Annotated in this window: 49 protein-coding genes (1 of these 49 only partly in view); 14 read left to right on the forward strand and 35 right to left on the reverse strand. The window is 32.2% G+C overall.

The genetic code is table 11. The annotated features are described in order from the left end of the window. The 3 genes from HMPREF2586_RS01565 to HMPREF2586_RS01575 form a co-directional block, all read right to left on the reverse strand. Nucleotides 1-398 carry the 5' portion of an efflux RND transporter permease subunit gene (locus tag HMPREF2586_RS01565; RefSeq protein WP_070657867.1) on the reverse strand. It extends 2,773 nt beyond the left edge of the window, so the window shows 398 of its 3,171 coding nt (coding positions 1-398); the start codon lies at nucleotides 396-398; its stop codon lies beyond the left edge, outside the window. Nucleotides 399-567: 169 nt separating this feature from the next. Further along, on the reverse strand, nucleotides 568-1,815 hold the full coding sequence (locus tag HMPREF2586_RS01570; protein ID WP_046208435.1) for a lipid II:glycine glycyltransferase FemX: 1,248 nt from the start codon (nucleotides 1,813-1,815) through the stop codon (nucleotides 568-570). A gap of 366 nt (nucleotides 1,816-2,181) precedes the next feature. After that, entirely contained in the window at nucleotides 2,182-2,943 is a 762-nt protein-coding gene (locus tag HMPREF2586_RS01575) for a VOC family protein (RefSeq protein ID WP_070657869.1), read from the reverse strand. A gap of 230 nt (nucleotides 2,944-3,173) precedes the next feature. Here HMPREF2586_RS01575 and HMPREF2586_RS01580 point away from each other — a divergent pair, with 230 nt between their 5' ends. Together HMPREF2586_RS01580 and HMPREF2586_RS01585 are read left to right on the forward strand one after the other, a co-directional pair. Beyond that, the gene (locus HMPREF2586_RS01580; RefSeq protein WP_064209378.1) at nucleotides 3,174-3,608 is read left to right on the forward strand and encodes a MarR family winged helix-turn-helix transcriptional regulator; all 435 of its coding nucleotides are present in this window, start codon (nucleotides 3,174-3,176) and stop codon (nucleotides 3,606-3,608) included. A gap of 1 nt (nucleotide 3,609) precedes the next feature. Then, nucleotides 3,610-4,815 carry an MFS transporter gene (locus HMPREF2586_RS01585; RefSeq protein ID WP_064209377.1) on the forward strand — a complete coding sequence of 402 codons (1,206 nt, stop codon included), beginning with the start codon at nucleotides 3,610-3,612 and terminating at the stop codon, nucleotides 4,813-4,815. Between the two features lie 284 nt (nucleotides 4,816-5,099). Here HMPREF2586_RS01585 and HMPREF2586_RS01590 read toward each other — a convergent pair whose 3' ends face one another. From HMPREF2586_RS01590 to glp, 7 genes are all read right to left on the reverse strand, one after another. Continuing rightward, nucleotides 5,100-5,447, reverse strand: a complete 348-nt coding sequence (locus HMPREF2586_RS01590) for a SarA family transcriptional regulator (RefSeq protein WP_046208439.1) — start codon at nucleotides 5,445-5,447, stop codon at nucleotides 5,100-5,102. A gap of 479 nt (nucleotides 5,448-5,926) precedes the next feature. Next, nucleotides 5,927-6,949 carry a GTP 3',8-cyclase MoaA gene (gene moaA / locus HMPREF2586_RS01595; protein WP_070657871.1) on the reverse strand — a complete coding sequence of 341 codons (1,023 nt, stop codon included), beginning with the start codon at nucleotides 6,947-6,949 and terminating at the stop codon, nucleotides 5,927-5,929. 12 nt (nucleotides 6,950-6,961) lie between these two features. Further along, nucleotides 6,962-7,570, reverse strand: coding sequence for a molybdenum cofactor guanylyltransferase MobA (gene mobA, locus HMPREF2586_RS01600; RefSeq protein ID WP_070657874.1), 609 nt, complete (start codon nucleotides 7,568-7,570; stop codon nucleotides 6,962-6,964). 7 nt (nucleotides 7,571-7,577) lie between these two features. Further along, on the reverse strand, nucleotides 7,578-7,811 hold the full coding sequence (moaD, locus tag HMPREF2586_RS01605) for a molybdopterin converting factor subunit 1 (protein ID WP_070657875.1): 234 nt from the start codon (nucleotides 7,809-7,811) through the stop codon (nucleotides 7,578-7,580). Next, nucleotides 7,808-8,260: a molybdenum cofactor biosynthesis protein MoaE gene (locus HMPREF2586_RS01610; RefSeq protein WP_070657877.1), complete on the reverse strand. Its 453-nt coding sequence runs from the start codon at nucleotides 8,258-8,260 to the stop codon at nucleotides 7,808-7,810. The genes moaD and HMPREF2586_RS01610 overlap by 4 nt, the downstream gene beginning before the upstream one ends. Further along, nucleotides 8,261-8,746 carry a molybdopterin-guanine dinucleotide biosynthesis protein B gene (gene mobB / locus HMPREF2586_RS01615; protein WP_064209374.1) on the reverse strand — a complete coding sequence of 162 codons (486 nt, stop codon included), beginning with the start codon at nucleotides 8,744-8,746 and terminating at the stop codon, nucleotides 8,261-8,263. Continuing rightward, nucleotides 8,743-10,002, reverse strand: coding sequence for a molybdopterin molybdotransferase MoeA (gene glp, locus HMPREF2586_RS01620; protein ID WP_070657879.1), 1,260 nt, complete (start codon nucleotides 10,000-10,002; stop codon nucleotides 8,743-8,745). Before glp ends, mobB begins: the two co-directional genes overlap by 4 nt. A gap of 64 nt (nucleotides 10,003-10,066) precedes the next feature. Between glp and moaC the strand changes: the two genes are divergently transcribed. Then, complete coding sequence (gene moaC, locus HMPREF2586_RS01625) at nucleotides 10,067-10,546, forward strand: cyclic pyranopterin monophosphate synthase MoaC (RefSeq protein ID WP_070657882.1); 480 nt, start codon at nucleotides 10,067-10,069, stop codon at nucleotides 10,544-10,546. Nucleotides 10,547-10,608: 62 nt separating this feature from the next. Here the strand turns inward: moaC and HMPREF2586_RS01630 are convergent, their stop codons facing one another. The 10 genes from HMPREF2586_RS01630 to HMPREF2586_RS01675 all read right to left on the reverse strand — a co-directional run bounded on the left by HMPREF2586_RS01630 (nucleotide 10,609) and on the right by HMPREF2586_RS01675 (nucleotide 20,271). After that, nucleotides 10,609-11,109, reverse strand: coding sequence for a MogA/MoaB family molybdenum cofactor biosynthesis protein (locus HMPREF2586_RS01630; RefSeq protein ID WP_046208447.1), 501 nt, complete (start codon nucleotides 11,107-11,109; stop codon nucleotides 10,609-10,611). Between the two features lie 11 nt (nucleotides 11,110-11,120). Next, entirely contained in the window at nucleotides 11,121-12,125 is a 1,005-nt protein-coding gene (locus HMPREF2586_RS01635; protein ID WP_070657884.1) for a ThiF family adenylyltransferase, read from the reverse strand. 269 nt (nucleotides 12,126-12,394) lie between these two features. Beyond that, complete coding sequence (locus HMPREF2586_RS01640) at nucleotides 12,395-13,225, reverse strand: MBL fold metallo-hydrolase (RefSeq protein WP_070657886.1); 831 nt, start codon at nucleotides 13,223-13,225, stop codon at nucleotides 12,395-12,397. Nucleotides 13,226-13,297: 72 nt separating this feature from the next. Then, complete coding sequence (locus tag HMPREF2586_RS01645; RefSeq protein ID WP_046208450.1) at nucleotides 13,298-13,903, reverse strand: ATP-binding cassette domain-containing protein; 606 nt, start codon at nucleotides 13,901-13,903, stop codon at nucleotides 13,298-13,300. Continuing rightward, nucleotides 13,903-14,574 (reverse strand): molybdate ABC transporter permease subunit, encoded by a 672-nt coding sequence (gene modB / locus HMPREF2586_RS01650; protein ID WP_046208451.1) that lies wholly within the window; start codon nucleotides 14,572-14,574, stop codon nucleotides 13,903-13,905. Before modB ends, HMPREF2586_RS01645 begins: the two co-directional genes overlap by 1 nt. A 12-nt stretch (nucleotides 14,575-14,586) precedes the next feature. Beyond that, on the reverse strand, nucleotides 14,587-15,372 hold the full coding sequence (modA, locus tag HMPREF2586_RS01655) for a molybdate ABC transporter substrate-binding protein (RefSeq protein ID WP_070657888.1): 786 nt from the start codon (nucleotides 15,370-15,372) through the stop codon (nucleotides 14,587-14,589). A 103-nt stretch (nucleotides 15,373-15,475) separates the two neighbouring features. After that, on the reverse strand, nucleotides 15,476-16,969 hold the full coding sequence (gene galT, locus HMPREF2586_RS01660; RefSeq protein ID WP_070657890.1) for a UDP-glucose--hexose-1-phosphate uridylyltransferase: 1,494 nt from the start codon (nucleotides 16,967-16,969) through the stop codon (nucleotides 15,476-15,478). 3 nt (nucleotides 16,970-16,972) lie between these two features. After that, the gene (gene galE / locus HMPREF2586_RS01665; protein WP_046208454.1) at nucleotides 16,973-17,965 is read right to left on the reverse strand and encodes a UDP-glucose 4-epimerase GalE; all 993 of its coding nucleotides are present in this window, start codon (nucleotides 17,963-17,965) and stop codon (nucleotides 16,973-16,975) included. Between the two features lie 29 nt (nucleotides 17,966-17,994). After that, nucleotides 17,995-19,155 (reverse strand): galactokinase, encoded by a 1,161-nt coding sequence (locus tag HMPREF2586_RS01670; protein WP_070657892.1) that lies wholly within the window; start codon nucleotides 19,153-19,155, stop codon nucleotides 17,995-17,997. Nucleotides 19,156-19,254: 99 nt separating this feature from the next. Continuing rightward, complete coding sequence (locus HMPREF2586_RS01675) at nucleotides 19,255-20,271, reverse strand: LacI family DNA-binding transcriptional regulator (RefSeq protein ID WP_070657894.1); 1,017 nt, start codon at nucleotides 20,269-20,271, stop codon at nucleotides 19,255-19,257. A gap of 166 nt (nucleotides 20,272-20,437) precedes the next feature. On the opposite strand from HMPREF2586_RS01675, the gene fdhD reads away from it, so the two are divergent. Next, the gene (gene fdhD / locus HMPREF2586_RS01680) at nucleotides 20,438-21,226 is read left to right on the forward strand and encodes a formate dehydrogenase accessory sulfurtransferase FdhD (protein ID WP_046208457.1); all 789 of its coding nucleotides are present in this window, start codon (nucleotides 20,438-20,440) and stop codon (nucleotides 21,224-21,226) included. Between the two features lie 323 nt (nucleotides 21,227-21,549). Here fdhD and HMPREF2586_RS01685 read toward each other — a convergent pair whose 3' ends face one another. From HMPREF2586_RS01685 to HMPREF2586_RS01700, 4 genes are all read right to left on the reverse strand, one after another. Then, nucleotides 21,550-22,302, reverse strand: coding sequence for a GNAT family N-acetyltransferase (locus HMPREF2586_RS01685; RefSeq protein WP_046208458.1), 753 nt, complete (start codon nucleotides 22,300-22,302; stop codon nucleotides 21,550-21,552). A gap of 30 nt (nucleotides 22,303-22,332) precedes the next feature. Next, complete coding sequence (locus HMPREF2586_RS01690) at nucleotides 22,333-22,881, reverse strand: biotin transporter BioY (RefSeq protein WP_046208459.1); 549 nt, start codon at nucleotides 22,879-22,881, stop codon at nucleotides 22,333-22,335. 193 nt (nucleotides 22,882-23,074) lie between these two features. Then, nucleotides 23,075-23,992, reverse strand: a complete 918-nt coding sequence (locus tag HMPREF2586_RS01695) for an ABC transporter substrate-binding protein (RefSeq protein ID WP_046208460.1) — start codon at nucleotides 23,990-23,992, stop codon at nucleotides 23,075-23,077. Between the two features lie 218 nt (nucleotides 23,993-24,210). Next, on the reverse strand, nucleotides 24,211-25,362 hold the full coding sequence (locus HMPREF2586_RS01700) for an acyl-CoA dehydrogenase family protein (protein ID WP_046208461.1): 1,152 nt from the start codon (nucleotides 25,360-25,362) through the stop codon (nucleotides 24,211-24,213). Nucleotides 25,363-25,509: 147 nt separating this feature from the next. On the opposite strand from HMPREF2586_RS01700, the gene HMPREF2586_RS01705 reads away from it, so the two are divergent. From HMPREF2586_RS01705 to HMPREF2586_RS01720, 4 genes are read left to right on the forward strand one after another with little or no spacing between them, the layout of a single operon-like run. After that, nucleotides 25,510-26,259 carry an amino acid ABC transporter ATP-binding protein gene (locus HMPREF2586_RS01705; protein WP_046208462.1) on the forward strand — a complete coding sequence of 250 codons (750 nt, stop codon included), beginning with the start codon at nucleotides 25,510-25,512 and terminating at the stop codon, nucleotides 26,257-26,259. Beyond that, a complete protein-coding gene (locus HMPREF2586_RS01710; protein ID WP_070657896.1) occupies nucleotides 26,256-27,110 on the forward strand; it encodes an amino acid ABC transporter substrate-binding protein in 855 nt (284 codons plus the stop codon). Before HMPREF2586_RS01705 ends, HMPREF2586_RS01710 begins: the two co-directional genes overlap by 4 nt. Then, nucleotides 27,107-27,793, forward strand: a complete 687-nt coding sequence (locus HMPREF2586_RS01715; protein ID WP_046208464.1) for an amino acid ABC transporter permease — start codon at nucleotides 27,107-27,109, stop codon at nucleotides 27,791-27,793. The genes HMPREF2586_RS01710 and HMPREF2586_RS01715 overlap by 4 nt, the downstream gene beginning before the upstream one ends. A gap of 12 nt (nucleotides 27,794-27,805) precedes the next feature. Further along, nucleotides 27,806-28,507: an amino acid ABC transporter permease gene (locus tag HMPREF2586_RS01720; protein WP_046208465.1), complete on the forward strand. Its 702-nt coding sequence runs from the start codon at nucleotides 27,806-27,808 to the stop codon at nucleotides 28,505-28,507. A 346-nt stretch (nucleotides 28,508-28,853) separates the two neighbouring features. Here the strand turns inward: HMPREF2586_RS01720 and HMPREF2586_RS01725 are convergent, their stop codons facing one another. The 4 genes from HMPREF2586_RS01725 to HMPREF2586_RS01740 form a co-directional block, all read right to left on the reverse strand. Continuing rightward, complete coding sequence (locus tag HMPREF2586_RS01725) at nucleotides 28,854-29,936, reverse strand: PTS sugar transporter subunit IIC (RefSeq protein ID WP_070657897.1); 1,083 nt, start codon at nucleotides 29,934-29,936, stop codon at nucleotides 28,854-28,856. A 174-nt stretch (nucleotides 29,937-30,110) separates the two neighbouring features. Continuing rightward, nucleotides 30,111-30,464, reverse strand: coding sequence for a transcriptional regulator, SarA/Rot family (locus tag HMPREF2586_RS01730; RefSeq protein ID WP_046208467.1), 354 nt, complete (start codon nucleotides 30,462-30,464; stop codon nucleotides 30,111-30,113). 626 nt (nucleotides 30,465-31,090) lie between these two features. Beyond that, nucleotides 31,091-31,450, reverse strand: coding sequence for a DoxX family protein (locus tag HMPREF2586_RS01735; RefSeq protein ID WP_046208468.1), 360 nt, complete (start codon nucleotides 31,448-31,450; stop codon nucleotides 31,091-31,093). Between the two features lie 13 nt (nucleotides 31,451-31,463). Further along, on the reverse strand, nucleotides 31,464-32,516 hold the full coding sequence (locus HMPREF2586_RS01740; RefSeq protein ID WP_046208726.1) for an LLM class flavin-dependent oxidoreductase: 1,053 nt from the start codon (nucleotides 32,514-32,516) through the stop codon (nucleotides 31,464-31,466). A gap of 501 nt (nucleotides 32,517-33,017) precedes the next feature. Here HMPREF2586_RS01740 and HMPREF2586_RS01745 point away from each other — a divergent pair. After that, a complete protein-coding gene (locus HMPREF2586_RS01745) occupies nucleotides 33,018-33,755 on the forward strand; it encodes a CHAP domain-containing protein (RefSeq protein WP_070657898.1) in 738 nt (245 codons plus the stop codon). 944 nt (nucleotides 33,756-34,699) lie between these two features. Here HMPREF2586_RS01745 and nhaC read toward each other — a convergent pair. Beyond that, nucleotides 34,700-36,100 carry a Na+/H+ antiporter NhaC gene (gene nhaC / locus HMPREF2586_RS01750; protein ID WP_064209364.1) on the reverse strand — a complete coding sequence of 467 codons (1,401 nt, stop codon included), beginning with the start codon at nucleotides 36,098-36,100 and terminating at the stop codon, nucleotides 34,700-34,702. Between the two features lie 37 nt (nucleotides 36,101-36,137). Further along, nucleotides 36,138-37,208 (reverse strand): NAD/NADP-dependent octopine/nopaline dehydrogenase family protein, encoded by a 1,071-nt coding sequence (locus HMPREF2586_RS01755; protein ID WP_046208471.1) that lies wholly within the window; start codon nucleotides 37,206-37,208, stop codon nucleotides 36,138-36,140. Between the two features lie 252 nt (nucleotides 37,209-37,460). On the opposite strand from HMPREF2586_RS01755, the gene HMPREF2586_RS01760 reads away from it, so the two are divergent. The 5 genes from HMPREF2586_RS01760 to HMPREF2586_RS01780 all read left to right on the forward strand — a co-directional run bounded on the left by HMPREF2586_RS01760 (nucleotide 37,461) and on the right by HMPREF2586_RS01780 (nucleotide 41,351). Beyond that, nucleotides 37,461-37,823 carry a DUF4870 domain-containing protein gene (locus HMPREF2586_RS01760; protein WP_046208472.1) on the forward strand — a complete coding sequence of 121 codons (363 nt, stop codon included), beginning with the start codon at nucleotides 37,461-37,463 and terminating at the stop codon, nucleotides 37,821-37,823. 314 nt (nucleotides 37,824-38,137) lie between these two features. Then, entirely contained in the window at nucleotides 38,138-38,605 is a 468-nt protein-coding gene (locus tag HMPREF2586_RS01765; protein ID WP_046208473.1) for a CHAP domain-containing protein, read from the forward strand. A gap of 988 nt (nucleotides 38,606-39,593) precedes the next feature. After that, nucleotides 39,594-39,914, forward strand: coding sequence for a DMT family transporter (locus tag HMPREF2586_RS01770; RefSeq protein WP_046208474.1), 321 nt, complete (start codon nucleotides 39,594-39,596; stop codon nucleotides 39,912-39,914). Further along, nucleotides 39,914-40,231 carry a DMT family transporter gene (locus HMPREF2586_RS01775; RefSeq protein WP_046208475.1) on the forward strand — a complete coding sequence of 106 codons (318 nt, stop codon included), beginning with the start codon at nucleotides 39,914-39,916 and terminating at the stop codon, nucleotides 40,229-40,231. Before HMPREF2586_RS01770 ends, HMPREF2586_RS01775 begins: the two co-directional genes overlap by 1 nt. Before the next feature lie 163 nt (nucleotides 40,232-40,394). Next, a complete protein-coding gene (locus tag HMPREF2586_RS01780; protein WP_046208476.1) occupies nucleotides 40,395-41,351 on the forward strand; it encodes a 2-hydroxyacid dehydrogenase family protein in 957 nt (318 codons plus the stop codon). Between the two features lie 391 nt (nucleotides 41,352-41,742). On the opposite strand, the gene HMPREF2586_RS01785 is transcribed toward HMPREF2586_RS01780, so the two are convergent. The 5 genes from HMPREF2586_RS01785 to HMPREF2586_RS01805 all read right to left on the reverse strand — a co-directional run. Then, entirely contained in the window at nucleotides 41,743-42,867 is a 1,125-nt protein-coding gene (locus HMPREF2586_RS01785) for an FAD-dependent monooxygenase (RefSeq protein WP_046208477.1), read from the reverse strand. Between the two features lie 116 nt (nucleotides 42,868-42,983). Continuing rightward, a complete protein-coding gene (locus HMPREF2586_RS01790; RefSeq protein WP_064209361.1) occupies nucleotides 42,984-43,760 on the reverse strand; it encodes an N-acetylglucosaminidase in 777 nt (258 codons plus the stop codon). 26 nt (nucleotides 43,761-43,786) lie between these two features. Beyond that, nucleotides 43,787-44,071 (reverse strand): hypothetical protein, encoded by a 285-nt coding sequence (locus HMPREF2586_RS01795; protein ID WP_071560236.1) that lies wholly within the window; start codon nucleotides 44,069-44,071, stop codon nucleotides 43,787-43,789. A gap of 124 nt (nucleotides 44,072-44,195) precedes the next feature. After that, nucleotides 44,196-44,663 carry a helical membrane plugin domain-containing protein gene (locus tag HMPREF2586_RS01800; protein ID WP_019468329.1) on the reverse strand — a complete coding sequence of 156 codons (468 nt, stop codon included), beginning with the start codon at nucleotides 44,661-44,663 and terminating at the stop codon, nucleotides 44,196-44,198. Continuing rightward, nucleotides 44,663-44,893: hypothetical protein (locus tag HMPREF2586_RS01805; RefSeq protein WP_176747367.1), on the reverse strand; the 231-nt coding region annotated here is incomplete at its 5' end. The genes HMPREF2586_RS01800 and HMPREF2586_RS01805, both read right to left, overlap by 1 nt.

Consider the following 44,893-nt stretch of genomic DNA (forward strand, 5'->3'; position numbering starts at 1 on the left):
ATTGAATTCCTTGTTAAGTCGGGGTCTTCCACACCATCATCAAACTTAATTTTATCAAGTTCTTTTTTTAAATCGTTTTCTGCCTTATCCATATCTGTGCCATTTTCATATTCAACAGAAACCATAGAAGCATTTTGAATAGATTGTGCATTAACATTTTTCACACTTGCCATTGACCTTATTTGGTCATCAATTTTATCACTAATTTCTTCCTTCACCGTTTCTGGTGTAGCACCAGGCATGGTTGTTTGTACTGTAATCACTGGTGGCTCAACATCAGGTAATAATTCAAGTTTCATTTTTGCACTTGAATACACACCACCTAAAATGACCAGCAATACCATAAGAAAAATTGCAAATTTATTTCCAAGTGAAAACTGTAATAGTTTTTTAATCATATCTTTTCTCCTCTCAACTAGCATTTTAATGTGATACTTCATTTAATTTCATTACGCTTAATTATATATGTATTTTCTAAATTCATAAAAAATGCACGTTATAAAGTTTAAGTTGCATATTAAAACTTTATAACGTGTCTACTTTTTTACAAAATCACAAACAAAACTACTAACGTTTTAATTTACGTGAAAGTTTTATTTTAGCTTTAGTCAATTTAGGTTTAACATTTTCAATAACTTGATATAATGGTTTATTTAACACATAATCAAATTCACCTATTTTTTCACTTAAATAAGTTCCCCATACTTTCTTAAATGCCCACAATCCATAATGGTCTGATTCCTTATCGGGATCATTATCTGTGCCACCAAAATCATATGTTTTAGCACCATGTGCTCGAGCGTATTGCATCATTGCAAATTGCATGTGATGATTTGGCAAGAAGTCTCGATAATCATTTGATGACGCGCCATACAGATAATAAGATTTATTTCCAGCAAACACAAGCAATGCACCTGATAAATATAATCCTTCTGGGTGCTTAGCTTCTAAAGCTTCCATCTCATTGATAAGTTCTTGCGTTTTTTTCATTTTATTGTCAGCATCGTTTATTTTATTTAATGTCTTTTTATCTTGTTTTTTTTCAGCTAGCTTTTCTTTTTCCTTTTCTAACTGCGCTAAATCTTGGCGTAAATCCTTAAGCACGGGTTTAGGCTCTAATTTCACTAAGAATAATTCTGCATCTCCATCGGGATGTAAAGCATCATATATATTTTGGAAATAGCTAATATCTCTCGTTAAAAAGCCATCTCTTTCACCCGTAATTTTCATTAATTCGGCAAATGTTTTCAAACCTTCTCTATCAGAACGTTCTACTTTCGTACCACGTTTTAATGCCAATCTAACTTTTGAACGATTACGTCTTTCAAAACTTTGAATTAAAGCGTCATCGTTTTTATCAATCGGTGTTATCATTGTCATTCTTGGTTGGATATAATCTTTCGAAAGTCCTTCTTTAAACCCTTTATGTCTAAAACCTAGTGCTCTTAGATGTGTAAGTGCATCAGCACCATTATCTACTTCAACATCAGGGTCGATTTTTATTGCATAAGCTTTTTCTTCTTTTGCTATCTGAATTGCGTATTCTAGTAATGTTTCTAATGCGAGTTTATTACTATAATCTGTTACAAAACCTCTTGAAATATAGCATAGCGTATAAGGCAATTTAGGAACCTTTTTAAATAATAACTGAGCCACTCCTAAAATCTCACCATCTTCACCTACTGCGATACGCTTTGAGTACCAGCCAGTCAATCGCTTTGTTTCTGCCCATTTTGTTAATTGTAATAGATCACCTTGCGGATGCGCTTTAACAAATGCATCATGAGCTTGATTTGTTATATTCATCTTTTCCATAAAAACTGATATCTCCTTTTACCATTACATACTTTGTTATTATACATTGCTTCACACATTCTTTCACATCATTTCCTATTATTTGCTATAATATGATACGAAATGAGGTGTTCTAGTGCGTATCATTATATTGTCATTACTCTTTTTAATCAATTTAATTTTTGTAATCCAAACATTTAGTACAACGTTTAATGTTTCATATCTAAGTTTAAGAATCATTCTCGCTGTTTTTACATTTGTAGCAACAGTGTATTTACTACTTTTATCTAATAAAAATAAATGGGGAACTTACTTAACTATTTTAACACTAATCACTTCTGTGATACACATCGTCGTTATTGCACATAGTATGTATGTTTACATTTACTAATCCGCTTCAACTTTGTACTTAAGCCCTCTAATGATTAAAGTGTACGGTGAAGTTGTATTATCGTCTTTCAAAGTAACCGCTTTATAACCTGAATACTCACCATCGTATATACGATATACAATATCATCGTTTTTCAACTTTAATGTTGTGAACGTTTCTGTATCATTCACGACTTCCATCCCAAACCACTGTTGCCATTTTTCAACCGTATGTGTTCTTTCTGTACTATTAATTTCAATCCCCTTGATACTAAAGGCGTTTTGCCGTAATGATGTTAGCTTTTCTTCTCTTGTTTCAATATTTTCATTCCATTGAATAAAAAATGGCGGTTTAACTCTATAATCTGGATCAGCTATATATAACAAGCGCCATGTAGTCTTTTCTCCTTTAGTATTTTCCCTTTCCATTTCTACAGGACCTATAACATCTATATTTTGTGCTTCAAGTTTTTCTTTTAGTTTAGTAATATCTTGCGTTTGAAATGCTATTGTTTTCAGTCCTTGTTTATACTGATCTTGAACGATTTTTGAAGGAAATGAGACTCGCCCTTCTTCACTTTTGACAATTTTTTGCAATTTTTCTGGTTTATAAATATCAAGTAATTCAATGTAAGCATTATTTAAGTACGCTAAACGATTATATGTGCCTAATTGATCATGCTTACCACCTTGATATAGTGTAAATAAATGGCCTGGGAATTTGAAATTATCTAATTGTTGTACATAATGAACGATATGATCTAATTTTAAATCTTGCATACCTTGATCCCCCTATTTTTTCTTTATATTTATTCTAACAAATTGTTTAAGCGTTTACTTCCGATAACCTATGATTACGATTCAATTTACTTTTGTGAAATCATATTTATATAGTGATTAAAAATCATATTTTAAAAAATAGCTATTGATTTCCTTGGCATAATAGACTAAAATATAACTTGTTTAAAAATTAAGTTAGCTTTGCTAACTATTTTCGGAGGTGTGCATTCATGCAAAATAAATTTGTCTTTGATAATATCATTGCAATTTATAGACCATATACAAAACTATTCCAACCCATCTTTGAATCATTTGATCTCTATCCTGCACAATGGCTCGTTTTAAAAGATATCTCCTATAATGCCCCAACCACTTTAGTACAAATTTCAAAACGACGCTCTATTGAAAAACCGACCACAAGAAAAATATTAAAAGTGCTTTCTGAAAAATCTTTATTAACTGTAGAAACAGGTACCGATAAACGAGAAAAATGGCTTTCACTTTCTCAAAAAGGAGAAAATCTTTATAAAAGCATTAGTACTCGCGTAGATAAAGTGCAAGATGAAATCATTAAAAATACAGGTTTGTCAGATTCAGAACTGGAGCATATCACACAATCAATACAACTTATTCACGCGAAAATTTTAGAGAAAGAGGAGTTTTAACATGAATCAATCAGCATCGATGAAGACACCAATTTGGACAAAGAATTTTAATATTAATTTCATAACTAATTTTTTAGTCTACTTATGCATGTATTTACTTATCGTTATCATAGCAAGTTATACAAAATCTGAATATCATGCCTCAGACAGTATGGCAGGACTTGTATCCGGATTATTTATTATCGGTTCTTTAATCGGACGATTTATCACTGGAAAGTACGTTAATAAAATAGGACCTAAACGGATTTTAATCATTGGTTTAATCTTATTAATCATCACACAATTGTTCTATTTTATAGAAGGTGCCTTAGCTATTTTAATGTTCACGAGATTAGTTAATGGTATTGCTACTGGGGTTACTACAACAGCGACAGGAACAATTGCTGCATATGCAACGCCTCAGGAGAGAAAAAGTGAAGGTATTAGTTTATTCTCTTTAAGCTTAGTTATCGGCGCTGCAATCGGTCCATTTTTTGGCCTTTTACTTATTAATACATTCCCAATTCAATTGTTATTTTTACTTTGTTTAATGTGCGGTATCATTAGTTTTATCATTTCATTTTTCATTAAGTTAAATATCGATACAACGCGTGATATCATAAAACCTCAAACTACTGAAAGTAAAAAATTTAATATTAATAACTACATCGCCAAAGAAGCATTACCTGTGGCAATCATTATGCTCCTTGCCGGGTTATCTTATTCGTCTATTCTGACATTTTTACAATTTTTTGCACAAGAAATTAATTTAGTTACAATATCTAGTTATTTCTTTATTTTTTATGCTATTGCATCACTCATTACAAGACCAATCGCTGGTAGAATGATGGATCTCAAAAATGAAAACGTCATCGCTTATCCTGCTTTCATCTTTTTAATACTTACCTTTTTAACGTTAAGTATTACAAATAATAGTTGGTTATTAATTCTTGCGGGATTACTCCTTGGTGCTGGTTACGGAAATATTTCTTCTTGTATGCAAGCAATTGCAATCAAAGTATCTCCACCGGCAAAATATGGAATAGCTACCTCAACTTACTTCATTGGTTTAGACTTAGGACTAGGCTTTGGTCCATATATATTAGGATTTGTAACCTCTGCAGTTTCATTCGCTCAATTATACGCTATTATGGGTGTACTGGTTTTAATTACTGGAGTTATTTATTACTTTGTTCATGGTAGAAAAGTAAAACACATGAATATCTAATCTTTTCATTAAACAATAAACTAAATATCCTGAAAAACATTGTTTTTAGCTGTCAACAAAAGTATTGTTGGCAGTTTTTTTACATACTTTATGGCTGAAGCATCAATTCGTCTACATTTTACAATATTTAAAATTGAAATTTGTTTATTTATATTATAATTATTACTGAATTAGGTTTATTCTATATTTCAAATACATAAAAAAACCAAATGCTATTTTAGCACTTGGCTTATTTCAAATTTATATTGTTGTTATTGATCATCATCTGATTGTAACCTTAATGATTAAGCAACTTTTATGTTTTCGATTTCTGTTATAATATCATCTATTACTTTTAACTGATCATCTGTGTAATAATAGAACACTTGTCTTTCATCTGTTTCTGATCGAACTTTTGAAATCAATTCTTTTTTGTAAATCTTTCTTATAATAACATCTATTTTACTAGTGTCCCATAACATTTCAAAATGTAAGGTATCTCTTAATTCTTTTCCGCTAATTTTATTAGCTTCATAAACCTTAAACAGAACTACAAACTCTTCGATAGATAAACGATGAGCTGACTTCAACCAATGTTTCAACTGACTTAAAGCCCTCTCAGACGTAATATAAAATGATGCTTTACTTTCCATAAATTTGGCCTCCTCATGATTTACTTTCATTGTTAGTATTGGCTTTATATAATGAATAAGCTTTTAAAATATTATATAACACTTTCTTCATTAAATCTATTATTTTAAAAGAAACAGATAAATAAATTTTACTATTGTAAAGTTTTTATATAGCTACAATTGATTATGGTAATCTTTTTCTATTGTTCATTATCTTTAATCGTTAAAAAATTACTTATGTATAATACATTTTCATATAAAAATATCTTTCCTCATTTTTGAAATCATTTCACATAAGATATGAGTTCAAATTATAAAAAAAATGAGTAGGAGATAATTCAATTGAAATTTGAATTATCTCCTACTCTTAATATATTTTAGAATAACTTCATAAATGAATATAATTTTCGTATTATTAGTTATTTGAACTTCTTAAAAATTTAATAGCTATGAATGTTGTGATAAAAGTGCAATCTCCATAAACGATTGTATTTGATAAGTCAGCCACCAATATAATTCATATTGATTTTTTTACGTTTTCTATTAGCTACTGTTTGTGCAGTACGTTCATCTGAATATCTATCATCTCTAATATTCCATAAAGCTTTAAATTGTTCAAACAGAGCTTCATCTGACACGCCTGATCGCATAAATGACTTTACATTAAATCCATCTACGGTACTAAATAGACAACCATAAAACTTACCATCTGATGATAATCTTGCACGTGTACATGTTGAACAGAATGATTCAGATACACTTGTGATAAGACCAAACTTAGCACCATTATCTTTATGTCGATAATATTTAGCTACTTCACCAAAATATTTAGGTTTTACAGGTTCTATATCAAATGATGACTCAATCATTTTTAACATTTCATCTTTTGTTACTACTTTACTGAAGTCCCAACCATTATCATTGCCTACATCCATAAATTCAATAAAGCGTATTTCAATATCCTTATCTTTGAAATATTGAATCATAGGTAAAATTTGATTATCGTTCACACCTTTTTGAACAACTACATTTACTTTTACATGAAAACCAATTGAGACCGCATAATCTATTTGCTGTAAAATTGTGGAAGCTTTGATATTCCGGTTGTTTATAGCTTGGAACACTTTGTCATCAATCGCATCTAAACTTACATTAATACGTCTTAAACCAGCATCATATAATCTTTGACCATGTTTTTTTAATAATAAACCGTTGGTAGTTAAACCAATATCCTCTATACCATCAAGTTGATTCAACTCGTATATTAATTTATATAAATCTCTTCGGAGTAGAGGCTCTCCACCGGTAATACGTATTTTTTTGACTCCTAATCGCGTATAAACTTTAGCAATACGGACCATTTCATCAAAAGTAAGTAATTCATCTTTGGGTAGGAAAACAAAGTCATCACCAAATATTTCTTTTGGCATACAATAGTCACAACGAAAATTGCAACGATCTGTAACTGACAATCTTAAATCTCGAATTGGACGCCCAAGTTTATCAGTTATTTGCTCTACCATCTGATCAGCCCCCTATCTATTCTTAATGTCGTGATGTAAATCTATTAAGTCTTGTTGATAATTAATATTTTTGTACCAATAATCAGATGAACCAATTTCGTGCACATCTAACCAATCACTTTTGACTTTTGAATAGACATTCTTAAGGCTGTAATCACCTGATTCCAATGCTACCTCTATAAAAGAAAGCGTATGTGGACTATAAAAAGCCATCGTTGGAATGGGCATGCCATCTTCTTGGAAACCGGCGATATCTAGTTGATCTTCTATTAAATGTTCAACCATAAATTGATACAATTTACTTATTGCTTTTTGTGTAATCATCGGTGTATCTACAGAAATCACAAAGAAAAGCGTTTCGTCAGTATGTTGTTTCATGACAGAGTAAATACCAGCCAGCGGGCCTTTACCTTTGTTTTTAGCATGATCGATAACAATATTATCATAATCAAATTCATGTGCTAATATTTCATTTGTGCTAATAATTATTTCATTAAACATATTTGTAGCTTCTAAAACTTCAATGATACGTTTATAAAACATTTGTGAATGAATCTTTGCAAATGCTTTTGGTTTTCCAAATCTTTCTGATTGTCCACCAGCAAGTATGATTGCTTTCATATTTCCATTACCCTCCACTAACTGGTGGTATCAACGCTACAGTATCATTAGGTTTTACGATATCATCACCTTTGACAAATTCTTCATTAATCGCAATTTGAAAGTTTTTGCTATTAATACTAGGATAACGCTCAAACAAATCTGATACAAATTCATCGACGGTAATATCATAACTTAAGTCAATATCTTCTGAACTTTTATCCAAAACTTCTTTTATTTCCGCAAAGTATAAAACTTTCATAACTTTTTCCCTCCAACTGCATCCTCATGGTTACCATGTTGATGACCTTGCCATTCAGCACCATCTTCCCAAATTTCTTTTTTCCAAATGGGCACTACCTCTTTAATACGCTCAATTGCATATTCATTAGCACGATAAGCATCTTTTCTATGTGGCGATGAAACACTTATCAATACCACTATATCAGAAATAGCTAACGGTCCAATTCTATGGACAATAGCTGTTTTTGTCCCTGGCCATTTGTTTGAAATCTCATCACCTATTTGTGCCAACTTTTTCTCTGCCATAGGTATATACGCTTCATACTCTAAATACTCTGTTTTAACTCCTTTTGTCCACTCACGTACATGACCAGTGAAAACTACAACAGCACCTTGATGTTCATTGAGCACATATTGGCGATATTGTTCGGTTTCTATTGGCTTATTTGTAATTTCAAATTGTTTCATTTAATCCATTCCCTTTTCGTTAACGAAAGATAATAACCATTGCTCAAATTTTTGAAATGCTAATGGTTGCCCAATATTAATATAATACTGAATATTTGTTAATTTATTTAACTGTTGGTAATCAGCATCATCACGATATATAAGCACTTTATCATAATTTGCCTCTTTAAAACCTTCTACTAAAATGATGTCACTGTCTATTGTAACAGATTTATCAATGATTTCATCCAACCTTTGTTTTTCAGTTCGTGTAACTGTTTGTTGTAGATGATGTCCTTGAACAATACTTTGATCTGCACCTGCATTAAAATGTTTCATGTGATCAACAGTATTTGCCTGCAGTTCAATATCTGACAAGTTTAAGTCATGTTGACCGTGGTGTTTAACCGTTGCTACACAAAAGCCATGTGATTTTAAAAATTTCACTGCGTGCGTCATCAAAGTGGTTTTCCCCGAGTTTTTATAACCTACGATTTGTAATATCATAGCGTCGTATCCATTTCATATGCTTGTGATTCAGTTAAAATGACATCAACTGTGTGGCCTTTTTGATATCCTCTTGTACCACTAGGTAACACAATCATTGCATTACTATGCGCAATCGCTACTACTGCACCGGACTTATTAAATCCTGATGGCACAACCGTCATCTCTTTACCATTAAAAGTCACTGTTGCTCGAATAAATCTAGTAAATGGATTTGGCTTTTTAAAATCTTCCATGAGTGTGGCCTGCACAATTTGTGGATATATCGCTTTAGCGCCCATCATATGCTGTATTGCAGGTTTGACATAGAGTTCAAACCCGGTGAAACAAGCAGAGGGGTTACCTGATAATCCAAATAAATATTTGTTATTTGCAATAGCTACCGTAGTGACACTTCCTGGACGCATGGCGATTTTATTAAACAAGACTTCAGCGTTGACCGCTTCATAAATTTGAGGCAAATAATCGAAATCGCCTACTGACACACCTCCAGTTGTAATGACAATATCATGCTCAACCATTGCTTCACGCATCACTTGAATACTACTATTTAAATCATCTTGTTGAATTTTATATGCATTGACATCTAACTGATGCTTTTTTGCTAATGCAGTTATCATAGGACCATTTGAATTACGAATTTTTCCCGGTTCTAAATCGTCGCTAACATCCAACAATTCACTTCCTGTAGCAATCACAGCCACGCTAGGTTTTTCAAAAACTGGAACTTCTGTATAGCCATATGTTGCCAAAACAGCGATTGCACCTGGATTAACACATTGTCCTTTTTCTAATACAATATCGTCAACTTTGGTTTCTTCACCCTTTAACGAAACATTCTCATTTTCGCTAAAAGTTTTTCTTATTGTAAAATCATGTTCACCTTCGACAGTTTGTTCAAGCATAACTACAGCATCGGCGCCTTCAGGTATTTGTGCACCTGTCATAATTCTTACAGCTTCAAATGCTCCAACTTTTTTAGTTGAAACTGATCCCGCTCCAATGTGGTCAATGACTTTAAATTTAATGCGATTGTCACCGCTCGCCTCTTTTGTATCAATACTTCTTAATGCAAAACCATCATATGGTGATTTATCAAACCTTGGTATCTCATGAGTTGCTACAATGTCTTCAGCTAAAATATAGTTTAAACTTTCTGCTAAAGGTAAAGTGATTCTATTTGTAAAAATATTTTGCTTTACCACACGTTGAATTGCTTCATTCACTGGAATCGAATTTCTTTTCTCTACAGGCATCGTAAATCTACTCCTTATAATTAATAATTTCATGATATACTAGAACACGATTAGGAGGGATACTTTGAATGAATTCACCCATATAAACAAACAAGGAAATGCGAAAATGGTAGACGTCTCTGACAAAAACACAACAAAACGCTCAGCTACTGCGCATTCTAGTATTACGGTAAATCCAGCGATTTATAAACAAATCGTTGATCATACTAACCAAAAAGGGAATGTGCTTAATACTGCTCAAATTGCTGGTATTATGGCTGCAAAAAACACATCTGATATTATACCAATGTGTCATCCATTACCTTTAACTGGTATAGATATTACATTTGATTGGCAAGAAAATACACAAGCATACACTTTAAATATACAGGCAACGGTCTCTACAACTGGAAAAACTGGTGTGGAGATGGAAGCGCTCACTGCCGCTTCAGCTGTAGCACTTACGGTTTATGATATGACAAAAGCGTTAGATAAAGGCATGGTCATTGGAGAAACTTATCTACTCTCTAAAACAGGCGGTAAATCTGGTGACTATCAAAGATAGTTGTCATAAATATTAATATGTAAGAAATAGAGTCCAACAAACTTAAAATGTTGGGCTCTAATTTATTTTGTAATCTCTTGCACTAAATGATTCAATTCTGGTTTAATGAGCTTATTTAATGCTAATTTAACTGCACCAGTAGAGCCTGGTATACTGAAAATCAATTTATTATTTACCGTGCCAGCAATTGCTCGAGATAACAACGCACGAGTCCCAACATCTTCTGTATAACTTAGATATCTAAATAATTCTCCAAATCCTTCAATTTCCTTCGTAATCAAACTGGAAACAGCTTCTATCGTTACATCTCTTTGTGCTATACCAGTACCTCCTGTGGTGATAATGACATCAATATCCTCTGCTAGCCAATGCTTTAATTGCTCAGTAATTACAGTTTGTTCATCTTTAACAATTTTATAATGTGATTCTGTAATCATAACGTTTAATGTTGAAAGTAACTCTTTAACTAATTTACCACCTTTATCGGTTTCATAATCTCTTGTATCAGAAACAGTTAATACTGCACATCTAATATTTCTATCAAGCTTTACATTTGTATGCATATTAAACCTCCTTAGCCGAATAATTGGTTAATCAACGTTATCGCCTGTTGTGGGCGAGTCATCCCATGAATTAATAATCTCCCGCCTTTAAAGCTAACAATTCTATGTTTTTTGTATTCAAAATGTAACATGTAAGGATTACGTTGATATGGTATTTCTTGTTGTTGTAAAAATGTTTCTAACATTTCCTGGGAAATTTCTGGGTTTTCATATTGAACAGTATCTCTGCCACATAAACTTGCAAATTGTCTTTGTGTTGTATTGAGATAAGGATATGTCGGTTGTGTACCACAAGTTGTACAAGCACTATCATGCAATTTACTAAAGCCAAATGTAAAGTGTGTGCCTTCCCAAATATCACCGTAAGTAACTTTAGTCGCTATTGTTGCGCCAGTTAATATTTTTAATGCATCTCTTAATTGTAAACTGGTCGTCATAGTGACTGCTGGCTGAATAACACCTACTGTATCACAGGTCATATTAATTGTAGGTAACTGTGGAATTAAACAGTTAAAACACGGTGTTTGTTTAGGTATAAATGTTGCTTCCACATAAGTACTCTGTACGACGCCACCGTAAATCCATGGTATGGTATTTTTATAAGCAAAATCATTAATCAATTGTCTTGTTTCAAAATTATCTGTAGCATCTAGTATAAGTTCAACATCTTGCGCATATGTTTCTAAGAATAATCGATCAACATGTGCAATGTGTATGTGCAAGTTCAGATTTTGACGTATTGCCATTAGATTTCGTTCAGCTGCGACTACTTTAGGTAACTTATCTACTGCATCCATTTCTGTATACATCGTCTGGCGCTGCAAGTTACTAAATTCAATATAATCTCTATCGACAATCGTCAACTCACCTACACCAGCTCTCACAAGTCCTTCCGCAAGGTGTGTTCCTAAAGCACCCATACCAATAATTAGCACATGTGCATTCATAATTTTCTCTTGCCCAGATGTGCCTATATGCTTAAATAGCATTTGCCTTGAATAACGTTCTTCATTCACTTTGAAATCCCTCACTTTGCGTCATTATTTTCATTATAAATCTTGGAGATCTATGTAACAACGGTTTGAATTCATTAATCAAAAATCATGTACACCACTTTTATTCATATTACCCAAAAGGCAAAATAAAAGAGTAGGTACAAAATCAAAACTAGATATTGATTTCATAGTCCTACTCCTTATCGCAAAACAGTTTCAAAAGATATAATGATACATTTATGGCGATTGCTGATACTTTGATTTTTGGTATTAAAATCACTAATCATTATTTAAATTTGAATTTTCAATCCATCAAATGCAATGGTTGATTTTAAGCCATCTTCTTCTAATCGCTCTTCTAATTGTTTAATTTGTGCCTTCGTTAAACTTTCAGTAGCTTCAATATGAGTAAAATATGTATGCTTAGCATTAATAGTTTTAGCAATAGTCACACATTCATCGAATGTAACCTCTCCTAAAGCATTTAACATACCTTCTGGATGAATACGTTCATTAGTTATAGGATTAACTTCATTGCTACCAAAAGGTAAAATAGCAACATCAACATTTTTCAACTTCTCCGTTGGTCGAAAGCCTTTAATTTCATCTGGAATAATAAGTATACGTTTGGTATTTGTAGTTAAATAAAAACCAAACGCGAATTGCTCTGCTAATTGAATCCACTCTACCGTTGTGTCTTCAAAACTAATTTCTGCATCATTGTCAACAATTACTAGGTTAATTACGCCTAATGATTCTAAATATTGAACATATTCCCAACGCGCAAAATATGCTTTAAAATCTTCCACTTCTTGAGTTGTAATATAAACCGTTGTCGTTTTGGACTTAGGTATTTTGTGAATAAAATCAAAATTGAGTGTTTCCCATATCCTCATCCCCATCGTGTGATCTGGATGCCAATGAGAATAAATGCCATATTTTATATCATAAATTTTTGATTGTCTTAGTTGTTGAAATATATCTTCCGAAGTGTCGATTAGTAATTGTAAATCATGAATGAAGATACCAGGCCCTGTTCGTTTTTGTGCATCTTTATGCTGTGAAACTGATTGATAAAGTGTTGGTACACCCCCAGAAGTTCCCAAACATTCGATTATCATTGGATCACCCCCTACTTATTTATAAATGTGATCATAATTCTTACGCAACCTCTCATAAATTATAGTTGCATATCATCCGATATTAATAATTTCATGTGCCAGTACTTCTGCTTCATATTGAGAATGAGTAACAAAAATAATAGGTATATTCCATAATTTAAAGATTCGTTTTACTAATAAAATACTTTCTGCTTTTGTTGTATCATCTAAACTAGAAAACGGCTCATCTAGTAACATCAAGTCTGGTTTAGTACTTAATGTTCTAGCTAATGCAACACGTTGGGATTCACCACCAGATAAACGTATTGGAAATTTATCCTTTAAGTGAACAATGTTTAATTGATTCATCAAATTGTCTATATGCTGTGAATACTGTGTCATAAAAGTGATGTTTTGAAACACAGTCATATTTGGAAATAATTGATAATCTTGAAATAAATAACCGATATTGCGTTTTTGAATTTTTACATCAACATTTGAAGTAGTATCTGTCAATATATGGTCGTTAATCTGTATATACGCTTGATCTGGTTGCTGTAGACCAGCAAGCATATTTAAAATTGTTGTTTTACCTATACCTGAAGGTCCTTTAATGGCATAAATTTTAGGTGTAGTATCATCTATTTTTACATGTAATTGTGTACTATTTAAAAGATGATTCAAAGATATATTAAGCATTAACGAACCTCCCGATAACCATCTTTATTCAATAGATTGATTGTACCAATTACAGTGATAGCAAATGCAACTAATACAATCACCCATAACCATGCTTGATTCTCTTTTCCCTGCTCTACTAAAAAATATATTTCTAAAGGTAACGTGTTAGTTTTATTAGGAATATAACCTGCTACCATTAACGTAGCACCAAATTCTCCAATTGCCCGTGCAAAACTCATCATTACACCAGCAAGTATTGAGCGCTTAGATAACGGTAAAACTAATTTCATAAAAATTTTATTTTCACTTGCACCCATCGTTCTTGCAGTATTCAACATTTTAGGATCTATACTCCTAAATCCTTGTACAGTATGCTGATACATCAGTGGAAAGCTGACAATGATGGAGGCTATTATGGCACCAGTTAAAGTAAATACAACTGGCAAATGTAATACATCGCTAAAAAATCTTCCAACCACACTATGTGGTGAAAATACAATCAGTAAAATAAAACCCATCACTGTCGGTGGTAACACAATTGGTAAGACAATGAAACTTTCTAAAAGTCTCGTTATAAAGCCACGACGCTTATACAACCATCTTGATATAAAAACACCTAGTATCGTAACGATAATCGTACTGATAATTGCAACCCTTAATGATATCCAAAACGGCGTGACATCTGGCATTTCTGCTACCCCCTATACTTTAAATTTATATTTTTTTAAAATTTCTTGCGCTTCATCTGTTTTTAAAAATTCAATCCACGCTGTTGCTAATTTTTTATCTGAAACTGTCGCTGACTTATATGTGATTGGCTGTTTTAATTTAGCGGTTTGAATTTCTTTTACGTTACTATCACCATTTTTTTGACTTTGATATAAATCTGTTTTATAAACATAACCTAATTGAGCATTACCTTTTTCAACATAATTTAATACTTGTCGCACGTCTTTTGCAAAAACTAAATGCGGTTTAACATCATCATACAATTGATGATCTTTTAAGTATTGCTCAGCATATTTCCCTGCAGGCACAGATTTAGTCTCGCCGATAGCTAATTTTTCACCTTGTTTTAAATCAGACACATTCTTATATGTACTATTAGTTTCACCTATAAGCACTAAGTCATTTTGTGCGTATTCATATTTATTTTGAGCTTGCTTACCTAAAGCATCTACATCTTTTGTATTTGCAGACATAAATACATCTACAGGTGCCCCTTTTTCTATTTGTTGTCTCAATGCGCCTGACCCACCATAATTAAAGGTGATTTTAGCATTTTTATGTTTTTTGTTAAATGCTCGTTCTAAATCTTTAGTGACATCTGTTAAACTTGCTGCAGCTGAAATATGTATTTCTTTCTTATGATCATCCTGAGTGCTAGCATCTTTTTCGCTCTGCTTCTTATCGCTATTAGAGCATCCAGTTATTAATATACATGCCATAATCGTTGCAATCATTAAAAATTTCCAAGTGTTTTTCATTTGATTGTCTCCTTTTTCATATAATTATATGCCTATTTATTTCAAAAAAAAAGAGCGTATACAAAAGTAAAAGGTACTTCGTATAGCTCAATTTTCAAAATATTTATTGTAACGATGCTATAAATGTTTTAAATGCACTTTGGCCTTGTGATGTGTTTTTAAATACACCTGCGTCTTCAAGTACACGTTTGAATTTGAAACCAAGTTCTTTTTCAATAATTTCATTTACGTTTTTCTCATGAATATCATATCGTTGTGTCATGTCTTCTGCCCATGGTTGATGTATGCTTGGCACTTGTTGTTGTTCACCTAATAAAAATGCTTTAACCTGTTGTAATTCTTGTTTTAATCTACCAGGCAAAATGGCAGTCCCCATTACTTCTATTAATCCAATGTTTTCTTTCTTGATATGTTGAACGTCTTGATGGGGATGAAATATACCATCTGGATATTGTTCCGATGTTTGATTGTCTCTTAAAACAATATCAAGTTCATATTGTTGTTCCCTATAACGGGCAATCGGCGTTACAGTATGATGACGCTCACCATTTTTACTGTATGCTCTTATATCTACAGTTTCATCTGAATAACTATTCCATGCTTTTCTAATAAATTCTGCCGCTGCCACCAAATCATTTTTATCTTCACTTTTCAAACGAATAACACTCATAGGCCAATACAATGTAGAAGCCGTTACTGTTGAAAATTGTTTTAAGTTAAAATTGTTCATTTCCTTAGCATTATCCATCGGAAATGTGTGTCTACCCGATTGATAATGATTGTGTGTCAATATAGAACCGCCAACAAGCGGAATATCTGCATTTGAACCAATAAAATAATGCGGAAATTTATCTACAAAATCCAACAGTTGTACAAATGTTTGCTTATCTATCTTCATAGGAACATGTGATTGAGATAACACAATACTATGTTCTTTGAAATAGGCATATGGAGAATATTGAAATCCCCATTGTTCTTGTCCTAAGTTCAATCTGATGATACGGTGATTTGTTCTCGCTGCTTGTATTACAGACCCTTTAAAACCTTCATTTTCCATGCATAGTGCACATTTAGGATAATCTGTTGCAGGCGCTTCTTTCGCTTTGGCAATTTGTTTAGCATCTTTTTCTGGTTTGGATAAATTGATTGTTATTTCCATATCACCATACTCACTTGCTGTGTTGAAATTTATATTATGCGCAATTGCATCTTCTTTCACATAATGATTGCGTTTGGTTATGTTATAAAAATAGTCTGTCGCTTTCTTTGGACTCTGTTGATATAATTTATAAAACTTATGGTTCAGTACAGATGGTCGTGGTGTGATTAAATCTAATATTTGTGCTTCAATGATTTCTTTGCTATATAAAGCGTCATCTATACATTTCGCATTGATTGCTTCTTGAATCCAATATTGCGTTATCTCAAGCGCTGTAGTCTCAGAATTAAATTTGGAAGATGTTGTGTCCTCTATGCCTGAAGCATTTAAAATACTCAGCAATCTATTTTGAATATAAATGGCATCTTCCACTTCATAATCTCCATATGCTATAGCGTGAGATACAAATAGTTGGACAGCGTAGTGATTCAATAACATCCATTATACCTCCTGATACCCGTTAGGGTGCTTTTCATGCCATTGCCAAGCAGAACCAATAATATCGTGTATATCATCATGTTTAGGTTTCCATCCTAATACTTCCTGTGCTTTATTACTTGATGCAATTAATTTGCTAGGATCTCCAGCTCTTCTTTCACCAACAACTGCGTTTATTGTTTTACCTGTGACTTTTCTTGCTGCTTCTAAAATTTCAAACACTGAATAACCTTGGCTACTACCTAAGTTAAACGCACCTGATTCTCCACCATTTTTTAAATGTTGAAACGCTAAAATATGCGCATCTATTAAATCAACGACATGTAAATAATCTCGTATGCAAGAGCCATCTTCCGTATCATAATCATCACCAAAAACAGTTAGTTCATCTCTTTGCCCTAACGCTACTTGTAATACAATTGGGATTAAATGTGTTTCAGGTCTATGATCTTCCCCTATTATGCCGTGTTCTTTAGCGCCTGCAACATTAAAGTATCGGAGTGCAGCAAAATTCACACCATATGCTTCATGACACCAATGCATCATTTTTTCCATCATTAATTTACTTTCACCATAAGGACTTGTTGGTGTTTTAGAATCATTTTCTGTAATTGGCACAGAGTCAGGTTCACCATATACAGCTGCTGTTGATGAGAAAACAATATGCATGACATCATGATCATACATCACTTCTAACAATACTTGTAGACCATTAACATTATTATTAAAATATGTTAATGGTTTCTCTACAGATTCACCAACTAATGAGTATGCGCAAAAATGAAATACACCTTCAATATTTTCACTATTAAATACATTTTCTAAAAATGCTTTATCACGAATATCACCTTCGTAAAATTTCGCTTTATTGTGTATTGCTGCTTTATGTCCAGTGCCTAAATTATCTACAACTACAACATCATAGCCTCTATGAATTAATTGGTCTACGGCATGGCTTCCAATATAACCTGCGCCACCTAATACTAATACGCTCATGGAAAAATCCTTTCTTTTTCAAATTTATTTTAAATTGTTTTTACACCATCACTAATGCCCACATGATAAAACGATGGCTCATAGCCGATTTTTTCTATATATTTATTTGAGACTTCATCTTCTAGTGCTTGAATTTGATTTTTGTGCACTAAAGCAATTGCACATCCTGCAAAGCCAGCACCAGTCATTCTTGCACCGAGTACGCCTTCCACTTGTTGCGCAGTTTCCGCCAATGTATCAAGCTCAATACCTGTTACTTCATAATCATCTTTTAATGAGGCGTGCGAATCATTTAATAAATGGCCAAATTTTTCAAAATCATTAACAGATAATGCTTGATAAGCAAGTTTCGTACGTTCATTTTCTGAAACAGCGTGTTTTGCTCTTTTGCGTTTCACATCATCTTTAATAAGCATTTGATGTTTTTCAAATTGTTCCATTGTTAATTCACCTAAAGACTCAATATTTAATTTTTGTTGTAATGATGACAGTGCAGATTCACATTCACTTCTCCGTTCATTATATTTACTTTCAGTTAATGAGCGACGTTTATTGGTATTCATGATGGATATGACATAGTCTCCAAACTTAGCAGGTACATATTCATAATCTAACGTTGCAGTATCTAGTAATATGGCATGTTCTGCTTTCCCCATACCTATAATGAATTGATCCATAATCCCTGAGTTGACACCCATAAATTGATTTTCAGTACGTTGCCCTATCTTAATAAGTTCTAATCTCTCTAAATTCAAGTTAAATAACTGCTTTACCAACCAACCAGTTAGTAATTCGATTGATGCAGAAGATGAAAGGCTCGCGCCGTTTGGAATATTACCTTCTACCAAAATATCAAAGCCTTGATTAATTTCTGAAAAAGCTTCTACTAAATATTTAATAACACCTTTCGGATAATTCGCCCAATCATGCTCTTTATGAAAATCTAAATGTTCTAAGTCGAAGGAAATCATACCAACCGTTTCAAAATTATTAGAATATAGGCGAACCAATTTATCTTTTCGTTTAACTGCTAAACCATACGTACCTAATTCAATTGCTGCTGGAAACACATATCCCCCATTATAATCAGTATGTTCTCCTATTAAGTTAATTCTTCCTGGTGCAAATGCACTCACTTCAGGCTTCACGTCAAATAAACTTTCGAATTTCTCGCGCATAGCTTCTAACATAACGTCCCACTCCTTTAAAAATCGATATACACAAAAATCAAAACCCTTAGTAAACTTAAATAAAGTTTACTTGTTTACTAAATGTTTTGTCAATACACTTCAATTATTAACTTTAAAAGTCATCCTTTCTTTCAGTTGTGCTTCTGCAATTACATGAATAGCAATTTTCCTTGTTTTATTTATTCTCTCTTCTGCCATTCTTACTGCTATTTTTCCGAAGTCGTCTATCGGTATATGTACGCTACTTATAGAAGGAACCGCATACTGAATCACTTCCAAATCGTTAAAACTTATCAATTTGATATCATCAGGTAAAGTGTATTTTTTTAGTTGTAGTTGTTGCAATATGCCTAAAGCGATCATATCGTTACCTGCGATAAAAACTTGAGGTAGATGTTGATTTTGTAATACTTCGTTTACTGCATTTATACCATCTTCTTTATGCCAACCATTCATTAATACTTTACCTTTTCTTTGGTGCTTATTACACCAATCATTGAATGCGATATACCGTTTATCTTCAAAATTTTGATTATTTAGTGTTGGCATGCCTGCAAGGTTTTTTATTGTATGAGTACCACCTACGTAAACAATATCGTTTAATTCTGAATGATCTATATCATCTAATAGTTGAGTCATTGCATCATATAAATCCGAATACACTGCATCAACTGATTTAGGCGTGTTAGGGTTATTAATAACCACAATATTCTGATTGTAACTCTGCAATTCTAGAATAGCTTCTGCAGCAAAATTACCTACAACAATAATTGCGCCAGCTTTGGCTATTTTAGTAAAATCAATCGCATCATGTTCTCCATCAATGCGAAGCGTTCTTTTTAATGATAGATTTAAACGTTTTACTTCTGCTTCAATAGCTAATCTAATCTCACGATAATACGGATCAGACATTTCTTTGGCTCTTGATGCATAAGTAATAATTTGTATACTTTTATTTTTTCTTTCAGCTTTTTTATATTGAAAATTTTCTGCTATGTCATATATTCTTTTTCTCGTTTCTTCCGCGACAGATAAGGTGGGATCATTATTTAATACGCGGGAAACCGTTCCTGGACTCACCCTTGCTTCTTTCGCAATATCTCTTATACTAGCCATTTGCCGAATCACCTCTCACTATTGTGTTTACTATAAGTTTACTTCTAAGTTTGGTATATATCAAACAAATATTGCAGTTAAGCTTTTGGATATAAATGCAATTTATTTTTTTGCAACAAAAAATACGCTAAAATAGATAGTGAATAGGAACTGGGGGATAAATACTATGAACGAAGATGTTTTAACAAACCAACATATTGTTAGATATGAAGAAGGTAAACTTATTGAAACAACAGATCACTATGTCACAGAATTCCCACTGACGATTATGGTCAATGGTGAAGAATTTGCAACGGTCATTTGCAGTCCAAATCATATGAAAGAATTAGTACTAGGTTTTTTAGCTTCAGAAGGTGCTATTTTAAAAAGTGATGATTTGAAATCAATCCAAATTGATGATAGTAAAGGCTTTGCACATGTCGAATTAACCAAATCACTTAATGACCGGTTTGAATATTCTACTAAACGGATGATTGCATCTTGCTGTGGTAAGAGTCGTGAATTTTATTTCCACAATGATGCTGCAATAGCTAAAACATCAATGTCTAAAATTAAACTCACCCCTCACCAAGTCCTTAACATGATGACACGTTTACAAAGTGCAAGTAAAATTTTTAAACAAACTGGTGGATTGCATAATGCTGCCATCAGTGATGGAGAGGCATTTTTTGAACATAGACAAGATATAGGTAGACATAATGCCTTAGATAAACTTTATGGTTATTGCATACAACATCATATACCTGTGCGAGATAAAGTATTAATATTTAGTGGGCGTATATCTTCCGAAATCCTTATTAAAGCTGCGAAAATTGGCGTTGGTGTGATTTTATCTAAATCCGCACCAACCACATTAGCTGTAACACTTGCCAATGATTTAAATATTACAGCAATTGGTTTTATTCGGGATGGTAATTTTAATGTTTATAGCCATCCAGAGCGCATAATATCATAATGTGTTAAACGCCCTTTACATCATAAAAATACCAAATTAAAGACAAATCTTAAGTGATGATTCACCTGAGGTTTGTTTTTTTATCTATTAAATGATGCGCTTTGATAAAAGTATCTACACTCATTCAAAATTAATAATGTATTTAATGTTGGATGTGGGTTAACGCTAATACTTACAAAAACATCAGCCAAATATTACACCATAAAACAGTACCTTCAGAAAATATGCATAAAAAAATGTCGACAAAGTTAATGGCTTTGTCGACAGTATAGTACGCTCACGTTGCGAGCATATTTTTTAATTAAAGTAAAAATGAGGCTTTTTCAAATATCTTCTTTTACAATGTGATAACAAAAACTGATAAAAACATAACCTTGCTTCACGTACATATCTTTAGCACTATCTTCTCCATCGGCGATCAAAATCAATGGTTTGGGCATGGCTAATTCTGCAGCAAAACTTTGCATCACACTACCGACGCCTTGTCTTTGATGGCATGTTAAAACACCAAATCCATCAATTTCCACAGTTGTCTCATCTATGATCAAATCTAATATACCAGCTGGAACACCCTGCCTATATGCTATAAGACGTGTTTTAGCATCATTAATATATTGATTTTTAATCATATTTGTACTTTCTTTAACATACCCCTCACCATATGGTGCTGCAAATTGGCTATGAACACTAATATAATCATCTATAGTATGCGCATCCACTACTTTAACTTCTACTTCAGAGTCTATATACTTTTTGAATTTTTGAGGTTCAATCGCATATAACTCCATGAGTCCTAATTCAAATTGCTCTTGGCTAATTAATCCTAACCATTGTTGGTCTAATGCTACGTTTTCCGGAAAAGTAAAAGTTAAATGATTAGAGTTTTGTTGCTTATGAAAATCAGTTTGTGTAGCTATATCCGCTTTCCATTGTTGAATTGAAGGCATTTGTTTATACACCCATTTATTTGCATCAAATATTAAAGGCATTTGAGGAGTTAAATAAATAGTTTTATATGCATCTTCAACGTAAACATTCCCAGGTTGGAAAATATTACTCAAAGTTATGTTCACCATCATTTCTCCTCCTCTTTGTCTCAATTAATTCTACTTAAGTAATTGCTTGAACCGACTATGGTTTAACATGATATTGCCTATTAAACTAGCAATTAGCGCTTTAATAACATCTCCTGGCATAAAGACAAAAGATAACATGATTGATTTAGAAATTGGCAAATTTGTAATAAGTCCCATTATAATCGTACCCACAACATCTAACAAAACGACACCTATCAATACAGTTGTTATTAATAATACAATAAAGTTGATCTTTTTCAAATATAAGTCTCTTACAAGACCAATAAGATATGTAATAACAGGATACATAAATAAAAAACCTGCTGATGGTCCTGCAAAAACACCAATACCACCACGGCCACCTGATAACAATGGTAATCCAGCAACAACTAAAAGTAATAAAACAACGACACTCAATGTGCCATATTTACGACCTAATAAAATGGCAGCTAGAAATATACCGATATTTTGTAACACAATTGGTACAGGCATTATGGGTAATGGTATTGCAGGTACAAAACCTAAAACTGCAATAATAGCAGTCATTAAAGCAGTATAAACTAAATATTTCGTTGACATCATCAAACCTCCTTCGATGAAAAAATTATACCACAAATGTAAACTGTTAAAAATAAAAAGTTTACAATTTAAATTTATAATCTTTTTCTAAACAAAAAAACATGAGCTTGAGACATCTTTGCTTTGTCACACGCTCATGTTTTATTTTGGTGATATTTATTTAAATCTCTAAAATACTACTGTAAATAATAGATTATGAATTCGTTTTTAAAAATTTCTCTTTCAAATCTTTTCTCATATACTCCAATGTATAAGGGTCGTTGTACCAATAAGTTTCTGCTTGCACTTCAATAACATGATTATTTTTAACTGCAGATAAGTTGTTCCATAGATCAGTTTTTTTATAACCTGGTTTTGATTTACCCTCACTCGTGGAAACGATATAATCACCAGCATAATCCGCTAGTTTTTCTTGTTTAATTTCAGCCCAGCCTTCTTTTTTAACTAACTCATTGAGTTTGTTAGGCATCTTTAATCCAAATGCTTGGTACATAACTTCTCCTCCACGTCCCCAGTTAGGTCCGTAAGTGTAAAGTTTTTTATCAAATTCATCAAAAATTGACACTGTTGTATCTTCACCAATTTTCGCTTTGATTGCTTCACCATCTTTTTCAGTTTGTGATTTCCATTTTTCTTCCCATTTTTTTACTTTATCTTCTTTTCCAAGTAGTTTACCTAATTGTCTTTGTTGATCTAAATATTTATGTTTACCATAATCGTAAACAACAGTCGGTGCAATCTTCTTATACTTTTTAATGTTTTTATCTGTAGAGTAAGCTACGATCAAATCTGGTTTTGTTTTTGCAACTTTTTCAACATCATTTTCTCCAACTTTTTCAACATCTTTAAATTTATCTTTTAAAATATGACTGTTATCGACTTGCTCATTGACAGCTACAATTTTACCTCCTAAATATTTTATTCCGCCTGCGTATGTAGGTGCAACAACTGCAATACGTTCAGGATTTTTAGGTATATCAATTTTCTTTCCGCTATCTAATGTATAAGCTTTTGTGTCTTCTTTGTTACTATCTGAGCCGCTTTCAGATTTTTTGCCGCAAGCTGCTAATATTAGAACCATTATAATTATTGGAAATATTAATTTTTTCATAAGTCTCCTCCATTGAAAATGATTATCATTACCATTGAATTATATAATGATTATAAAATTTGTACAATAGAAAACCTAAAATTTTTATTATTTTAAAAAATAAAAAAAGGAATGAGTTAGAAAATCAACTTTAATCATTGATTTCATATACTCATTCCAATATAAATCGTTTATTCAAAGATTTCATTGACTATAAAGACAAGCCATGTTCTCGGCATTTATTTAAAGTGGCCTAATACACTATGCGCAATATTAGTATAGGCCATGTCTTCCATCGGCGGATTATGCAAACCAGCTCGCATATCTCTATAATAACGTTGCAATGGTCGTTCCATTTCTAAACTCTTAGCGCCCACAATACGCATGGCAATATCTATTACTTCTAAACCTTGATTCATCACCAACACTTTACTTGCTGAAGTTTCATTCCAAATCGGTATCTCTTGTTGTTGGTTGTATAACGCTGCAGTACTCCATAAAAAGTGGCGTGCAGACAATAGTAATGATTCCATTTTACCAACATTTTGCTGTACAGTTGAAATATCGCCAATCACACCATCAATACTTGCAGGACTATAATTTTTTGCAAAATCTACGGCATAATCTCTCGCCGCTTGTGCAATACCTAGATATGTACTAGGGATATGTAGTATCCAGCCATTAGGTTGCTTGCCACCCGCACCTCTTATTTCTACAAAATTTTCTTCTGGAATGAAAACATCATTTAAAATCAAATCGTGACTTTCAGTTGCACGCATGCCTACCATATTCCAATTGTCTGCAATCTCCACACCAGGCGTATCTTCAGATATCAAGAAAAAACCAACAGTATCAATTTCTTCATAATAGGCACTTACAATAAAATGGCTTAATCTTCTACTCATTGAAGTAAAGGTTTTGACCCCATTAATCACAAAACCGTTATCTTTTTTTATTGCATGTGTAGCAGGTCTTGCGCCGCGTGTAGGACTACCTGTTTCGGCTTCACTGACAGCTCTGTTAACTAATGCACCTTTTTTCACTTCTACTGCAAAGCGCTCTAGCATATCTTGTTCCCAAGCATGTTGTTCATATAATTGCCCAACAACACTAAGGTGCCAGCCAACTGAAAGTGCAGTCGCACCATCTATTGCTCCTAAATATGTCTGTAGTACAACCATATCTTCAACAGTCGCACCCTCACCACCATATGCTTTAGGTAACGTTAATAACGTATAACCTTCTTTTACCAACCAATCAATATTTTCATATGGAAATCTTGAATGTTTATCATTATAATCAGCTTTTTCTTTAAACTGCGCTTTGATTGAATCAAATTTATCTATCCACTTTTTTTGTATCTCTGTATGTATTAATGCAGAATAATTCACAGTGTCCACCTCATTTTAGACTTTTCTCTATTAAACTTAGTGTAACACTCGCTTATAACGAATAAAAGCTATTAGATTACAAAATCTTACTTTACCGATAAGGATTAATGTGATACTTTGTATGTATTGATATTCTGGGGGTTTAAAATGATTACAGTTGAACATTTAATACATAAATATAAAAATCATACTGTTCTTAATGGCGTTAGCTTTTCACAAAATAAGGGAACTGTGACTGCTATCATCGGTCCAAGTGGATCAGGTAAAACAACGCTACTTAGAACATTGAACGCGTTAGCGATACCAAAATCAGGTACAATTCAAATTGGTAATCAAAATTTTGTCGCCGATAAACATTCAAAAAAAGATATTTCACAGTTAAGAAAGAAATCTGCGATGGTGTTTCAAAACTATAATTTATTCAAAAACAAAACAATTCTTGAAAACATTACAGTTGGCTTGATACATGGTAAAAAAATGCCTGCGAAACAGGCAAATGAAATGGCCATTTCTTATTTAGAGCGTTTTAATTTATTAAACCAAAAAGATAAATATCCTTCACAACTATCTGGTGGTCAAAGTCAACGCATAGGAATCATACGTGCCTTAGCGCTTAATCCAGAAGTACTGCTATTAGATGAACCTACGTCTGCGTTAGATCCTGAATCAATTCAAGGCGTATTGTCACTTATCAAATCTATTGCACAAGAAGGCATGACCATGGTAATCGTCACTCATGAAATACAATTTGCTAAAGCAATTGCAGATCAAATTCTATTTATAGATGAAGGTAAAATATTGAAACAAGGTACACCACAATCAGTTTTAGAATCTTCTGATTCTAAAAGAATTAATCGTTTTTTAAACACCGTAGAAATGGAGCGTGACTTATTATGAAAAATAATAAGTTACGCATTTTAATCATTTCATTGTTGATTACGGTGTTATTTAGTGGATGTAGTCAAACACAAGAATCCACAAGTCATAATAATAAAAAAGAAATCAAAGTAGCAATTTCTGCAGAAGTTAATCCGCCTTATTTGTATACAAATAAACAAAATGAGTTTGCCGGTTTGGATATAGACTACCTAAAACTATTAGAAAAAAAGTTACCGCAATATCAGTTTAACTATGAAGTTGGCGAGGAAGAATCTAATCTTGTAGGTATTGGTGCTGGAAAGTTTGATATGGGAATTAACTGGTTTTTCAAAACGCCTGAACGCGAAAAACAATTTCTCTATCAAGACGTTCCTTATAGTTACGCATTGCCTTTAATTGTTGTTCATAGAAATAATTCTGATATACATTCACTCAATGACTTACCTGATAAAAAATTAACACCAATGGCACCGAGTGGCGGATTATACTCTATATTATCTCAGTATAATAATTCACATTCTCCAAAAATTGATATCGATACTATTCAAGAACCTTCTAACGGGGACAATTTAAAAATGGTTAGCAATAACAGACGTGATGCCATGATTTTAAACTGGAACACTTATAATGCGATTCAAAAACAAATCAATGCTGATGTTAAAATTGGCGGAATTATAAAAAAAGAATCATTGCATATTGTCTATAATAAAAAGCATCAAAAATTGCATGACGATATTGATCAAGCTACTCAAGAACTGATAGATGAAGGTGAATTACAAAAACTTTCTGAAAAATATTTTGATATCAATGTATTTGATGATTTGGATGAAATAAACAAGCAAAAAGATAAATTGGAGGTACAATCATGACAAATTCTGTTAACTGGGGTGATTTATTCGGCCAAGTTTTACAACAATTACCCATAACACTATTCATCTTTATATTGTCACTCTTTTTTGCCTTAATACTTGGGTGCTTATTAGCAACCATCCGTATCAAAAAAGTAAAAGTATTATCACCTATCGTCCGTATTTATCTGTCTTTTATTCGAAGTACACCTTTAATTTTACAACTTTTTTTGGCATATTTTGCTTTGCCGCAATTATTATTATTCATCCAAATCGATATCAATCATTTTAGCAGACTGTTTTTTGTAATTTTAGCGTTCACATTGCATACGGGTGCTTATCTTTCAGAGATTATACGGGCAGGATACCAATCAGTAGACTATAGCCAAATTGAAGCAGGACTATCTGTCGGTTTATCTTACCCACGGATTTTAGTAGATATTATAATACCACAAGCGTTACGCAACAGTATTCCAAACTTGACGACACAAGTGATTGAACTAATTAAAGACACATCTTTAGCTTTTACAATTGGGATTATTGATATGATGGGACAAGTTAAATTAATTATTGGAAATAACTATGGACTAGGTATGTTAGAAGTTTATGTCGTCATATCTATTATTTACTGGATAATCGCTCTTATCATACAAACTATATTTGCACTCATCAATAAACGAGCCCAAAAACCATATCGTGTCTAAGGAGGTAATACTTTGTCATTTATACTTTATACTGTTTCAGAAGTGCTTAAGGGTGTACCAAATACAATTATTATTTCAATTGTAGCAATGATTGTAGGTTTAATTATCGGCACACTATTTGCTTTTATTCAAACTAAAAATGTTCCAATTCTCTCTCAAATTATAGTGATATATAATTCTTTTTTTAGAAGCACACCACTTATAGTCCAATTATTTATTATGTATTATGGCATACCAAAATTAGTGATTTGGAGTAATGCACAATTTACATTGACAATTAATCCTGATATTTTCTCACCATTAGTTATTGCATTTATTGTGTTTTCCTTACATGCTGTTGCATATTTGTCAGAATCTATTAAAGGGGGATTACTTTCAGTCGATACCGATCAAATTGAAGCTGCTCAAACTGTAGGACTTTCAACAATTAGAACTTACAAAGAAATTATATTACCGCAAGCATTCAGCTATGCGCTTCCCAATATTGAAAATCAATTTATAATGCTTATCAAAGGAACTTCTCTAGCATTCGCAGTACAAGTTACTGAGATTATGGCAGTTAGTCATGTTATTGCAAATGAAGGCTATCGTTTTATAACTGTATATAGTGTAGCAGCAATATTTTATTGGTTACTTGCCATAGTACTAGAATTGTTATTTTCTAAAGTTGAAAACCGTTCAGCACAATATATGACTTCAAAAACCACAGCATAAATCACAATAGAACAAAATCATTTTCATATAGACACTTATTTAAATTTTCTGTTTTATCGATTTCCAATACTCCATGTGCTTATCTATAATTTTAACCTTGACACATGTATACAAAACGACTTATTTTTTACAGTTAATATAATAGTTAGTCGTATGTACTGAACATTTATGATGCGTTTTCTTTTCAATCTCACAGTGACAAAAAATCAGCACTCAATATAAAATATGAGTATCAAAAAGGCCCGTAACTACATTATTTCAAAATGTAGTTACGGGCCTTGATATTGATATGGACATTCCAGTCTTTTTAAGTTTTCATTTATTCCTATAACATTGTCTTTAATAGCTACATTGCTAAACTTTCTGCATACTGTTTTTTTCTTTTATAATAATTCTTAACCTTTTTAGGCATTCTACCATTTTGTAATTCATCTTTAGTTATAATAGGATAATTTTTGAACACAATAGATCCTAAGTAACCACAAACAGCACTTCCTATTGCACATAATAATGCAACGATAATCACAGTCAATGCATTATTAAAGCCAAACATCACCATTAAGCCTGCAATTGGCGTTGCAGTGCCTGTTGCTTCATTAACGAGCCCAAACATAGCAATAATAACGCCCGATACAGCACCGCCTACAAAATTTGTAGCATAAACAGGAATTGGATTGGCAGTAACGATATCTGCTTGTGATAACGGCTCAATAGCCACAGAAATCGTTGTTTTACGATCACCGAACTTCATTCGTTTAAACAAAACAAAGTTCATAAACGATGATCCAAAAACTGCCAATGCACCAATTGCCATTGGTGTTCCTGTAAGTCCTAGTAACGCAGTCAATGCCATTGAGCTTAAAGGTGCAGTTGCTACAACTGTTATAATCCCCCCTAGTACTATCCCCATTAGTACTGGGCTTGAAGTTGTCGAATCTTTAATGATATTACCTATTTGCAATAATGTCGCATCTACAACAGGTGCTACACCAATTGCAATAATTCGTGTGATAGGTGCAATGATAATAATTGAACCTATTAAATCCAAACCATCGGGAAATTTTTGTTCTATCCATTTCATACCAAAACTGGCTATGTAACCTGCGACAAAACCTGGTAGTAAATCCATGTTACCGCATGCAACGGCAATAACAAATGCATATACAGGAGAAACGCCCATTGCTAAAGCAACTAAACCAGCAGCAGCAACCCCGCCTAAGCCACCTGCCGCTTCACCTAACTGGCCTAAAAATGGAATTCCCATTAAATCTCCACCTACATATTTATGAAAGGCTTCGACTAAAAAAGAAGCAATTGCAGCATTTGCTAGCGCTCCCATTGCTTTTCCACCATTTGGTGCCTTACTTGTAAAAAGTGTAAACAAACATAAAACAATACCTAAAAATATAACCCCTAAAAGTAAATTCATAAAAACACCCTTCTAATATTTGTATGCGCTTTCATTTAACAAATATTAGTATATCACATTTAATGTTTTACTCAAATAATATTTTGGTTCAATATATAATTAATAAAATAAAATTACACTTTTCAGAATATTCGTTTTTTTATATATGTAACACGACTCATTTTCAAAAGTGAGTTACTTTAGGTAGTCTTGTAATGTTTTTATCATATGTTCAATTTTCTGACGTTGTGTTTCATTTATATATACAACAACTGTACGTTCGTCAATATCACTTCTCTTTTTACTCAAATAACCCATTTTAATTAATTTTTGCAATGCTTTCGTTAAGTAGTACGGTTTTAACTCTGAATATTGCGCAATTTCTTTTGCGGTAACCTCATAAGATTGACACTCATGTATATAATTCAAAATAAATATTTCTTCATAATTTAATTTGTGATATTTCTTAGTTTCTTTGAAAAACTGTTTCCCTTTTTGATACAAAGTTATTAATTCGTTTAGTTCACTTAATTCTTTTAATTTTTCCATAAAACCACTCCTTATGTTTTTTCATGTTGTTAATATATTTCAATGTGTGCCTGTCTTTATGTAATATAATTTTATCCTATTTATGCTATTGAATTCAATATGGCTTACTATGAAAAATATTAGGTTTTACTACTATTTTTTTAATATCACTTTTTATTATTAAAATTTAGTGCTACATATATCCTTTTTGTTACTAAAAATTCACTAATAGCTTATATAAATTTTTAAAATTATTAGCATTTGCTTTTAATTTAATAAATTGAAGATCACTAAAACCAACTAAAAATACTTCGGCATATCTAATAATAAGCATTGTTATATACGTCAACCAAACAACTATATTAACCAAACAAACTGCCTAATATCATGGAGCTATGTTGTAGCACTCTCTCATTATAAACACATAAATATCAAATTATCATTTTCAAAGTGTAATGTCGTTTTTAAAACGAAATGTTTCAATTATCACTATTTACAAGTAATTTTCTCATAAAAAATCTGTATAAAAAAACAACTTGAGACATTTATTAAAGTCCCAAGTTGTGTTAATTTCCATTTCTTATTTTTCTTTATTTAAAAAGAAACACTTTATCATATTGATATCTAGACGATACCTTAATGAATAATTATTTCTTTTTACAATCTAACGTATCTAATAAGCTAAGCGCTGCTAATCCTGTTAAATCAAGTGCATGTTTTGCACCTGCTTTACCATGTCCAGCTTCAAAGTGTTTATACGCTGCTACACCTAGCACAGTAATCGTCATTAACGAAGCAATACGTGATAATCTTTTACTTGCAAAGCTTAGCACGAAAAATACTGCACTTAATGATTCTAAAGCACCAGCTAAAGGTACTGCATTTGCAGGTAAATTAAATACTTCAGTAAAAGTATCTTTCATAGATTTGTCACCTTTTAATTTTGGTTTCGCTGCACCATATAATTCTTTTGCTAATTTTAAATTTGTTAAATAACGTAATATCATTTTTACTCTCCTTCTATTTGTTTTCAAAATATTTATCTACAATAGGTTTTACCCGCTCACCCAATAATTTAATGGTGTTTATTGTATGCTCATGTGGCATTGAACCTACAGGTGTATGCAACATAAAGCGAGATAAACCTAGTGTTTCAACAGTTTCAATAATTTTATTAGCCACAGTTTCCGGACTTCCAACATATAATGCACCATTCGGGCCTGCTTCACGAATGAAACTATTTTCATCATATAGTGGCCAGCCACGTTCCTTAGCTAATACATCATGGCTTGCTTTTACTGAAGGGAAAAATTCACGAAAAGCTTGTTCATCCGTTTCAGCAATATACCCCCAAGAATGCGTAGCAATCGGTAATTCTTTCACATCATGACCATAGGATTCGGCTATCGATTTATACATATCAATATTTCTGCGGAATCTTTTGGGGTCACCGCCAATTATAGCATAAGTGATGGGTAATCCTAATGCTCCTGCTTTCAATGAAGATTCAGGTGTTCCACCTGTAGCTATAGAAATAGGTAAAATACCATGCTCAACTCTAGGATAGACACCTAAATTTTGTATATTGGGTCTCAGTTGACCGGTCCAATTTACAATTTCATTTTGATTAATTTGCATTAATAATTCAATCTTTTCATTAAATAATTGTTCATAATCATTTAAGTTATACCCAAATAGTGGAAATGATTCTATAAATGAACCTCTTCCTACCATTATTTCGGCACGACCATTTGAAATTGCATTTAATGTTGAGAACCTTTCATAAACTCTTACAGGATCATCTGAGGATAGCACAGTTACAGCACTACTCAATTTAATTTGCTTTGTATTTCTAGACGCTGCAGCTAAGACTGTAACAGGATCAGAAACGGCATAATCAGGTCGATGATGCTCTCCTAACCCATAAACATCAAGACCATAGTCATCTGCAATTTCAATCTCTTCTATGATATTTCTTATTCTCTGAGCATTGCTAATTGCAGATGTTTTACCTTTATCGGTGAAAATTTCACTATTATCAGCAAATGATGTTAAGCCAATCTCAATTTTCATTAATTCACCTCGCTTACCAAGTATATTTTTTATACTCATTATCTTAAAACCTTTCAAATAAACTGTCAATAGCATTGCTCATGAACATTACAGCCGTATTTGTATAAATTACTCTCAATTCTTTCAAAAAATAAATAATCTCTAACTTTAGAAAATAATATATTATTTAAATAACTAAATTTTAGCATTTGTTAGCATTTGTAATTTTCTGTTATTTTACAGATTTGTAATAAATTAGAGTGCAAGATTACACATGAAATCATTAAAATGTGATAACAATGGGCGCTGAGAACTATATAAAACTAATGTTATTTGTTACATCTAACGATTAATTATTAGAGTTAAATTACAAAATGATAACATTGCACACAAACCGACCATTATCTGATAAAGTATTGCTTGTCGTTAAAAAACAACGAAAAAAAATATTTTAAACTATTGTCATTTAGAGACTGAGATAATAAATTAAATGCTTTATAATTATTAGGAGGATATTTTACAATGAAAAAAATCGCTACAGCTACAATCGCTACTGCAGGAATCGCTACTTTCGCATTTGCACAAAACGAAGCAGATGCTGCTGAAAATAATAATGGTTATAACCCTAATGACCCAACTTCTTATAGCTATTCATATACAATAGATCAACAAGGTAATTACCACTACACTTGGCAAGGTAATTGGAATCCAAGCCAAGCAGACCAAGCTCATTCAAATAACAATGGCTATGCAAGTAATAGTCAAAGCAGTAATTATGGTTCTACATATGGTAACGCTACTCAATCATATACAGCTAATAATAATACAACTGGTGGCGGTGGAGCTGCTTCAAATTCAACTTCAGACCGTAACATCAAAGTAACTACAACAAGCGCGCCATCAAGTTCATCAAGTTCTATTTCTAGCACTTCAGGTTCTTCTAACAACCTATATACTTCTGGCCAATGTACTTATTATGTATTTGATAAAGTCGGTGGTAAAATCGGTTCAACTTGGGGTAACGCTAACAACTGGGCAAGCGCTGCAGCTGCTTCAGGTTACACAGTAAACAATTCACCTTCACAAGGTTCAATCTTACAATCTTCAACTGGTGCTATGGGACACGTAGCATATGTTGAAAGTGTAAACAGCGACGGTTCAATCCGTGTATCTGAAATGAACTATGGTCAAGGTCCTGGTGTTGTTACTTCACGTACAATTTCAGCTAGCCAAGCTTCAAGCTATAACTACATTCACTAAATGTTAGCACATAAAAATAGCTAGACATAATCAAGCAGCAATTTCTATTGAAACGATATAGAAATTGCTGCTTTTTTATTTCACTTTTAGATTTTAACTGGATAATATCACTTACAATTATTCTAGATATATTTAATTAATTAGTATTGTTTTTTCTAATACATACCAATATTAGCGATTTTGCAAAGTGATACGGACTTAGAAGTTATATGAAATTTATATAGTGTGTATAATTACTAAGTTGGAAACCTGTATTTTATCACAATCCAGCTACATCAACGATCATCAACACATACGCTTTAAAATATAAAAAAAACATACTAAGATTAGTTTTGAAGCGATCTTAGTATGTTTCATATCATCTTAGATGACTGTAACTTAGGTCACCATTTGGTACTTTTATCAATTCTAGTCATCTTTTATGTACACTTTTAAAGTGATAAATCTTCAATGATGCATCAGCTTATATCTAAAATTAGCAATATAATACTCACTTGTATCATTGTAAAAATAACATGACTACCATCATAGATTAATTTAATTTAGAGAATTAAAACCATTTAAATTATGGTTTGTGCAAGTATAACTATACATATATCATTTGTGTATTGTTAACATAAATCGGCTTTATACTGTACCATCGCTACAATATACAATATAAAACCGACTATAAATAGATAATAGAAGGATATTTAAAATCTTTACCTATATTGAAATATTGATGTATTCCTATAACATAAAGTAATATCGCTACAATAATTACTAAACTCAATACGGAACCACCTCATCCATAGTTTTGTTTAGCCGAATTAGCTATCTCATAAACATATTATTAATAATTCCACTTAAATCTATCTAAAAAAGTAGTAATATAAACAAGTTTGCAACTTGAATACATTACTACTTTTTTCTTAATTTATTATCACAATGTTAGTATATTACTTTTATCCTTCGCTAACTTTAGCTTTCTTGATGCCAATACCACTAAATCCATAAAATATTGCAAAAAAGACACATAAATAACAAGGCACTGCCCAAATAAAGAATTGATCGACAGAAACGCCTAATTGTTGGGTATAATAAATACCAGATGTTCCCCAAGGTATCAATGGTATAATCATTGTACCTGAATCTTCCAATGTTCTAGATAGATTTGAGCGATCCAAGCCCATTTTATTATACATATCCATCATTAATACACCAACCATGATTATCACTACAGAAGCAACGCCTGCAGCTAACACCATCATTAATCCACCTACAACTGTAGCAAGAATTAAAGTCCCTACAGAATTAATATTACTAGATATTTTCTTCAAGATTACATCTAAACATCCTGCTTTTTCCACAATACCAGCAAAAGCATAGCCACAAAAGATCGTGACTACAATTTCTGTCATACTCATCATACCGCCCTGTTCTATTAAATTAATCGCTTTTTCGGATAATGAGCCATGTAAATTTGGTACCATACTTTTATTAAAACCATCAAATGTTGCTTTAAAGCCATCTGTCACTTTAAAACCATTATTAAATGCACCGATAACAATCGCACTGACACTAGAGATTAACATCGATGGCACTGTTGAAATTTTAAACAACAAGCATACAATAATAATGATTAACGGTAACCATACGAAAAAGTTAATGTTATAAATCGTTGATAGTTCCTTAAGCATCGCATTAACTTGTGAAGTATTCGCATTACCTTTAAATTGTAAACCGGCAAAATACCACACAATTAATCCGATGATAGACGCTGGAACCGTTGTCCATATCATCGCTCTTATATGCGAGAAGATATTCACCTTAGTAACTAGTGCTGCTAAATTAGTTGTGTCTGATAGTGGTGACATCTTATCACCAAAAACTGCACCTGCAATAATCGCACCTGCTGCCATACCAGCTGGAATATTTAATTGTGCACTTATCGCCATCAGCGCTATGCCTGCTGTAGATGCTGACCCCCACGCAGTACCAGTAGCAACTGATGTAATTGCACAAATAATAAATGCGGATACTAAAAACAGATTAGGATTTAAAAATTCTAAGCCATAATAAATCAGTGCAGGCACTGTTCCCGAATACATCCAAGTACCCACAATAATACCTACAGATAATATAATATATATCGCTGGCATAGCAGTCGCTAAACGATTAGTAATCCCTTCTTCTAAATCTTTCCATTTTAAACCTACGCGTCTCGCAATAATTGCAGCATAAGCTGAAGAAAGAATAAGTAATGCTTGAATTGGAATATCAAACACAACAAAACCAGTTATTACAATAATAATCATCACTATGATTGTTGAAATAGATTCTAAAAAAGTTGGTTGTCTTTTCATACACATTTCCCCTTATTTATATGAATGAATATTATAATTAGTACAATCCTAACTTATCTTTTCCTAACTCATCTATCGTTAATCCTTCTTCAAAGAAGTCACGTTCTAAAATTGTTGATGCAATAATGATAATCGCATCAATGTTAGGTGTTGGCACATCAATTTCTCTTCCTAAACTTGACCAAAGCACTAAACCATATGCAATATCTTCTGTTAAATAACGATTTTTTACATGATTAGGTCCTTTAATTTGAGAAAATACAGGACTCGTATTAAACAAACGATTGAGTGGTTCATCTTCATCTTGTCTTTCTAGATAACCACGTTCAATTCGAGCTTCTTTTGCAGAAGATAACTCAAATCCTAATTTTCGCCCTAGTGTTAGTCTCTCTAACTCTACTGCATGTAATAAACGCACAGTATGTTTTGTGATTCCCTCTTCATACAACGCAAATTCATCAGCATAATCTATTCTTCCTACATTTAATAATGTTGGTCCTGGATGAACTTCAGGATTACCATTTTCTAAATTTGTTTTCCATAAGCTTTCTTCTTTTACAATATGAGGATATAACTGCTCAATTGTATCAAAGCTATCACTTAACTCTTCTTTATCATATGTTGAAAAATGTACTTTTCTAACATTTAAAGATAAATCGACACGTGCTGCTTCAAAATCGACACGCGTACCATAAGTTAATGTATTTACTTCTGCAAACTTAGGCATTACATCAATATGCATATCTTCTAACACATTCATAAAACGTATTGATCCCATTGCAGCAGCAATATTAAAGAAAATTAACTGATTCGCTTTGATAAATGGCGCCATTGTGTGCGCATAATGTTCAATAAATGATGATGGTATCACAACTTGTATAACATCAGCACCTTCAAGCACGTATTCCATATCATCACTTATGTCAGTAAATTTTACGAAGGTTTCTTCACCTTCATTATTAAATGTAAATCCACCTTGTTCAATGGCTTTGTCAAATTTATCTATAGACTGATTTCTACAATATAACTTGACTTCATGTCCTTTATTAACCATATCAAGTGCTGCAGTAACAGCACCATTACCTGATCCTACAATAGCTAACTTCATAAACACCCTTCTTTCTTTAAACATTGAATTTTTTCGTATTAAACATTACTCTCATGTATAACCTATTAAGAAAAATGATAAACACTGGTATACAACCTATCTAATTTTCTCAATTTAAAGGTACTTAAGTGCATTTCTATATTTTAACAATATCGCCACTTTGTAAACAGGCTTTTTATAAAATTTTTCAAATAATGTACAACTCATTTTGGGTTTTGTTATAGTAATAGTAAATTAAAAGGAGGAATAATAATGACTGAAGATTACGCAAATCGTGAAGTATTAAATCAAGAACCTAATAGTGATGCAAGATTGATGGCTACATTAATTTATGTACTTAGTTTTTTCACTACATTTTTAGCGCCACTAGTCATTTGGCTTATTAAGCGTGAAGATTCTGCATTTGTTGATAGAGCTGGTAAAAACTATTTTAATTTTCTAATTTCATATGTTATCTGGCTAACCGTTTCAACTATTTTGATGTTTATTCTCATAGGCTTTATTTTATTTCCTATTTTCGCAATTTTAAATTTTATTTTTACAATAGTAGCAGCCGTAAAAGCATATAATGGCGAAGATTATTTACCTCCGTTATCTATTAGATTTTTCAAATAATTTATATCAAAATTTTGTGATTCTTTACACCTTCTGTAATATACAAATTTAGTATATGTGTTGATAATCGTGTTAAACCTTATACTTGTGCAATTTATACTATATTACAACAATATTTGCTTTTGTAACCTCACGTGTTGTTTATTACAACAATATGTGAGGTCTTTTTAATTGTTTTACAAATACGTAACATTCCACACAAAGTGATAATCTTCTGTTATTGTATAAATTGTCGTTGAAACTAACGCAGTAATTATAAAAACAAATTTTATTAAAATAATAGATGAATTAAATTTTGGGAGGACTTTTTTATTATGAAAAAAATAGTAACAGCAACAACATTAACAGCAGGTATCGGCGCAGCAATTGTAGGTTTAGATCACGGAAATGAAGCAAACGCAGCTGAACAATCTACTCAAGCTAACCAAAACACTACTCAAGCTACATCAGGATCAAGTGCAAACTTGTACACTGCTGGACAATGTACATGGTATGTATTTGATAAAACAGGTGGTCAAATCGGCTCTACATGGGGAAATGCAAATAATTGGGCATCTGCAGCATCTTCAGCAGGATATACAGTTAATAATTCTCCAGAAGCAGGTTCTATCTTACAATCTAGTGAAGGTAGCATGGGCCATGTAGCATATGTTGAAAATGTAAACAGTGATGGTTCGGTTAATGTTTCTGAAATGAACTATAATGGTGGACCATTCTCAGTAAGTGAACGTACAATTTCGGCTGGTGAAGCTAGTTCATATAACTATATTCACTTAAACTAATATTGTCATTAAGTCATCACGATTGGGAGTCATACAAAACATAAGGTCTTATACTTATTTCATGATTTTATGCGTATGATAAATACAGTTATTTATATTAAAAATGTCAATAACAATCTGTTTTTAATAACAAGTAGTAACTTATATAAGCGTCTGGGACATAAATCCCCATTCTTAAAATAAGAGGACCAATCCTTAATATGGATTGGTCCTCTTTATATTTAAAATTTTACGATTTTGACTGTGCGTAGTTGACTAGGGGGATTGTGCGAGCCTGTCGTCTCTCACTCATACGGATTCCCACGGGCGTTAGTACATAACAAAATCGATACAACTTATATTTTGTCATTCAAAAAATAAGATTTATACGTATCATTTAATAGCCACTATTAAATTAACGAGCGATATATGTATAAGATTATAACTTGACTCTACAAACACTACCAATGGAAACTTCAGTTCATTTTCTCACAAATGATATGCCACGACATATTAATGAATGAAACCGATAAAACAATCCCTGAAAATGTATTCGATGCATTTAAACATCTTGTGGTGCAATATCATACTAACAAGAGATTAAAAATCACTATATATATGTACACATAATATCATTCTCTAGTCGTAAAATAGAAAAATTGCTTAATGATCGTAGCTGAATGATGTGACTCTCACAAAATCAACCGCCTTTTTATAAACCAATAAATCATTTTAGAGTAAATCCTAAAACAATTGTCCTATTATAATCATTATTTCTTTATATTAATGGTATTTAATAAAAGAAAAGTAACGACTCAATGAGCTAATTATAACTAAAACCATATTTAAAAAGGCAATTTCTATATGATTTCAATAAAAATTGACTTTTCACTTGTCAAAGTACTGTATATACCAGACCCTTTTATATTGAATTAACGCTTACATATTGCAGGCTAATTAAAAGTTTGAGAAAATAGTAGCGTTTCATGTAAAAAGGAGGTTAAAGCAAATGCAGTGGTTTAAAGTTATCTTGGCAGGGATTATAGAAATATTATGGGTTACTGGGTTAAACTCTGCTGACTCATTTTTGAGTTGGACCGGTACGATTATTATCTTAATTTTGAGTTTCTATTTAGTCATTTCAGCTTGTAAGTCATTACCTGTTGGTACTGTTTATGCTGTATTTGTAGGTATTGGTGCTATTGGAACAGTACTGGTTGATATGATAATTTTCGGTGATCATTTTAACATTATGAAAATAGCATTAGTTATCTTACTTGTTATAGGAATTATCGGTCTTAAATTAACTACAGAGGAGGCTGAACAATAATGGCATGGATGATACTATTTATGGCAGGTTTATTAGAAGTTGTTGGTGTCATTATTCTAAATGAAATTGCTCGTACTAAAAAGAAACTGTTCGTAGTGCTTTTAGCAGTTGCCTTTATTTGTAGTTTTAGCACACTTAAACTAGCAATGACAATGGGCATACCTATGGGAACGGCTTATGCAGTATGGAGCGGTATAGGTACAGGTGGAGGCACGCTAGCTGGCATGCTTATCTATAATGAATCTAAAAATATCAAGCGTATTTTCTTTATTGTTGTCATTGTTTTAGCAATTGTTGGTTTGAAAATCGTTGGTTAACGTAACTTTTAAATTTAGTACAGTATCTACTAAAATAAAATGCTTATATAACGCTACAATGATAATCACAAGTGATATTTACTTTGTTTGAATTGAGAGCAATGTAAAAGTTTGTTTACTTATATGAAATTTACTATACTTTAAGTAAAGGAAGTGATTATATATGGTAAAAGTATTTATTGCAGGCCCAATACCAGAAGTAGGGTATAACTTGCTAAAAGAACAAGGTTATGAAGTTGATATGTATGAAGGTAAAGGAATTATTGATAAAGAAACATTGATTCAAGGTGTTAAAGATGCCGACGCTTTAATCAGTCTTCTATCTACTAATGTTGATAAAGATGTGATTGATGCAGGCTCAAACTTAAAAATCATCACAAACTATGGTGCTGGTTTCAATAATGTAGACATTAAACATGCACGTCAAAAGCAAATTGATGTAACCAATACACCAAAAGCATCAACAAACTCTACTGCCGAATTAACTTTCGCACTTGTATTGGCAGTTGCAAGACGCATCCCTGAAGGCGATAAATTATGTCGTACAACTGGATTTGACGGATGGGCACCATTATTCTTCCGTGGTAGAGAAGTTTCTGGTAAAACAATAGGTATTATTGGTTTAGGAGAAATTGGAAGTGCAGTGGCAAAACGTGCCAAAGCATTTGATATGAATGTACTATACACAGGTCCTCATCAAAAAGTTGATAAAGAACGTGAAATTGGTGCTAAATATGTTGATTTTGACACACTCATACAGCACTCAGATTTCATTACAATTAATGCTGCATATAATCCAGATTTACACCATCTCTTTGACACAGAACAATTCAAGTCAATGAAACCAACAAGTTATCTTATTAATGCAGCTCGAGGCCCTATCGTAAATGAAGCCTCTCTAGTAGAAGCATTAAAAAATAAAGACATCGAAGGTGCAGCATTAGATGTGTTTGAATTTGAACCTGAAATTAATGATGAACTGAAATCATTAGAGAATGTTGTCATTACGCCACACATTGGTAATGCTACGTTTGAATCACGTGATATGATGTCAAAAATTGTAGCAAATGACACAATAAGTAAACTTAATGGTGATGAACCTAAATTTGTCGTTAATTAATCATTGATAATTTAACAAAATAACAATGCAGCGACATCACTTATTTTTAACTCATGTTTAAACATCAATTTTTATTAAATCAAATATAAATTGCCCTATATCAATGGGATTAAAATAAAAACACTTTCGTAGAATTCATTTAAAATGAACAGTACGAAAGTGTTTTTTCTATTAGCAAAGTTGATGATTCAATAAAAATTTAAAATATTTTTATGTTAGCGGATCGTTCTAGCTGACATAATTGAATCACTGAAAATAACAAAATAGATTATTACCTTAGAAAAGTTATCTAATAATAGTACATTTTGATATTAAAAAGCGTGTAAATATAATTTTTCTGAATTACATTTACACGTTTTGTGATGTTGAGGCTTTGGCCAATGTATATGTTTTACTTTGCTTTCGACTTATAAATAAATTTTGTCTGATTTGAAAGTAATCGATCAGGTAAAATTTTAGCAATTTTATTTCTCGCTTTCACGACGAATTTATTTGTTCTTTGAGCAGTTTTTCCTATTTTTCTAGAACGTTTCACTATTTTTTTTGTATGTTTTACACGCAATTTATTATAGCGTTCTAAGGCTAAATCAAAATCATATGATTGCATACAATTCGCTAAAACAATAGCATCTTCCATCGCTTGGCCAGCACCTTGCCCCATGTTTGGCGTCATTGCATGTGCAGCATCACCTAGAAGTACAACACGTTGATAAACAAACGATTTCAATGGGTTTAAATCATACATATCATGTAATAATATATCTGTTTCACTTTGCTTATCTAATATTTGTCTGACTTCATTAGGAAAATGATTAAATCTTGCCTGTAAATGTGGCTTCGCAAAAGCATGAACCTTAGAATCATGGGCTTTGGCAGAAATTGAAATAAACCAATAAGCTTGGTTATTTAATAATGGTACAATGCCCACTCTACCTTTTGTAGACCAAAACTCTTTAGCAACATTGTTATCTTTTAAATCAATATCATCAACTAAGCCTCTGAATACTGCGTATCCTTGATAAATTGGCTTACTATTTGGCACTATTGCTTGCCTTATGTTTGAATGGATACCATCAGCGCTGATACATAAATCAAATGATTGTGAAGTTTGCTCGGAAAATTGTAAGGTTACTTTCAAATCCCCATTTTCAATTCCTGTCACATTATGATTGGTGAAAATTGCGCTATCCGGTACATAAGATTTAATCACTTCTAATAAACTTTGACGTGACATCGTTAAATTAACTGTATTTTTTTTCAACTTAAGTTTTGATAATAGTTTGTCTTTATCATCTCGAACTTCCATCATATCGATGACTTGTCCAATGTTTTTAAGTCCTTTTGCCAAATCATGACCATTCAATTTCTCAATGACATTACCACCAATGCCAATACCAGCACCTAATTCAGATACTGTATCCTCTTTTTCAAATACACTTACATCATGACCTTGCTCTATTAATAAAGCTGCTGCAGTTAAACCACCTATACCTGCACCAACGATGGCTATTTTCATCTTTATTCACTCCAACTTTCCCTAATCTTTTAATATTATATTCACATTTGTATCATAACATAACAAAACTTAAATAAAGCTTGTAAAAATTGCGATTGCAATACTCTATAATCCAACTACAAGTAATAATCTTTGTTAATGTCATCTTTTTTAATGCCTAAATTTTTATAAAAATGTTTCATAAACCAAGCGATATTATCATCCCAATCCACATCGCTTGCATATTGATGTTCACCTGGTGTCTTAGGATTCCATCTCATTTGATAAAGTGAGATTTGTTTATTATCAAAGTAATTTTTTCTTACAAATTTGGCCCCACCCATAATTGCTTTTTCAGGTGATGTCCACGATTGTTTCTTTGCAAAACTACTACCAGTATGTACAGCATTTTCATCAAATGCACCTATACCAAAAAAATTATAATACCTTTCACCTTTATCTTTAATGCCTTTAGCTAATTCCGATTTACCATTACCTGTTTCAACTAAGGCATGACTCACTAAATATAAAACATTAACCTCATACTTATCTTGTGCTTCTAGAAAAGTTTTACCTTTCCCTTTTAATACACCTTTATTTTTTAAAATTTTATTTATTTCAGCTTCAGACATAGATACCTTTTCAGAAATATCCATATGGTTTAAATCATCTTGATCACTATTAACCTCCATTGCTTTTTTCACATCTGTAGTAGTAGCTTTAATGAATTTACCTTCCTGTTCTTTCATATTTAATGCGTCTGAACTTACTTGCTTATCTACCGCTTCATTAAAGGTATGTGTTCTTTGTTTTTCAAATAAAGATGTTTCATTTATTATTAATAAAATAGCAAATATAACAATAATTAATATTAATAATATCAACGGTATACGTTGCTTAACACGCTCGTTCATATTTTAAAATCTCCCTGCATTGCATTTTATTGAGTCAATGTGAAATAGGCAAAAATAATCGCAATAAGTACAATTATAAAGGAAACATTAATTGCAATACGCATGCCTTTTCGATTTCTAAACAATGTGTTGAAAATCACTAAGCTAATTGCCAATGAAACAACAAACATTGTAATCGCCATCGCAATATTTAAAGTGATTAAAAATATAATACCAATGACTAAAAATACATTTGAAATAATAGCCATGATTTTAATTAATTTCGGATTGATAAGACTCCACTCCTTGTAATCATATTCTAAGTAAATCATTCTGTTTATTGAAATTGTATCATATTTACTTAATTTTCAATATGTCATTTATCATAGCAAAAAAGCCCTCATGTGAATAAAAATTCACAATAAGGGCTTTTTTCATCAATATATACACTTCATTTTATGATCTAGACATGCCTCTGAGCATATTTAACATATAAGTTAAACTACGATTCATTTCGTCATCTCTCAGTACACTCATTAAGCCAGTGATAGATGTTTTTTGGTTTGGACTAGCTTGATTTGCAACACTTAATCCTTTATTTACTTTATTTAACATAATGCTCAAGTCATTGACATTCAAATCACCTAAAAGGAAAACAAGTGATGCCATATTTGTAATCAATCCTGTGTATTGTTCTTTGTTTAATTCAACTGCGAATTTATTAGCGATAACACCTCGACTATTGACCATACCTGATACTGCATCTAGTATCTTAGCATCGTCCAACGTGCTAATAATGTTAATAGCTTTCATGATACTATCTTTATTTGCTGCAATTGCATCTGTTACTTCTGCTAAACTTTCTTGTTTGATTTGTTCTTCAGACTTTTGCATGCGCTTAATTTTCGTTATTCTCTCAGCCATTATTTATTCACCTGACTTCCTGGGAAAGTGTAATCATCACGTTTCCATTTGTCTTCAACACGTACGCTATATTGTGGTTGTCTTTGTTTATCTACTCGGAAGTTTGTAGGGTTTAATGGTGATTTTCCTCTACGTGTTTTAACTTCCATACGACAACTTGTACGCTTATAAGAAGGTGTGTCTGTATCTTTATCCCCATCACTGTTCGTCAATAAGTTAATCGCACCTTG

It is taken from the genome of Staphylococcus sp. HMSC034G07 (genome assembly GCF_001835975.1).
Classification (GTDB): domain Bacteria; phylum Bacillota; class Bacilli; order Staphylococcales; family Staphylococcaceae; genus Staphylococcus; species Staphylococcus ureilyticus.

What these genes read in the sequence shown, in the direction of transcription:
- HMPREF2586_RS01570 (WP_046208435.1), bottom strand. Translation starts at nt 1,815, where the DNA reads ATGGAAAAGATGAATATAACAAATCAAGCTCATGATGCATTTGTTAAA.
- HMPREF2586_RS01575 (WP_070657869.1), bottom strand. Translation starts at nt 2,943, where the DNA reads ATGCAAGATTTAAAATTAGATCATATCGTTCATTATGTACAACAATTA.
- HMPREF2586_RS01580 (WP_064209378.1), top strand. Translation starts at nt 3,174, where the DNA reads ATGCAAAATAAATTTGTCTTTGATAATATCATTGCAATTTATAGACCA.
- HMPREF2586_RS01585 (WP_064209377.1), top strand. Translation starts at nt 3,610, where the DNA reads ATGAATCAATCAGCATCGATGAAGACACCAATTTGGACAAAGAATTTT.
- HMPREF2586_RS01590 (WP_046208439.1), bottom strand. Translation starts at nt 5,447, where the DNA reads ATGGAAAGTAAAGCATCATTTTATATTACGTCTGAGAGGGCTTTAAGT.
- moaA (WP_070657871.1), bottom strand. Translation starts at nt 6,949, where the DNA reads ATGGTAGAGCAAATAACTGATAAACTTGGGCGTCCAATTCGAGATTTA.
- mobA (WP_070657874.1), bottom strand. Translation starts at nt 7,570, where the DNA reads ATGAAAGCAATCATACTTGCTGGTGGACAATCAGAAAGATTTGGAAAA.
- moaD (WP_070657875.1), bottom strand. Translation starts at nt 7,811, where the DNA reads ATGAAAGTTTTATACTTTGCGGAAATAAAAGAAGTTTTGGATAAAAGT.
- HMPREF2586_RS01610 (WP_070657877.1), bottom strand. Translation starts at nt 8,260, where the DNA reads ATGAAACAATTTGAAATTACAAATAAGCCAATAGAAACCGAACAATAT.
- mobB (WP_064209374.1), bottom strand. Translation starts at nt 8,746, where the DNA reads ATGATATTACAAATCGTAGGTTATAAAAACTCGGGGAAAACCACTTTG.
- glp (WP_070657879.1), bottom strand. Translation starts at nt 10,002, where the DNA reads ATGCCTGTAGAGAAAAGAAATTCGATTCCAGTGAATGAAGCAATTCAA.
- HMPREF2586_RS01630 (WP_046208447.1), bottom strand. Translation starts at nt 11,109, where the DNA reads ATGCATACAAATGTAAAGCTTGATAGAAATATTAGATGTGCAGTATTA.
- HMPREF2586_RS01640 (WP_070657886.1), bottom strand. Translation starts at nt 13,225, where the DNA reads ATGATAATCGAATGTTTGGGAACTTCTGGGGGTGTACCAACACTTTAT.
- HMPREF2586_RS01645 (WP_046208450.1), bottom strand. Translation starts at nt 13,903, where the DNA reads ATGCTTAATATATCTTTGAATCATCTTTTAAATAGTACACAATTACAT.
- modB (WP_046208451.1), bottom strand. Translation starts at nt 14,574, where the DNA reads ATGCCAGATGTCACGCCGTTTTGGATATCATTAAGGGTTGCAATTATC.
- modA (WP_070657888.1), bottom strand. Translation starts at nt 15,372, where the DNA reads ATGAAAAACACTTGGAAATTTTTAATGATTGCAACGATTATGGCATGT.
- galT (WP_070657890.1), bottom strand. Translation starts at nt 16,969, where the DNA reads ATGTTATTGAATCACTACGCTGTCCAACTATTTGTATCTCACGCTATA.
- galE (WP_046208454.1), bottom strand. Translation starts at nt 17,965, where the DNA reads ATGAGCGTATTAGTATTAGGTGGCGCAGGTTATATTGGAAGCCATGCC.
- HMPREF2586_RS01670 (WP_070657892.1), bottom strand. Translation starts at nt 19,155, where the DNA reads ATGTTAGAAGCTATGCGCGAGAAATTCGAAAGTTTATTTGACGTGAAG.
- HMPREF2586_RS01675 (WP_070657894.1), bottom strand. Translation starts at nt 20,271, where the DNA reads ATGGCTAGTATAAGAGATATTGCGAAAGAAGCAAGGGTGAGTCCAGGA.
- fdhD (WP_046208457.1), top strand. Translation starts at nt 20,438, where the DNA reads ATGAACGAAGATGTTTTAACAAACCAACATATTGTTAGATATGAAGAA.
- HMPREF2586_RS01685 (WP_046208458.1), bottom strand. Translation starts at nt 22,302, where the DNA reads ATGGTGAACATAACTTTGAGTAATATTTTCCAACCTGGGAATGTTTAC.
- HMPREF2586_RS01690 (WP_046208459.1), bottom strand. Translation starts at nt 22,881, where the DNA reads ATGTCAACGAAATATTTAGTTTATACTGCTTTAATGACTGCTATTATT.
- HMPREF2586_RS01695 (WP_046208460.1), bottom strand. Translation starts at nt 23,992, where the DNA reads ATGAAAAAATTAATATTTCCAATAATTATAATGGTTCTAATATTAGCA.
- HMPREF2586_RS01705 (WP_046208462.1), top strand. Translation starts at nt 25,510, where the DNA reads ATGATTACAGTTGAACATTTAATACATAAATATAAAAATCATACTGTT.
- HMPREF2586_RS01710 (WP_070657896.1), top strand. Translation starts at nt 26,256, where the DNA reads ATGAAAAATAATAAGTTACGCATTTTAATCATTTCATTGTTGATTACG.
- HMPREF2586_RS01715 (WP_046208464.1), top strand. Translation starts at nt 27,107, where the DNA reads ATGACAAATTCTGTTAACTGGGGTGATTTATTCGGCCAAGTTTTACAA.
- HMPREF2586_RS01725 (WP_070657897.1), bottom strand. Translation starts at nt 29,936, where the DNA reads ATGAATTTACTTTTAGGGGTTATATTTTTAGGTATTGTTTTATGTTTG.
- HMPREF2586_RS01730 (WP_046208467.1), bottom strand. Translation starts at nt 30,464, where the DNA reads ATGGAAAAATTAAAAGAATTAAGTGAACTAAACGAATTAATAACTTTG.
- HMPREF2586_RS01735 (WP_046208468.1), bottom strand. Translation starts at nt 31,450, where the DNA reads ATGATATTACGTTATTTAACAAATTTAAAATTAGCAAAAGAATTATAT.
- HMPREF2586_RS01740 (WP_046208726.1), bottom strand. Translation starts at nt 32,516, where the DNA reads ATGAAAATTGAGATTGGCTTAACATCATTTGCTGATAATAGTGAAATT.
- HMPREF2586_RS01745 (WP_070657898.1), top strand. Translation starts at nt 33,018, where the DNA reads ATGAAAAAAATCGCTACAGCTACAATCGCTACTGCAGGAATCGCTACT.
- nhaC (WP_064209364.1), bottom strand. Translation starts at nt 36,100, where the DNA reads ATGAAAAGACAACCAACTTTTTTAGAATCTATTTCAACAATCATAGTG.
- HMPREF2586_RS01755 (WP_046208471.1), bottom strand. Translation starts at nt 37,208, where the DNA reads ATGAAGTTAGCTATTGTAGGATCAGGTAATGGTGCTGTTACTGCAGCA.
- HMPREF2586_RS01760 (WP_046208472.1), top strand. Translation starts at nt 37,461, where the DNA reads ATGACTGAAGATTACGCAAATCGTGAAGTATTAAATCAAGAACCTAAT.
- HMPREF2586_RS01765 (WP_046208473.1), top strand. Translation starts at nt 38,138, where the DNA reads ATGAAAAAAATAGTAACAGCAACAACATTAACAGCAGGTATCGGCGCA.
- HMPREF2586_RS01770 (WP_046208474.1), top strand. Translation starts at nt 39,594, where the DNA reads ATGCAGTGGTTTAAAGTTATCTTGGCAGGGATTATAGAAATATTATGG.
- HMPREF2586_RS01775 (WP_046208475.1), top strand. Translation starts at nt 39,914, where the DNA reads ATGGCATGGATGATACTATTTATGGCAGGTTTATTAGAAGTTGTTGGT.
- HMPREF2586_RS01780 (WP_046208476.1), top strand. Translation starts at nt 40,395, where the DNA reads ATGGTAAAAGTATTTATTGCAGGCCCAATACCAGAAGTAGGGTATAAC.
- HMPREF2586_RS01785 (WP_046208477.1), bottom strand. Translation starts at nt 42,867, where the DNA reads ATGAAAATAGCCATCGTTGGTGCAGGTATAGGTGGTTTAACTGCAGCA.
- HMPREF2586_RS01790 (WP_064209361.1), bottom strand. Translation starts at nt 43,760, where the DNA reads ATGAACGAGCGTGTTAAGCAACGTATACCGTTGATATTATTAATATTA.
- HMPREF2586_RS01795 (WP_071560236.1), bottom strand. Translation starts at nt 44,071, where the DNA reads ATGATTTACTTAGAATATGATTACAAGGAGTGGAGTCTTATCAATCCG.
- HMPREF2586_RS01800 (WP_019468329.1), bottom strand. Translation starts at nt 44,663, where the DNA reads ATGGCTGAGAGAATAACGAAAATTAAGCGCATGCAAAAGTCTGAAGAA.